General features: G+C 72.3%; 47 protein-coding genes and 4 tRNA genes (1 of these 51 running past the window's edge). 13 read left to right on the top strand and 38 right to left on the bottom strand.

From position 1 onward, the window contains the following. Positions 1-27: 27 nt before the first annotated feature. From tuf to rpsL, 4 genes are all read right to left on the bottom strand, one after another. Positions 28-1,221: an elongation factor Tu gene (gene tuf, locus TEK04_RS00005; protein ID WP_336402239.1), complete on the bottom strand. Its 1,194-nt coding sequence runs from the start codon at positions 1,219-1,221 to the stop codon at positions 28-30. A 50-nt stretch (positions 1,222-1,271) separates the two neighbouring features. Next, positions 1,272-3,359, bottom strand: a complete 2,088-nt coding sequence (gene fusA, locus TEK04_RS00010) for an elongation factor G (RefSeq protein ID WP_336402240.1) — start codon at positions 3,357-3,359, stop codon at positions 1,272-1,274. 104 nt (positions 3,360-3,463) lie between these two features. Beyond that, on the bottom strand, positions 3,464-3,934 hold the full coding sequence (gene rpsG, locus TEK04_RS00015; RefSeq protein WP_091061384.1) for a 30S ribosomal protein S7: 471 nt from the start codon (positions 3,932-3,934) through the stop codon (positions 3,464-3,466). Between the two features lies 1 nt (position 3,935). Next, on the bottom strand, positions 3,936-4,310 hold the full coding sequence (rpsL, locus tag TEK04_RS00020; protein WP_055764615.1) for a 30S ribosomal protein S12: 375 nt from the start codon (positions 4,308-4,310) through the stop codon (positions 3,936-3,938). 624 nt (positions 4,311-4,934) lie between these two features. Here rpsL and TEK04_RS00025 point away from each other — a divergent pair. From TEK04_RS00025 to TEK04_RS00035, 3 genes are all read left to right on the top strand, one after another. Further along, entirely contained in the window at positions 4,935-5,909 is a 975-nt protein-coding gene (locus TEK04_RS00025) for a hypothetical protein (RefSeq protein WP_336402241.1), read from the top strand. Positions 5,910-6,027: 118 nt separating this feature from the next. Beyond that, the gene (locus TEK04_RS00030) at positions 6,028-6,252 is read left to right on the top strand and encodes a hypothetical protein (protein ID WP_336402242.1); all 225 of its coding nucleotides are present in this window, start codon (positions 6,028-6,030) and stop codon (positions 6,250-6,252) included. Positions 6,253-6,361: 109 nt separating this feature from the next. Continuing rightward, entirely contained in the window at positions 6,362-7,402 is a 1,041-nt protein-coding gene (locus tag TEK04_RS00035) for an LLM class F420-dependent oxidoreductase (RefSeq protein ID WP_336402243.1), read from the top strand. Between the two features lie 55 nt (positions 7,403-7,457). Here the strand turns inward: TEK04_RS00035 and TEK04_RS00040 are convergent, their stop codons facing one another. The 15 genes from TEK04_RS00040 to rplJ form a co-directional block, all read right to left on the bottom strand. Further along, a complete protein-coding gene (locus TEK04_RS00040; RefSeq protein WP_336402244.1) occupies positions 7,458-11,366 on the bottom strand; it encodes a DNA-directed RNA polymerase subunit beta' in 3,909 nt (1,302 codons plus the stop codon). A 91-nt stretch (positions 11,367-11,457) separates the two neighbouring features. After that, positions 11,458-14,955: a DNA-directed RNA polymerase subunit beta gene (rpoB, locus tag TEK04_RS00045; protein WP_336402245.1), complete on the bottom strand. Its 3,498-nt coding sequence runs from the start codon at positions 14,953-14,955 to the stop codon at positions 11,458-11,460. Between the two features lie 320 nt (positions 14,956-15,275). Continuing rightward, a complete protein-coding gene (locus TEK04_RS00050) occupies positions 15,276-16,235 on the bottom strand; it encodes a flagellar basal body-associated FliL family protein (RefSeq protein ID WP_336402246.1) in 960 nt (319 codons plus the stop codon). Positions 16,236-16,242: 7 nt separating this feature from the next. Then, entirely contained in the window at positions 16,243-17,046 is an 804-nt protein-coding gene (locus TEK04_RS00055) for an Rv1363c family protein (RefSeq protein ID WP_336402247.1), read from the bottom strand. Positions 17,047-17,256: 210 nt separating this feature from the next. Then, entirely contained in the window at positions 17,257-18,531 is a 1,275-nt protein-coding gene (locus tag TEK04_RS00060) for an MCE family protein (protein WP_336402248.1), read from the bottom strand. Beyond that, a complete protein-coding gene (locus tag TEK04_RS00065) occupies positions 18,528-19,820 on the bottom strand; it encodes an MCE family protein (protein ID WP_336402249.1) in 1,293 nt (430 codons plus the stop codon). Before TEK04_RS00065 ends, TEK04_RS00060 begins: the two co-directional genes overlap by 4 nt. After that, complete coding sequence (locus tag TEK04_RS00070; protein WP_336402250.1) at positions 19,817-21,064, bottom strand: MCE family protein; 1,248 nt, start codon at positions 21,062-21,064, stop codon at positions 19,817-19,819. Before TEK04_RS00070 ends, TEK04_RS00065 begins: the two co-directional genes overlap by 4 nt. Further along, entirely contained in the window at positions 21,061-22,086 is a 1,026-nt protein-coding gene (locus TEK04_RS00075; protein WP_336402251.1) for an MCE family protein, read from the bottom strand. Before TEK04_RS00075 ends, TEK04_RS00070 begins: the two co-directional genes overlap by 4 nt. Then, a complete protein-coding gene (locus TEK04_RS00080) occupies positions 22,086-23,123 on the bottom strand; it encodes an MCE family protein (protein ID WP_336402252.1) in 1,038 nt (345 codons plus the stop codon). The genes TEK04_RS00075 and TEK04_RS00080 overlap by 1 nt, the downstream gene beginning before the upstream one ends. Then, a complete protein-coding gene (locus TEK04_RS00085; protein WP_336402253.1) occupies positions 23,120-24,553 on the bottom strand; it encodes an MCE family protein in 1,434 nt (477 codons plus the stop codon). Before TEK04_RS00085 ends, TEK04_RS00080 begins: the two co-directional genes overlap by 4 nt. Further along, positions 24,550-25,419 (bottom strand): MlaE family ABC transporter permease, encoded by an 870-nt coding sequence (locus TEK04_RS00090; RefSeq protein WP_432277304.1) that lies wholly within the window; start codon positions 25,417-25,419, stop codon positions 24,550-24,552. Before TEK04_RS00090 ends, TEK04_RS00085 begins: the two co-directional genes overlap by 4 nt. A 2-nt stretch (positions 25,420-25,421) precedes the next feature. Next, the gene (locus TEK04_RS00095; RefSeq protein WP_432277305.1) at positions 25,422-26,243 is read right to left on the bottom strand and encodes an MlaE family ABC transporter permease; all 822 of its coding nucleotides are present in this window, start codon (positions 26,241-26,243) and stop codon (positions 25,422-25,424) included. Further along, positions 26,240-27,352, bottom strand: coding sequence for an ABC transporter ATP-binding protein (locus TEK04_RS00100; protein ID WP_336402254.1), 1,113 nt, complete (start codon positions 27,350-27,352; stop codon positions 26,240-26,242). The genes TEK04_RS00095 and TEK04_RS00100 overlap by 4 nt, the downstream gene beginning before the upstream one ends. A 294-nt stretch (positions 27,353-27,646) precedes the next feature. Further along, positions 27,647-28,042 (bottom strand): 50S ribosomal protein L7/L12, encoded by a 396-nt coding sequence (gene rplL / locus TEK04_RS00105; protein ID WP_253014841.1) that lies wholly within the window; start codon positions 28,040-28,042, stop codon positions 27,647-27,649. Positions 28,043-28,057: 15 nt separating this feature from the next. Next, on the bottom strand, positions 28,058-28,684 hold the full coding sequence (gene rplJ / locus TEK04_RS00110; protein ID WP_349257730.1) for a 50S ribosomal protein L10: 627 nt from the start codon (positions 28,682-28,684) through the stop codon (positions 28,058-28,060). Positions 28,685-29,029: 345 nt separating this feature from the next. Between rplJ and TEK04_RS00115 the strand changes: the two genes are divergently transcribed. Then, positions 29,030-30,388: a class I SAM-dependent methyltransferase gene (locus tag TEK04_RS00115; protein WP_336402255.1), complete on the top strand. Its 1,359-nt coding sequence runs from the start codon at positions 29,030-29,032 to the stop codon at positions 30,386-30,388. A gap of 17 nt (positions 30,389-30,405) precedes the next feature. Then, on the top strand, positions 30,406-31,224 hold the full coding sequence (locus TEK04_RS00120; protein ID WP_336402256.1) for a DUF1295 domain-containing protein: 819 nt from the start codon (positions 30,406-30,408) through the stop codon (positions 31,222-31,224). A 57-nt stretch (positions 31,225-31,281) separates the two neighbouring features. Here TEK04_RS00120 and rplA read toward each other — a convergent pair whose 3' ends face one another. From rplA to TEK04_RS00145, 5 genes are all read right to left on the bottom strand, one after another. Further along, positions 31,282-32,004: a 50S ribosomal protein L1 gene (gene rplA / locus TEK04_RS00125; protein ID WP_336402257.1), complete on the bottom strand. Its 723-nt coding sequence runs from the start codon at positions 32,002-32,004 to the stop codon at positions 31,282-31,284. Between the two features lie 76 nt (positions 32,005-32,080). Then, positions 32,081-32,509, bottom strand: coding sequence for a 50S ribosomal protein L11 (gene rplK, locus TEK04_RS00130; protein WP_336402258.1), 429 nt, complete (start codon positions 32,507-32,509; stop codon positions 32,081-32,083). 103 nt (positions 32,510-32,612) lie between these two features. After that, a complete protein-coding gene (nusG, locus tag TEK04_RS21270; RefSeq protein ID WP_349257731.1) occupies positions 32,613-33,533 on the bottom strand; it encodes a transcription termination/antitermination protein NusG in 921 nt (306 codons plus the stop codon). Between the two features lie 55 nt (positions 33,534-33,588). Further along, positions 33,589-34,209, bottom strand: a complete 621-nt coding sequence (gene secE, locus TEK04_RS00140; protein WP_336402259.1) for a preprotein translocase subunit SecE — start codon at positions 34,207-34,209, stop codon at positions 33,589-33,591. Positions 34,210-34,286: 77 nt separating this feature from the next. After that, positions 34,287-34,359: transfer RNA gene (locus TEK04_RS00145), tRNA-Trp, on the bottom strand. A gap of 240 nt (positions 34,360-34,599) precedes the next feature. On the opposite strand from TEK04_RS00145, the gene TEK04_RS00150 reads away from it, so the two are divergent. Then, positions 34,600-35,865, top strand: a complete 1,266-nt coding sequence (locus TEK04_RS00150) for a pyridoxal phosphate-dependent aminotransferase (RefSeq protein ID WP_336402260.1) — start codon at positions 34,600-34,602, stop codon at positions 35,863-35,865. A 204-nt stretch (positions 35,866-36,069) separates the two neighbouring features. On the opposite strand, the gene TEK04_RS00155 is transcribed toward TEK04_RS00150, so the two are convergent. From TEK04_RS00155 to TEK04_RS00180, 6 genes are all read right to left on the bottom strand, one after another. Next, complete coding sequence (locus TEK04_RS00155) at positions 36,070-36,495, bottom strand: MaoC family dehydratase (protein WP_336402261.1); 426 nt, start codon at positions 36,493-36,495, stop codon at positions 36,070-36,072. Beyond that, positions 36,495-36,941 carry an FAS1-like dehydratase domain-containing protein gene (locus TEK04_RS00160; RefSeq protein WP_336402262.1) on the bottom strand — a complete coding sequence of 149 codons (447 nt, stop codon included), beginning with the start codon at positions 36,939-36,941 and terminating at the stop codon, positions 36,495-36,497. The genes TEK04_RS00155 and TEK04_RS00160 overlap by 1 nt, the downstream gene beginning before the upstream one ends. A gap of 36 nt (positions 36,942-36,977) precedes the next feature. After that, positions 36,978-37,142 carry a 50S ribosomal protein L33 gene (rpmG, locus tag TEK04_RS00165; RefSeq protein WP_055764573.1) on the bottom strand — a complete coding sequence of 55 codons (165 nt, stop codon included), beginning with the start codon at positions 37,140-37,142 and terminating at the stop codon, positions 36,978-36,980. 84 nt (positions 37,143-37,226) lie between these two features. Beyond that, positions 37,227-37,300: transfer RNA gene (locus TEK04_RS00170), tRNA-Met, on the bottom strand. A 46-nt stretch (positions 37,301-37,346) separates the two neighbouring features. Beyond that, positions 37,347-37,419 (bottom strand) — tRNA-Thr (locus TEK04_RS00175). Between the two features lie 90 nt (positions 37,420-37,509). Beyond that, positions 37,510-40,035 carry a putative bifunctional diguanylate cyclase/phosphodiesterase gene (locus TEK04_RS00180; protein WP_336402263.1) on the bottom strand — a complete coding sequence of 842 codons (2,526 nt, stop codon included), beginning with the start codon at positions 40,033-40,035 and terminating at the stop codon, positions 37,510-37,512. 560 nt (positions 40,036-40,595) lie between these two features. Here TEK04_RS00180 and TEK04_RS00185 point away from each other — a divergent pair. Beyond that, positions 40,596-41,024, top strand: coding sequence for a pilus assembly protein TadG-related protein (locus tag TEK04_RS00185; protein ID WP_336402264.1), 429 nt, complete (start codon positions 40,596-40,598; stop codon positions 41,022-41,024). Positions 41,025-41,072: 48 nt separating this feature from the next. On the opposite strand, the gene TEK04_RS00190 is transcribed toward TEK04_RS00185, so the two are convergent. Further along, a tRNA-Tyr gene (locus tag TEK04_RS00190) sits at positions 41,073-41,154 on the bottom strand. Positions 41,155-41,239: 85 nt separating this feature from the next. Between TEK04_RS00190 and TEK04_RS00195 the strand changes: the two genes are divergently transcribed. Beyond that, a complete protein-coding gene (locus TEK04_RS00195) occupies positions 41,240-41,731 on the top strand; it encodes a YajQ family cyclic di-GMP-binding protein (RefSeq protein ID WP_336402265.1) in 492 nt (163 codons plus the stop codon). A 42-nt stretch (positions 41,732-41,773) separates the two neighbouring features. On the opposite strand, the gene htpX is transcribed toward TEK04_RS00195, so the two are convergent. Next, positions 41,774-42,637 (bottom strand): zinc metalloprotease HtpX, encoded by an 864-nt coding sequence (gene htpX, locus TEK04_RS00200; protein WP_336402266.1) that lies wholly within the window; start codon positions 42,635-42,637, stop codon positions 41,774-41,776. 109 nt (positions 42,638-42,746) lie between these two features. Here htpX and TEK04_RS00205 point away from each other — a divergent pair, with 109 nt between their 5' ends. From TEK04_RS00205 to TEK04_RS00220, 4 genes are all read left to right on the top strand, one after another. After that, positions 42,747-43,592 (top strand): GAF and ANTAR domain-containing protein, encoded by an 846-nt coding sequence (locus TEK04_RS00205; protein ID WP_336402267.1) that lies wholly within the window; start codon positions 42,747-42,749, stop codon positions 43,590-43,592. 104 nt (positions 43,593-43,696) lie between these two features. Then, positions 43,697-45,625, top strand: a complete 1,929-nt coding sequence (locus tag TEK04_RS00210) for a 2-oxoacid:acceptor oxidoreductase subunit alpha (RefSeq protein WP_336402268.1) — start codon at positions 43,697-43,699, stop codon at positions 45,623-45,625. After that, the gene (locus TEK04_RS00215; RefSeq protein ID WP_336402269.1) at positions 45,622-46,746 is read left to right on the top strand and encodes a 2-oxoacid:ferredoxin oxidoreductase subunit beta; all 1,125 of its coding nucleotides are present in this window, start codon (positions 45,622-45,624) and stop codon (positions 46,744-46,746) included. The genes TEK04_RS00210 and TEK04_RS00215 overlap by 4 nt, the downstream gene beginning before the upstream one ends. 81 nt (positions 46,747-46,827) lie before the next feature. Continuing rightward, complete coding sequence (locus tag TEK04_RS00220) at positions 46,828-48,153, top strand: cytochrome P450 (RefSeq protein WP_336402270.1); 1,326 nt, start codon at positions 46,828-46,830, stop codon at positions 48,151-48,153. A gap of 15 nt (positions 48,154-48,168) precedes the next feature. Here TEK04_RS00220 and TEK04_RS00225 read toward each other — a convergent pair whose 3' ends face one another. Next, positions 48,169-49,572: an aminotransferase-like domain-containing protein gene (locus tag TEK04_RS00225; RefSeq protein WP_336402271.1), complete on the bottom strand. Its 1,404-nt coding sequence runs from the start codon at positions 49,570-49,572 to the stop codon at positions 48,169-48,171. A 79-nt stretch (positions 49,573-49,651) separates the two neighbouring features. On the opposite strand from TEK04_RS00225, the gene TEK04_RS00230 reads away from it, so the two are divergent. Then, on the top strand, positions 49,652-50,308 hold the full coding sequence (locus TEK04_RS00230) for a pyridoxamine 5'-phosphate oxidase family protein (protein ID WP_336402272.1): 657 nt from the start codon (positions 49,652-49,654) through the stop codon (positions 50,306-50,308). Here the strand turns inward: TEK04_RS00230 and TEK04_RS00235 are convergent. The 5 genes from TEK04_RS00235 to nuoL all read right to left on the bottom strand — a co-directional run. Continuing rightward, positions 50,292-51,485 (bottom strand): PQQ-dependent sugar dehydrogenase, encoded by a 1,194-nt coding sequence (locus TEK04_RS00235; RefSeq protein WP_336402273.1) that lies wholly within the window; start codon positions 51,483-51,485, stop codon positions 50,292-50,294. The genes TEK04_RS00230 and TEK04_RS00235 overlap by 17 nt on opposite strands. A gap of 61 nt (positions 51,486-51,546) precedes the next feature. Further along, positions 51,547-52,611 carry a polyprenyl synthetase family protein gene (locus TEK04_RS00240; RefSeq protein ID WP_336402274.1) on the bottom strand — a complete coding sequence of 355 codons (1,065 nt, stop codon included), beginning with the start codon at positions 52,609-52,611 and terminating at the stop codon, positions 51,547-51,549. A gap of 79 nt (positions 52,612-52,690) precedes the next feature. Then, a complete protein-coding gene (gene nuoN, locus TEK04_RS00245) occupies positions 52,691-54,217 on the bottom strand; it encodes an NADH-quinone oxidoreductase subunit NuoN (RefSeq protein WP_336402275.1) in 1,527 nt (508 codons plus the stop codon). Next, positions 54,217-55,758, bottom strand: coding sequence for an NADH-quinone oxidoreductase subunit M (locus TEK04_RS00250; protein WP_336402276.1), 1,542 nt, complete (start codon positions 55,756-55,758; stop codon positions 54,217-54,219). The genes nuoN and TEK04_RS00250 overlap by 1 nt, the downstream gene beginning before the upstream one ends. A gap of 31 nt (positions 55,759-55,789) precedes the next feature. Beyond that, positions 55,790-57,671 carry the 3' portion of an NADH-quinone oxidoreductase subunit L gene (gene nuoL / locus TEK04_RS00255; RefSeq protein WP_336402277.1) on the bottom strand. It continues 23 nt past the right edge of the window, so 1,882 of the gene's 1,905 nt are visible here — the last part of the coding sequence; its start codon lies off the right edge, out of view; the stop codon is at positions 55,790-55,792.

The following is a 57,671-nucleotide window of genomic DNA, read 5'->3' on the forward strand; positions in this document are numbered from 1 at the left end:
CCCCCCCCCCCCCCCCCCACCAGGGACTCACTTGAGGATCTTGGTGACCCGGCCGGCGCCGACGGTGCGGCCACCCTCGCGGATGGCGAAGCGCAGGCCCTCCTCCATGGCGATGGGCTGGATGAGCTCCACCGTCATCTCGGTGTTGTCACCGGGCATGACCATCTCGGTGCCCGAGGGCAGCGTGACCACGCCGGTGACGTCCGTCGTCCGGAAGTAGAACTGGGGACGGTAGTTGTTGAAGAACGGCGTGTGCCGGCCACCCTCGTCCTTCGAGAGGATGTAGACCGAACCCTCGAAGTTGACGTGCGGGGTGATCGAGCCGGGCTTCACCACGACCTGGCCGCGCTCGACGTCCTCGCGCTTGATGCCGCGCAGCAGCAGGCCCACGTTGTCGCCGGCCTGGCCCTGGTCGAGCAGCTTGCGGAACATCTCGACGCCGGTGACGGTCGTCTTGGTCGAGTTCGGGCGGATGCCGACGATCTCGATCTCCTCGGAGACCTTGACGATGCCGCGCTCGACACGACCGGTCACCACGGTGCCGCGGCCGGTGATCGTGAAGACGTCCTCGACGGGCATGAGGAACGGCTTGTCGATCTCGCGCTCGGGCTCGGGGATGGAGGCGTCGACGGCGTCCATGAGCTCCATGAGCTTGTCGCCCCACTCGGCGTCGCCCTCGAGCGCCTTCAGCGCCGAGACGCGCACGACCGGCAGGTCGTCGCCCGGGAACTCGTACTCGGAGAGCAGCTCGCGGACCTCGAGCTCGACGAGCTCCAGGATCTCCTCGTCGTCGACCATGTCGGCCTTGTTCAGCGCCACCACGATGTAGGGGACGCCGACCTGGCGGGCCAGGAGCACGTGCTCCTTGGTCTGCGGCATGGGGCCGTCGGTCGCGGCGACCACCAGGATGGCGCCGTCCATCTGCGCCGCACCGGTGATCATGTTCTTGATGTAGTCGGCGTGCCCGGGGCAGTCGACGTGGGCGTAGTGCCGGTTCTCGGTCTGGTACTCGACGTGGGCGATGGAGATCGTGATCCCACGCGCCTTCTCCTCGGGCGCCTTGTCGATCTGGTCGAACGCGGACGCCTCGTTGAGGTTCGGGTACTTGTCGTGCAGGACCTTGGTGATCGCCGCGGTGAGCGTCGTCTTCCCGTGGTCGATGTGCCCGATGGTGCCGATGTTGACGTGCGGCTTGGTCCGCTCGAACTTGGCCTTGGCCACTGGGGTTCCTCTCTGGGTTGGTCTGGTCGCAGTGCTGCGCGAAACTCTGGTTACTCGCCGGTGGCCTTGGCGATGATCTCCTTGGCCACGTTGGAGGGCACCTCGGCGTAGGTGTCGAACACCATGGTGTAGCTGGCCCGACCCTGGGTGCGGCTGCGCAGGTCGCCCACGTAGCCGAACATCTCCGACAGCGGGACGAGGGCCCGGACGACGCGGGCGCCGGAGCGCTCCTCCATCGCCTGGATGGTGCCACGCCGGGAGTTCAGGTCGCCGATCACGTCGCCCATGTTCTCCTCGGGCGTCACGACCTCCACGGCCATCATCGGCTCCAGCAGAGCCGGGCTGGCCTTGCGGGCGGCCTCCTTGAAGGCGGCCGAACCGGCGATCTTGAACGCCATCTCCGAGGAGTCGACCTCGTGGTAGGCGCCGTCCAGGAGCGAGGCCTTGACGCCGACCATGGGGTAGCCGGCGAGGATGCCGTACTGCATGGCGTCCTGCATGCCCGCGTCCACCGAGGGGATGTACTCCTTGGGGATGCGGCCACCGGTGACCTTGTTCTCGAACTCGTAGGTGGCCGACTCGGCGGTCATCTCGAGGGGCTCGAGGGCGATCTGCACCTTGGCGAACTGACCCGACCCACCGGTCTGCTTCTTGTGGGTGTAGTCGTGGCGCTCGACGGTCTTGCGGATCGTCTCGCGGTAGGCGACCTGGGGCTTGCCGACGTTCGCCTCGACGTTGAACTCGCGCCGCATGCGGTCGACCAGGATCTCCAGGTGGAGCTCGCCCATGCCGGAGATGACGGTCTGGCCGGTCTCCTCGTCGAGGCGGACCTGGAAGGTCGGGTCCTCCTCGGCGAGCTTCTGGATGGCCGTGCCCAGCTTCTCCTGGTCGCTCTTGGTCTTGGGCTCGATGGCCACCGAGATGACCGGCGCCGGGAAGGTCATCGACTCGAGGATCACCGGCTTCTGCGGGTCGCAGAGGGTGTCGCCCGTCGTGGTGCCCTTCATGCCGTTGACGGCCACGATCTCACCGGCGCCCACGCCCGCACGCTCTTCGCGCTTGTTCGCGTGCATCTGGTAGATCTTGCCGACCCGCTCCTTGCGGTCCTTGGTGCTGTTGAGCACCGGCGACCCGGCGTCGAGCTTGCCGGAGTAGACGCGGATGTAGGTCAGCTTGCCCAGGTGCTGGTCGGTCTGGATCTTGAAGGCCAGGGCCGAGAAGGGCTCGCTCTCGTCGGCGTGCCGGAGGACCTCGGTCTCGCCGTCCAGCGCCGTGCCGACGATGGCCTCGACGTCCAGCGGGCTGGGCAGGTAGTCGGTGACGGCGTCGAGCATGGGCTGCACGCCCTTGTTCTTGAACGCCGAGCCGGTGACGACCGGGTTGACCTCGCCGGCGATGGTGGACTTCCGGATCGCGGCCTTCAGGGTCGCGACCGGGATGTCCTCCCCGCCGAGGTAGGCCTCCATGATCTCGTCGTGGAAGTCGGCCAGGTTCTCGAGGAACTTGGTGCGGTACTCCTCGGCCTGCTCGGCGAGCTCGGCCGGGATCTCCTCGACCGCGTAGTCCTCACCCAGCTTGGTCTCGCCGCGCCAGGTCAGCGCGCGCATCTCGACCAGGTCGACGACGCCGATGAAGTCGGACTCGGCACCGATCGGGATCTGCAGCACGAGCGGGTTGGCGCCGAGGCGCTCGACCATCATGTCGACGCAGCGGAAGAAGTTGGCCCCGGTGCGGTCGAGCTTGTTCACGAAGCACATGCGCGGGACGCCGTACTTCTCGGCCTGCCGCCACACCTGCTCGGTCTGCGGCTCGACACCGGCCACGCCGTCGTAGACCGCGACCGCGCCGTCGAGGACGCGCAGCGAGCGCTCGACCTCGACGGTGAAGTCGACGTGCCCGGGGGTGTCGATGATGTTGATGTCGAAGCCGTTCCAGGAGCACTTCGTCGCGGCCGACGTGATGGTGATGCCGCGCTCCTGCTCCTGCTCCATCCAGTCCATGGTGGCCGCGCCGTCGTGGACCTCACCGATCTTGTAGTTGATCCCGGTGTAGAACAGGATCCGCTCGGTGGTGGTGGTCTTGCCGGCGTCGATGTGCGCCATGATCCCGATGTTGCGGGTCTTGACGAGGTTGGCCATGTCGTGCCCTTCCTGCTTGGTTGCTGACGCGGGGCCCGGGATCGTCCGGGCGGTCGCCGCGGGTGGCGGCTGGTGGCGCTGGTGGTCTCACCAGCCGCCGGGGATCACCAGCGGTAGTGCGCGAAGGCCTTGTTGGACTCGGCCATCTTGTGCGTGTCCTCGCGGCGCTTGACCGCGGCACCGAGACCGTTGCTGGCGTCGAGGAGCTCGTTCATCAGGCGCTCGGTCATCGTCTTCTCGCGACGGGACCGGGAGTACTGGATGAGCCAGCGGAGGCCCAGGGTGGTGCTGCGGGAGGCGCGCACCTCGATGGGCACCTGGTAGGTGGCACCACCGACGCGGCGGCTGCGCACCTCGAGGGCGGGCTTGACGTTGTCCAGCGCGCGCTTGAGCGTGACGACCGGGTCGGTGTCGGTCTTGGCCCGGCACCCCTCGAGGGCGCCGTAGACGATCGCCTCGGCGACCGAGCGCTTGCCGTCGACGAGCACCTTGTTCACCAGCTGGGTGACCAGCGGCGACTGGTAGACCGGGTCGGCGACGAGCGGACGACGCGGGGCAGGTCCCTTGCGGGGCATGTCAGCTCTTCTCCTTCTTCGCGCCGTACCGGCTGCGAGCCTGCTTGCGACCGCGGACCGCCTGGGTGTCCAGGGAACCGCGGATGATCTTGTAGCGGACGCCGGGGAGGTCCTTCACGCGGCCACCGCGCACGAGCACCATCGAGTGCTCCTGCAGGTTGTGGCCGACGCCGGGGATGTACGCGGTCACCTCGACGCCGCTGGTGAGCCGGACGCGGGCGACCTTGCGCAGCGCCGAGTTCGGCTTCTTCGGCGTCGTCGTGTAGACGCGCGTGCACACGCCGCGACGCTGGGGGGAACCCTTCAACGCCGGGGTCTTGGTCTTCTCGACCTTGTCCTCGCGGCCCTTGCGGACCAGCTGCTGGATCGTGGGCATGGGTGGCCTTGAACTCCTGCCTGCGCTGGGTCGTGCTCTGGATGAGTGCGTTGGTCGTGCTTGCCGGTGTCGCCGGAGGTGCTCCGGCCCTGCTCCAGCCCCTGTCGGGACCCCGACCCGGCCCCCGCGCTCGGGCGTGTCGCCTTTGCCGTGGGCCGGTCCGCGGTCGAGCCGGACGTGGTCGCCCCTCGCGCCTGGTGCACGGCCCCCGGCTCGGCCGGAGCCGAGCGGGACCCCCTGGCATCCAGGCGATCCGAGGATCGACCGGGCACCCAGGTGCGCCGCGAGCGGAGCAGGCCCAGAGTGATCCCTGGGCACGGCTGACCACGATACCCGGGCGCTGTGACCCGGTCAAAGCCGGGTACGTCACGCCAGTGCGGGCGCCGCCTCCGGCACGGCCGACGAGGTCGGCCAGGTGCGCGGCGTGCGGGCCCGGCCACCGCGAGGGGATGCGCGCACCCCCGGGCGACGGCCGGCCGGGATCGAACCGGGCGCAACGGTACCCGCCCGCGCCGTCCCTGTCGCCCCGCCGCGACGTGCCCGGCTCGGCGGGGCCGGATGTCGGACCCTGCCCCTACCGTCGGCACCCCGCCCGCCACCGCCCACCCCGCCCCGGAGGTCACCGTGCACGTCGACAGCGCCCGCGAACTGAAGGCCGAGCTGTCCCGCCGGCTGGCGGCGGCCCCGCCCGGCGCCGTCGTGGCCAGCGACGCCCCCGGCCGGTGGAGCGGGGTCGCCCTGGGGCTGGCACCGGTGGGGCACGGCCAGGTGCACCTGGCCGTGCGGGTGCTGGCCCGCGGCGACGCAGCGCGCGTGCTCGGTGCGCTCGACGACGGCGCGCGTGCCGAGGTCGACGTCCGGGTGATCGGTCCGGTCCGACCGCAGCGCTCCCCCACCCCCGGGCAGCTCCGCCAGCGCACCCGGCCGCTCGTCCCCGGCCTCTCGGTGGCCCACCCCGCGGTGACCGCCGGGACCCTGGGGGGTTTCGTCACACGCACCAGTGCGGCCGGGTTGCTCGTGCTGTCCAACGAGCACGTCCTGGCCGCGAGCGGCGCGGCCGGCCTCGGCGACCCCGTGCTGCAGCCCGGGCCCGCCGACGGCGGCACCCCGGCCGACCGCGTGGCCACGCTGACCGCGTCCCGGGGGTTCCTGCCCACCGGGAACCTCGTGGACGCCGCCGTGGCCGCCCTCGACGAGGGCGTGGTGGCCGACCCCACCGGCTACCCGGGTGGGCCGCTGGCCGACCGCGTGCTGCCGGCCGCGGAGGTCGACCCCGCCGAGGAGGTGGAGAAGGTGGGGCGGACCACCGGGCACACCCGCGGCCGCATCACCGCCGTGGAGGTCGACGGCGTGGGGGTGCAGTACGACGACGGCGTGCACACTTTCGACGACCAGGTCGAGATTGAGGGTCTGCGGGGCTCCTTCAGCGAGGGCGGGGACTCCGGGTCGGTGATCTGGCGCAGCCGCGACCGGGCGCCGCTGGGTCTGCTGTTCGCCGGCTCGGCCACCGGTGGGTCCGCCGGCGGTGGGGTCACCTTCGCCAACCCGCTGGCCACGGTCCTCGACGTCCTCGGGCTCACCCTCGTGACGGACGCCTGAGCACACCCGGTGACCGCCGGACGGCCCACGCGGGCCGCACACGTCGTGCGGCTGACCGGGGCGCGGCCGGGGTCCGTCGTGGCTGGACGGGTCCCGCGGACCGGGGGACGATGGACCGGTGACCGACCGACCGACCGCGCGCGCGGCCAAGGCCGTGCTGGCTGCCCGGCTGGCCGACGACCCCGGCGTGACGGGGGTAGGGCTGGCCCGGCGCGAGGCGGGTTACGTGCTGCAGGTCGACCTGGCCGACCCCCGGGCCGGGGGTCGCGTGCCCGGTGCCGTCGACGGCGTCGCCGTGGTCACCCGCGTCGTGGGGCCGGTGTCCACCCTGCCCACCACCTGACGCGCCAGCGGACCGACGGGCCGCTCTCCCCGGCCGCCGCCGTGCCCCGGCCGTGCCACAGTGCACCCGGGGCGTCGACGTGGACGTCCGTCGACGAGGAGGTAGGCCCGTGCGCATCGGCATCCAGACCAGCTACTCCGGGGACTTCCGGCAGACCGCCCAGGAGATCGTCGACCTCGAGCAGGTCGGCCTCGACGTCGCCATGGTCGCCGAGGTCTACACCTTCGACGCGGTCAGCCAGCTGGGCTACCTGGCTGCAGTCACCGAGCGGGTCGAGCTGATCAGCGCGATCCTGCCCATCTACAGCCGCACCCCCGCCCTGCTGGCGATGACCGCGGCCGGGCTCGACCTGGTGAGCGACGGTCGGTTCACCCTGGGCCTGGGCGCGTCGGGGCCGCAGGTGGTGGAGGGCTGGCACGGCGTCCCCTACGACGCGCCGCTGGCCCGCACCCGCGAGGTCGTGGAGATCTGCCGGTCGGTGTGGCGGCGCGAGCGGCTGGAGCACGCCGGCCCGAAGTACACCGTCCCGCTGCCCGCCGACCAGGGCACCGGCCTGGGCAAGCCGCTGAAGCTCATCAACACCCCGGTGCGCGAGCGGATCCCGGTCATGCTGGCCGCGATCGGCCCGAAGAACGTGGAGCTCGCCGCCGAGATCGCGCAGGTGTGGGAGCCGATCTTCTTCCACCCCGAGAAGGCCGCCGACGTCTGGGGCGCCTCGCTGAACGCCGGGAAGGCGAAGCGCGACCCGGCGCTGGGCGAGCTGGGCGTCGTGGCCGGTGTGCCCGTCGCGATCGGCGACGACGTCGAGCCCCTGCTGGAGCTCGTCAAGCACGGCGTCGCGCTCTACGTGGGCGGCATGGGCGCCAAGGGCAAGAACTTCTACAACGACCTGGCCGTGCGCTACGGGTTCGCCGACGAGGCGGCGACGATCCAGGACCTGTACCTGGCCGGCCGCAAGGACGAGGCCGCCGCCGCCGTCCCCGACGAGCTCGTCCGCCAGACGTCGCTGATCGGGCCCGAGTCCTGGGTGGCCGAGCGCATCGCGGCCTTCGCGGAGGCCGGGGTGACCACGCTGACCGCCCAGCCGCTGGACGACTCCCCCGCCGGCCGCCGGCGCTCGATCGAGACCCTCGCCCGGCTCGCCCGCTGAGACGACGAGGGGCCCCGCACACCGGCTGGTGTGCGGGGCCCCTCGCGTCAGCGGGTCATGACCGCCAGTCGTACTCCTCCAGGCGCACGGCCTCGCCGCTGCCCGTGCCGAAGACGTCGGGGCTGTAGTACTGCCCGTCGTCGTAGCCGGCCATGGTGTAGACCGCGGCGCGCGCCTCCTCGGTCGGCTCGACCGTGATGTTCCGGTAGCGGCTGATGCCGGTGCCGGCCGGGATCAGCTTCCCGATGATCACGTTCTCCTTGAGGCCGAGCAGGCTGTCGCTCTTGCCCTGGATGGCCGCGTCGGTGAGCACCTTGGTGGTCTCCTGGAACGAGGCCGCGGACAGCCACGACTCCGTCGCCAGCGAGGCCTTGGTGATCCCCATCAGGACCGGACGGGCCGAGGCCGGCTCGCCGCCCTCGGACACCACCCGACGGTTCTCGGTCTCGAACAGCGTCCGCTCCACCAGCGCACCCGGCAGGAACTCGGTGGCGCCCGAGTCGATGATGGTCACCCGCTTCAGCATCTGGCGGATGATCACCTCGATGTGCTTGTCGTGGATCGACACGCCCTGGCTGCGGTAGACCTCCTGGACCTCCCGCACGAGGTGCAGCTGCACCTCGCGGGGGCCCATGATCCGCAGCACCTCGTGCGGGTCGACGGCACCCTCGGTCAGCTGCTCGCCGACCTCGACGTGCCCGCCGTCCTCCACCCGCAGGCGGGAGCGGCGCGACAGCTTCTCGTAGACGACGTCGTCGGAGCCGTCGTCCGGGGAGATGGTGAGCTTGCGGAACTGCTCGCCGTCCTCGATCGACACGGTGCCCGCGAGCTCGGCGATGGGCGCCTTGCCCTTGGGGACGCGGGCCTCGAAGAGCTCCACGATGCGGGGCAGACCGTGCGTGATGTCGTCACCGGCCACACCACCGGTGTGGAAGGTGCGCATCGTCAGCTGGGTGCCGGGCTCGCCGATCGACTGGGCGGCGATGATGCCGACCGCCTCGCCGACGTCCACGAGCTTGCCGGTGGCCAGCGACCGGCCGTAGCAGGTCGCGCAGGTCCCGAGCAGGGACTCGCAGGTCAGCACGCAGCGGACCTTGACCTCGCTGATGCCGGCGTCGACCAGCTCGGCGATGAGCACGTCACCCAGGTCGGAGCCGGCGGTCGCGATGACCGTGCCGTCGGCGGCCTCGACGTCGGCGGCCAGGGCCCGGGCGTACACGCTGGTCTCGACGTGCGCGTCCCGGGTGACCTTGCCGTCCGCGACGGTGCCGATCGGCATGAGCACGCCGCGCTCGGTGCCGCAGTCCTCCTCGCGGATGATGACGTCCTGCGACACGTCCACCAGGCGCCGGGTGAGGTACCCGGAGTCGGCGGTGCGCAGCGCGGTGTCGGCCAAGCCCTTGCGGGCACCGTGCGTGGAGATGAAGTACTCCAGCACCGACAGGCCCTCGCGGAAGTTCGCCTTGATCGGCCGCGGGATGATCTCGCCCTTGGGGTTGGCGACGAGACCGCGCATGCCGGCGATCTGGCTGATCTGCATCATGTTGCCTCGGGCGCCCGAGTTGACCATGACCCAGACCGGGTTCGTGGTGGGGAAGTTGTCCACCATCGCCTGGCTGACCTCGGCGCGGGCCCGGGTCCAGATCTCGATGAGCTCGGCACGGCGCTCGGCGTCGGTGATGACGCCGCGCTCGTACTGCTTCTCGATCTTGCGGGCCTCGTCCTCGTGGCGCTCCAGGATGCCGGCCTTGGCCGGCGGGGTCACGACGTCGTCGATGGCGATCGTGATGCCCGCGCGGGTGGCCCAGTGGAACCCGGCCGACTTGAGGGCGTCGAGGGTCGCGGCGACCTGCACCTTGGGGTAGCGCTCGGCGAGGTCGTTGACGATCGCCCCGAGCTCCTTCTTCGGCACCTGGTAGTTGACGAAGCGGTAGTCCTCGGGCAGGGCCTCGTTGAACAGCACCCGACCCAGGGACGTCGAGACCACGGCCGGCTGACCGGGCTCCCAGCCCTCGGGGACGTCCCACGCGTCGTTCTTCGGGCCGTTGTCGACGCCGAACACCTCGTCGAGGCGGATGAGCACGCGCTCCTGGATGCCCAGGGCACCCCGGTCGTAGGCCATGCGGGCCTCGGCCGTGGACCCGTAGGCCTTGGGCAGCTCGTCCTCGCCGCGCTCGTCGGCCGCGGCCTTCAGCGTGGTCAGGTGGTAGAGCCCCAGCACCATGTCCTGGGTCGGCGCGGTGATCGGACGACCGTCGGCCGGGCTCAGGATGTTGTTCGAGCTCAGCATCAGGATGCGGGCCTCGGCCTGCGCCTCGGCCGACAGCGGCAGGTGCACCGCCATCTGGTCACCGTCGAAGTCGGCGTTGAACGCCGTGCAGACCAGCGGGTGGATCTGGATGGCCTTGCCCTCGACCAGCTGCGGCTCGAAGGCCTGGATGCCGAGGCGGTGCAGCGTGGGCGCACGGTTGAGCAGCACCGGGTGCTCGGTGATGACCTCCTCGAGCACGTCCCAGACCACGGGGCGGGCGCGCTCGACCATGCGCTTGGCGCTCTTGATGTTCTGCGCGTGGTTGAGGTCGACCAGCCGCTTCATGACGAAGGGCTTGAACAGCTCCAGCGCCATCTGCTTGGGCAGACCGCACTGGTGCAGCTTCAGCTGCGGGCCGACGACGATGACCGAACGGCCCGAGTAGTCGACGCGCTTGCCCAGCAGGTTCTGGCGGAAGCGGCCCTGCTTGCCCTTGAGCAGGTCGCTCAGGGACTTCAGCGGACGGTTGCCCGGCCCGGTGACCGGACGGCCACGGCGACCGTTGTCGAACAGCGCGTCCACGGACTCCTGGAGCATCCGCTTCTCGTTGTTGACGATGATCTCCGGGGCACCCAGGTCGAGCAGGCGCTTGAGCCGGTTGTTGCGGTTGATCACCCGGCGGTACAGGTCGTTCATGTCCGAGGTGGCGAAGCGGCCACCGTCGAGCTGCACCATCGGGCGCAGGTCCGGCGGGATCACCGGGACGGCGTCCAGCACCATGCCCATGGGCGAGTTCTGCGTCTGCTGGAACGCCGCCACCACCTTGAGCCGCTTGAGCGCGCGCAGCTTGCGCTGGCCCTTGCCGTTGCGGATGGTGTCGCGCAGCGAGACCGACTCGGCCTCGAGGTCGAAGTCGGCGAGCAGCTTCTGCAGCGCCGCGGCACCCATGCCGCCCTCGAAGTACTCACCGAAGCGGTCGCGCAGCTCGCGGTAGAGGCCCTCGTCGGCGATGAGCTGCTTGACGTCGAGCTTGCGGAAGGTGTCCATGACCTCGTCGAGACGGTCGATCTCCCGCTGCGCACGGTCACGCATCTGGCGCATCTCGCGCTCGCCGCCCTCGCGCACCTTGCGGCGCACGTCGGACTTGGCACCCTCGGCCTCGAGCTCGGCCAGGTCGGCCTCCAGCTTCTGCTGGCGACCCTCCACGTCGGCGTCGCGACGGCTCTCGAGGTTGTGCTTCTCGGCGCTGATCTCGGCCTCGATCGTCGGCAGGTCGCGGTGGCGCGCCTCGTCGTCGACGGAGGTGATCAGGTAGGCCGCGAAGTAGATGATCTTCTCGAGGTCCTTGGGCGCCAGGTCGAGCAGGTAGCCCAGCCGCGAGGGCACGCCCTTGAAGAACCAGATGTGGGTCACCGGGGCGGCGAGCTCGATGTGGCCCATGCGCTCACGACGGACCTTGGCCCGGGTCACCTCGACGCCGCAGCGCTCGCAGATGATGCCCTTGAACCGGACCCGCTTGTACTTGCCGCAGTAGCACTCCCAGTCCCGGGTGGGACCGAAGATCTTCTCGCAGAAGAGGCCATCCTTCTCCGGACGCAGGGTCCGGTAGTTGATGGTCTCGGGCTTCTTCACCTCACCGTGGCTCCACTGGCGGATGTCGTCGCCGGAAGCCAGACCGATGCGCAGTTCGTCGAAGAAGTTGACGTCGAGCACTGTTACCCCTTTCCCGGGGCTAGTTCTTCACAACTGTTGAGGGTCGAGGCGCCGGGGCGGGGGTGGTGCGCACCCCCGCGCCGGCGACCGATCACACGTCCTCGACGGAGGAGGGCTCGCGGCGGGACAGGTCGATGCCCAGCTCCTCGGCGGCCCGGAACACCTCGTCGTCGGTGTCGCGGAGCTCGATGGCCTGCCCGTCACCGGACAGCACCTCGACGTTCAGGCACAGCGACTGCAGTTCCTTCAGCAGCACCTTGAACGACTCCGGGATGCCCGGCTCGGGGATGTTCTCGCCCTTGACGATGGCCTCGTACACCTTGACGCGGCCGAGGATGTCGTCGGACTTGATCGTCAGCAGCTCCTGCAGCGCGTAGGCCGCGCCGTAGGCCTGCATGGCCCAGCACTCCATCTCGCCGAACCGCTGACCACCGAACTGCGCCTTACCACCCAGCGGCTGCTGCGTGATCATCGAGTACGGGCCGGTCGACCGGGCGTGGATCTTGTCGTCGACCAGGTGCAGCAGCTTGAGGATGTAGACGTAGCCCACCGAGATCGGCTCGGGGAAGGGCTCGCCGGACCGGCCGTCGAACAGCCGGGCCTTGCCGGTGTCCTTGACCAGCCGCTGCCCGTCGCGGGTGAGGGTCGTCGAGCCGAGCAGGCCGACGATCTCCTCCTCGCGGGCACCGTCGAACACCGGGGTGGCCGCACGCGTGCCGGGGGCGGCGCTGCGGGCACCGGCGGGCAGCTTGCGCGCCCACTCGGGGTCGCCCTCGACCTGCCACCCGGTCTTGGCCACCCACCCGAGGTGGGTCTCCAGGACCTGACCGACGTTCATGCGGCCGGGCACACCGAGCGGGTTGAGCACGATGTCGACCGGGGTGCCGTCCTCGAGGAAGGGCATGTCCTCCTGCGGGAGGATCTTGGAGATGACGCCCTTGTTCCCGTGCCGACCGGCCAGCTTGTCGCCGTCGCTGATCTTGCGCATCTGGGCCACGTAGACCCGGATGAGCTCGTTGACGCCGGCGGGCAGCTCGTCGCCGTCCTCTCGCGAGAACACCCGGACGCCGATGACCTTGCCCGACTCACCGTGCTTGACCTTCAGCGACGTGTCGCGGACCTCGCGGGCCTTCTCGCCGAAGATGGCGCGCAGCAGCCGCTCCTCGGGGGTCAGCTCGGTCTCGCCCTTCGGCGTGACCTTGCCGACGAGGATGTCGCCGGGGACGACCTCGGCGCCGATGCGGATGATGCCGCGCTCGTCGAGGTCGGCCAGCACCTCCTCGGAGACGTTCGGGATGTCCCGGGTGATCTCCTCGGCACCGAGCTTGGTGTCGCGGGCGTCGACCTCGAACTCCTCGATGTGGATCGAGGACAGGACGTCGTCCTGCACGAGGCGCTGCGACAGGATGATTGCGTCCTCGTAGTTGTGGCCCTCCCACGGCATGAAGGCGACGAGCAGGTTCTTGCCCAGCGCCATCTCGCCCTGGTCGGTGCAGGGGCCGTCGGCGACGACCTGGCCGACCTCGACCCGCTGACCCTCCTCGACGACCGGCGTCTGGTTGATCGAGGTGCCCTGGTTCGAGCGGCGGAACTTCAGCAGCCGGTAGGTCTGCCGGGTCCCGTCGTCGGCCATGACCGTGACGTAGTCGGCGGTGGAGTCCTCGACCACGCCGGCCTTCTCGGCCACGACGACGTCACCGGCGTCCACGGCGGCACGCAGCTCCATGCCGGTGCCGACCAGCGGGGCCTCGCTGCGCAGCAGCGGCACCGCCTGGCGCTGCATGTTGGCGCCCATGAGCGCGCGGTTGGCGTCGTCGTGCTCCAGGAACGGGATCATCGCGGTGGCGACCGAGGTCATCTGCCGCGGCGAGACGTCCATGTAGTCGACGTTCTCCGGGGCCAGGTAGTCGACCTCGCCGCCCTTGGTGCGGACGAGCACCCGCTCCTCGGCGAGGCGGCCCTGGGCGTCGAGCGGGCTGTTGGCCTGCGCGACGACGAAGCGGTCCTCCTCGTCGGCGGTGAGGTAGTCGATCTGGTCGGTGACGGTGCCGTTCTCGACCTTGCGGTACGGGGTCTCGATGAACCCGAAGGCGTTGACCCGCCCGAAGGAGGACAGCGACCCGATCAGGCCGATGTTCGGGCCTTCCGGGGTCTCGATCGGGCACATCCGGCCGTAGTGGCTGGGGTGCACGTCGCGCACCTCCATGCCGGCGCGCTCACGGGACAGACCACCGGGACCCAGCGCCGACAGGCGGCGCTTGTGGGTCAGACCCGCGAGCGGGTTGGTCTGGTCCATGAACTGCGACAGCTGGCTGGTGCCGAAGAACTCCTTGATGGAGGCGACGACCGGCCGGATGTTGATCAGGGTCTGCGGCGTGATGGCCTCGACGTCCTGGGTGGTCATCCGCTCGCGGACGACCCGCTCCATGCGCGAGAGGCCGACCCGGATCTGGTTCTGGATCAGCTCGCCGACCGTGCGCAGGCGACGGTTGCCGAAGTGGTCGATGTCGTCGACGCCGTGGTCGGGCTCACCGGCGTGCAGCTTCACCACGTACTCGATGGTGGCGACGATGTCGTCCTCGGTCAGCGTCTGCGTCGGCTGCGGGACGTCGACACCCAGCTTCTTGTTGACCTTGTAGCGGCCGACGCGGGCCAGGTCGTAGCGCTTGGGGTTGAAGAACAGGTTCTCCAGCAGCGCCTGCGCGGACTCACGCGTCGGGGGCTCGCCCGGGCGCAGCTTGCGGTAGATGTCCAGCAGCGCCTCGTCCTGCCCGGCGATGTGGTCCTTCTCGAGGGTGGCCAGCATCGTGGGCGACCACTGGAAGTGCTCGCGGATGCGGTCCTCGGTCCAGCCCAGCGCCTTGAGCAGCACCGAGACCGGCTGGCGGCGCTTGCGGTCGATGCGGACGCCGACGGTGTCGCGCTTGTCGACGTCGAACTCCAGCCACGCACCGCGGCTGGGAATGACCTTGGCCGAGAAGACGTCCTTGTCGCTGGTCTTGTCCAGGGTCTTGTCGAAGTAGACGCCCGGGGAACGGACCAGCTGGGAGACGACGACGCGCTCGGTGCCGTTGATGACGAACGTGCCCTTGTTCGTCATGATCGGGAAGTCGCCCATGAACACCGTCTGGCTCTTGATCTCGCCGGTGGTGTTGTTCATGAACTCGGCGGTGACGAACAGCGGCGCCGCGTAGGTCATGTCCTTGTCCTTGCACTCCTCGAGCGACGCCTTGACGTCCTCGAAGCGCGGGTTGGAGAAGGACAGCGACATCGAGCCGCTGAAGTCCTCGATCGGGGAGATCTCCTCGAGGATGTCGGCCAGGCCGCCGACGGCGGTCTCCGCCTCCTCGGGGGACAGCGTCGCCTTCCACTCCGGGCTGCCCACCAGCCAGTCGAAGGAGGCCGTCTGCAGCGCCAGCAGGTCCGGCACCTCGAGGGGCTCGTGGATCTTGGCGAAGGAGACGCGGAGGGGGGCGCCGGGGATCTTCTGCGCGGCGGTACCGGCGGTGTGCGCGCTGTTCTGGGGGTCGTCCGGGATGATCTGCTCGGTGCTGGTGGTGTCCGTGCTGGTGCTGCTGGAGCCTGCCAAGATGCGTCCTTCCAAGGACCTCACGACGTGCGGGCGGTCGGTGCGGGTCGTCGTCGGCGGTGTCGGCGCTGCGACTTCGACGGCCGATGAGCACCCGTTCGACGTGGTCAGCGCGGGGGCGGCCCGTCGTGTTCCCGGGGCACCCCTGGTGACCCGGCTCGGCGGGCAGGCAGTCAGAGGGCAGCGCAACAGGAGACCCTACCCGCATCCGGGACAGATGTCCACGTCGGGTCGAGGGGCCTCGCGGCTCCGCGGGGAATGATGCCAGCGACCTCGCGCCGACGACACCCGGGCGCGCCGAAGCGGCCCGGGCGCTGTGCTCAGCTGCTGGTCAGGAGGGTGAGCTCGCTGATCTTCCAGCCGTCGTCGGTGTCGGTGACGGTCACCCGCACGGTCTGCGTGCACGACTGGGCTCCGTCGGAGGTGACGGTGCACTCCGACCCGGCGGGCGCGGCCTGCGTGCCGGAGTTCACCGAGGACACCACGTACTGCCCGAAGACCACCAGCGTCGCCTGGTCCTGCGACTGGTTGACCTGCTGCAACCCGACCTCGAGCACGTCGTAGCTGGTGGTCGCCGACACCTGCTCGTAGGTGCTGATGATGCCGCCGGAGGACAGGTCGGTCTCGTACTGGTCCCGCAGGTCCCCGGTGAGGACGTCGAGCTTGCGCTGCACGCTGCCCTCGGAGTCCTGGTAGTCGTAGGCGTAGACCGCCTGCACGCCCTCCCGGGCGGCGGTGAAGATCGCCGGGTCGACGGTGGTGGGGTGCAGCCGCTCCCACAGCAGCCACCCGCCGCCGGCCGCGGTCAGCACGCACAGCACGGCGAGCACCAGGGCGAGGGTGCGGGGTCGGCGGCGGTCGGGGGCGGCACCGTCCCGTCCCCGGCCGGTGCGCGGCTCCCCCGCGCCGCGCCGGCGACCGCGGCCGCCGGCGGGTGCGGCTCCGTCCGCCGACGGGCGCGCGCGGTCGGCCAGGGCGGTGGCTCCCCCGCGCACCCTGCCGGTCGACCCGCCTTCCGTCCCGCGGCTGCGCGCGCGGGGCGAGGGCGACGGCGTGGGCGTGGGCGAGGGCGGGGGCGACGTGCGGGTGGTCGGCGCATCGCGGGTCGGGGCCTCGGCAGCGGCCGCGTCCTCCTCGGCGCGCCGGCTGCCGGCCACCCGGGGGCGCGGAGAGGGCCGGGCCCCACCGGCCCGGGGGCGCGGGGAGGGGCGGGGCCGACGCCCGGTGCCGCTCCCGGGGGTGCTGCCGTCGGGGGTGCTGCCGTCGGGGGTGTCGGTCATCGCCGGGTCACCGTCCTTGGATCCCGGACAGCAACCACCGGTCGCCGTCCTTGGTGAGGTCCACCTCGATGCGGTAGCGCTGCACCTGCGCCTGCTCCGAGGCGCTGCTGGTCTGGGTGGACTGGATGACCATGTACACCGTCGCGCTGCTGTCGTCGGCGGCGCCCACGGCGGCGCCCACGACCTCGGTGTTGACCACGGCCTGGGCGGTGGTGATGTCCTGCCGGCGGCTGTCGAGCTGGTCGACGGACTCGGTGCGCAGGTCGCCGGTGGTGACCGCCTCGATCTGGGCGATGTCGTCGTCGAGGGTCAGGTAGTCGAACGAGGCGACGTCGACGATGCCCGCCCGGGCGGCCTGCAGGGCGTCGACGTAGTCGTCGGTGGACACCGACGACGTGCCGGGCCGGGTCACCCACAGGAACGCGGCGCCGGCGAGCAGCAGCACCAGCAGGCCGGCGAGGACCGGGACGAGGGGCAGCGAGAGCCGGGACCCGTCCCGGGAGCGGGCGGGGGCCCCCACCGGCTCCTCGGCGGCTCGGGTCGCGTCGTCGGTGCCGTCGTCGGCGCGGTCGTCGGTGCGGTCGTCGGAGCCGCTGCCGGCCGCGTCGTCCTCGGGCTCGACCAGCCGGTCCTCCGCCGCGTCCCTTGCCGGGTCCTGCGCGGTGCGCTCCGCCGAGTCCGCCGCTGTGTCCTCCGCCGAGTCCGCCGCTGTGTCCTCCGCCGGGGCCTTCGCTGTGTCCTCCGCCGGGGGCTCGGTGTCCGGGTCGGCCGGCGCGGGCTCGCGCGAGCCCGCCCGGGTCTGGTCGGCCACGGGGCGCTCCTCTCGGTCAGGCGGTGGGGTCAGGCGGTGGGGTGGGACGGTGGGGCCGGGCGGTGCGGTCCGGTGGACGGCGGGTCGGTCGGGCAGTGCGGGCGGTGGTCCCGTCCGGGCCGGGCGACCGGTCGCCGGCTGCACCGTGGGGCAGGTCACCGTAGCGGGCCGGCCCGACGACCGGTGACCACCGGGCGCCGGCCGGGCGGGTCAGCCGCCCGTCGTGGCGAACGGCGAGGCCGCGAGCAGGCCACCCAGGACCTCGCCCAGCACGCTCGCCGCGGTCGACCCGCCGGCCGCGGTGCTGCCCTGCGGACCTGGCGAGGCCTGCCCGCCGGTCCCGCCGATGTTCTGCTCGCCGCGGATGTTGGACCCGGTCTCGTCGACGCCGTCGGAGGGGTCGGGGTCCACCCCGGCGACCACGTCGCAGCGCACCTGCGAGGTGTCCAGCGCGGCCACCGCTGCCGGCGAGGGCGTCGACCCGGTCGAGGCGTACCCGCTGGTGCACGGCTGCGGGTCGCCGGAGTTGAGGACGAAGCCGAAGTGCACGCGCATCATGCCGTCGGCGTCCCGGCGCACCGCGCTGAAGCCACCGGTGACCACCTCCGGGTAGGTGACCAGCAGCTGCTCGACGCCGTCCAGGCGCGGGGTGGTGACGTCGTTGAGCACGTCGACGTTGCGGATCAGCGAGCCCAGCCCGGGCCCGGCGTCGGTCACCAGCTGCTGCAGCGCCGCGCCCGCGTCGGGGGCGTTCACCACCAGGCTGCGCAGGTCGGGGTCGCTGCTGACCAGCGTGTCCGACAGCAGCCTGAGGTCGGCGGCCCACTGCTGGATGGCCGAGCGCGACTCGGCCTGGGTCTCCAGCACCGTCTGCCCGTCGGTGATGAGCTGCAACGTCTGCGGCAGCGACTGCTCGGCTCGGGTGAGCAGCAGGTTGCCGTTGTCGATGAGCCGGGCCAGGTCGTCACCGGCGCCGTCGAAGGCCACGCCCAGCTCGTCGACGACCGTGCGCAGGTTCTCCGTGTCGATGGAGCCGACGAGGGCGTCCACGTCCTGCAGCAGCTGCTCGACCGGCACCGGGATGGACGTGCGCTCCACCGGGATGACCGAGCCGTCGGCGAGGAAGGGCCCGTCGGCGGTGTCGGGGCGCAGGTCGACGTACTGCTCGCCGACTGCGCTGCGGTTGGCCACCGCGGCGCTGGCCGACGCCGGGATCTCGGGGGCGTCGCGGTCGATGGACAGCTCGACCTCGACGCCGTCGTCGGTCAGCCGCATGTCGCTGACCCGACCGACCGCGACCCCCCGGTAGGTCACCTCCGCGTTGACGAAGATGCCGCCCGAGTCGCGGAACTCCGCCGCGACCTGGTACCCGCCGCCCAGCAGCAGCCGGTCGAGGCCGACGTAGCGGAACCCCACGTAGCTCATGCCCAGCAGCGCGACGACCGCGAAGGCCAGCAGCTGCAGGCGGGTGGTCCGGGTGATCACGGGGTGCCTCCCGTCGTGAGGCCGGGGATGGCGGGCAGACCGAGCAGGCCGGTGCCCTCGCCGGACAGCGGCGTGCTGGGCAGCAGGGCCGTCAGGTCGGGCAGGGTCGGCAGCGTGAACCCGGGTGAGGAGGTGGCCGTACCGCCCGACGAGCCGCCCGGCCGGGTGGGCTGCCCGTTGCCGGGGCTGCCCGGCTGCCCGCAGCTGCCACCGGCCACGTCCGCGGCGGGCAGCAGCTGCAGGGCGCCGGTGGTCTGGTCCACCACGTACCGGCAGAACAGCTCCTGCAGGTCCAGGTTCAGGTCGGCGGTCATGTTGGTGAACAGGGCGTAGCCGCCGGTGCGCTGGTCGGCGCGGTACTGCAGCGCCGTCAGCGAACTGGCCGGGAACGGGTAGGTGAGCAGCAGGTCCAGCGAGCCGGCCAAGTTCGGCCCCGCCGCCGCCAGCTGGCTGAGGATCGGCTGCAGGTCCTGCAGGTTGGCCACCGTGTCGGCACCGGTCTGGTTGATGACCCGGGTGCCGACGTCGCCGAGCTGGGCCAGCGACTGCAGCATCGACACCAGCAGGCCGCGCTGGTCCTCCAGCACCGCCAGGCCGGGGCCGATGGTGTCCAGCGCGGTGGTGAGCGTGCCGGTGTTGGCCGCCAGCGTCGAGGCCAGCGCGTCGACGCTGTCCAGCGCGCGGTTGATCTCCTCGCGCTGCACGTCGAGCCCGCCGATGAAGGTGTCGAGCTGGTCGAGGGTGTCGCGCACGGCCTCGGTGCGGCCCTCGAGCGCCTGGCCGAGCTCGGAGGTGATGGTCTGCAGCTGGGTGAGCCCGCCGCCGTTGAGCACCAGCGAGAGCGCGCCCAGCACCTCCTCGACCTCGACGTTGCGGTTGGTGCGGTCGAGGGTGATGAGGGACCCGTCCTCCAGCTGCCCGGACGGCGCCTCCCCGCCCGGCGCGGCCAGCTCGACGTACTTCTCCCCCAGCAGCGACGACTGCTGGATCATGGCGACCGCGTTGGCCGGCAGGTCGACGTCGCCGTTCACCTCGACGGTCACCACCGCCGTCCAGTCGTCGCCCAGCTGGACGTCGGTCACCTTGCCCACCGGGACGTCGGCCACCCGGACACCGGACTGCGGCACCAGGTCGAGCACGTCGGTGAACTGGATCTGCACGGAGTAGGGGTCGTCGCCGACGTCCGCGCCGCCGGGGAGGTCGATGGAGTAGGCCCCGCGGAACCCGCACCCGCTCAGCAGGACGGCGGCGCAGGCGAGGGCGGCGGCGCGCCGCGGGAGGGCGCTCACGACCCGGCTCCGGGCACGAGGGGCAACCCGGGCAGTCCGGCCAGCGAACCGCCGCCGCCGGGGCCCGCCGACGGCGAGAAGATCGCGGTCAGCACCTCCTGCAGGTCGGGGACGCCGTTGCCGTTGAGGTCCTGCAGCGAACCGCTGTTGGTGGGGTCACCGGACAGCAGGCGGGCGCACACCTGGTCGATCGGCGGCAGCTGCAGCAGCGCCGTCACGTCGTCCAGGTCGACCCCCGCGAGCTGCAGCCGGCCGGCCTGGCCGAGCAGCTGGCAGACCACGATGTCGGCGTTCTGGCTGCCGAGGGAGTTGTCGCGGGTGTCGAGCGTGCCGTAGTCCGGGTTGTAGGCGTGTGCCAGGTTGCCGATGGCGGCCGGCGCCACCTCGAGCACCTGGGCCAGCGCCGACCGCTGCTGCACCAGGGTGAGGGTGATCCCGGCCAGCCGGTCGACGTTGGTGGTCAGCAGGGCGCTGTTCTGCTGCACGAAGGTGGCGACCTGCCCCAGCGCGGAGCTCAGGGTCGCGATGGCCGCGGCCAGGTCGTCGCGCTCGCCGGCCAGCTGGTCGGCGACGGCGGCCAGGTTGGTGTTGAACTGGCCGACCTGCGCGTCGACCGTGGCCAGCGCGCTGGTGAAGGTCTGCAGGTTCTCCACGGAGGCGAACAGGTCGTCGCGGTTGTCGGCCAGCGTGCGCACCGCCTGGGAGAAGCCGGTGAGGGTGGAGTTGAGCGCGGCGCCGTTGCCGTCGAGGTTGGCCGCGCCGGTGTCGACGAGGTCGGACAGCGCGCCGTCGCGGTTGGCCCCCGTGGGCCCGAGGGCGACCGACAGGTCGTCGAGGGCGCCGTACACCTCGTCGAGCTCCACCGGGGTCGCGGTGCGCTCGATCGGCACCTCGGCGCCGTCGGCCAGCCGCGGCCCCCCGTCGTACACCGGGGCGAACTGCACGTAGCGGTCGGCCACCAGCGAGGGAGCCAGGACGACGGCGTCGGCGTCGGCCGGGATGGCGTAGTCGTCGTCGATGAGCATGTCCACCCGGACGCGGTCGCCCGCCGGGACGACGTCGGTGATCTCGCCGACCTCGATGCCCAGGACCCGCACGCCCGAGCCGGCGTAGAGGCCCACGGCCTGGTCGAACCAGGCCGTCACCCGGATCTGCCCGGCCGGGCGCAGCACGGCCCAGCCGAGGGCACCGACCAGGACGACGGCGGCGGCCAGGGCGACGAAGCGCTGCAGGCGGGCGGTCACGGCGAGCACCCCACGAGCCCACCCGAGCCGCCGGCCACGGTGCCGCACAGCACACCTCCGACGACGCCGGGGATGAGGTTGTCGACGAAGCTGTCGAACCACCGCCCGTTGCCCAGCGTGTTGGTGAAGACCGTGACGAAGGGTGCCAGGGCGGCCACCGTGTCCCCCAGGTTCTGCCGGTTGCGCTCGAGGATGTCGGTCACCGTGGACAGCTGCGCCAGCGCCGGCGTCAGCGCCGCGGTGTTGTCCTGCACCAGGCCACTGAGCTGGGCCGACAGGGTCTGCGTGGTGGTGAGGACCGAGTCGATCAGCTGCCGACGTTCCTGCACCTCGGTGAGCAGGGTGTTCGCGTCCAGGATCAGCTGGGTGAACTCGCCGTTGCGGTCGGCCAGCACCTGGGTCACGTCGCGGGTCGCGGTCAGCAGCTGCTGCAGCTGGGCGTCGCGGCTGGCGATGGTGTCCGACAGGCGGGACAGGCCCTCCAGCGAGGTGCGCACCTCGTCGGGGGTGTCGGCGAAGGTCTCGCTGAGCACCTCGAAGGACTGGGCCAGCTGGCCGGTGTCGATGTCGTCGACGGTCTGCGCCAGGCCGGTGAAGGCCTCGACGACGTCGTAGGGCGAGGCCGTGCGCTCCAGCGGGATGCGGTCACCGGGGTCCAGGGCCGTCTCCCCCCGCGGCACGAGCGCCAGGTACTTCGCGCCCAGCACCGTCTCGATCTTGATGGCGGCCTCGCTGCGGTCGCCCACGAACGCGTCCCGCACCCGGAACTCGACGGTGACCGCGCCGTCCTCCAGCGACAGGCTCTCGACCTGTCCGACCTTGACCCCGGCCACCCGCACCGGGTCGTCGGGCCGCAGGCCCGCGGCCTCGCTGAACTGGGCGGAGTAGACGGTGCCGCCGCCGATGAGGGGCAGTGACTGGGCGTTGAAGGCCAGCAGCACGAGCAGGGCGATGACCGACAGGCTGACCGCCCCGATGGTCACCGGGTTGCGGTCGCGGAACGGCTTGGACTCGCGGGCCATCAGCTGCACCCCGCCGACTGGTTGGCCGCGCCGCCGGGCGGCAGCTGGGTCTGGCCGACCACGGGGAGGGTGACCAGCCCCGACGCCGAGCACAGGTAGAAGTTGAACCAGCTCCCGTTGACCGCGGTGCGGGTGAGGAGGTCGACCTTGGTGGGGGCCAGCTGGAGGAACCCCTCGAGCTGGTCGCCGGTGTCGGCCAGGTTGGTCGACAGCTGGCCGAGCGCGGTGATGTCGGCAGCCAGCGGCGGGCGGGCGTCGGTGAGGAACTGCGACGTGGTGGCGGCCAGTCCGTCGATGGTCTGCAGGGAGTCGAAGATGGCGTCGCGGTCGGTGGCCAGGCCGGAGACGAACTGCTGCAGGGAGACGACGAGGTCGCTCAGCTGCTGGTCGCGGGCCGCCACCGTGCCGACGACGGTGGTGAGGTTGTCGATCACGCTGCCGATCACCTGGTCCTTGTCCGCCAGCGAGTTGGTCAGGGACCCGACGTGGGCCAGCAGGCTCTGCACCGTGCCGCCCTCGCCCTGGAACACCTGGATGAGCTCGTAGGACAGGCGGTTGACGTCGTCGGGGCTCAGCGCCTGGAACAGCGGCTGGAACCCGCCGAAGAGCACGGTGAGGTCCAGCGCCGGCTTGGTCTGCGCCACCGGCACCAGGTCGCCGGCGGCCAGGGTGGCCCCGCCCGAGCCCGCCCCCTCGGTGAGCGAGACGTAGCGCTGACCCACCAGGTTGCGGTACTTGATGGTGGCCTCGACCGAGGTGGGCAGGGCGACGTCGGAGTCGACCTCGAAGCCGACCAGGGCCATCGGGGAGTCCTGCTCGTCGGCCAGCCCGATGCTGGTCACCTGGCCCACCCGCACGCCGGCGATGCGCACCTCGTCGCCCTCGACGAGACCGGCGACGTCGGTGAACTGGGCCCGGTAGCCGGTCTGGTCGCCGTAGCCGGCGTTGGTGATGGTGGCCAGCAGGACGTAGCTGGCCAGGATGGTCACCAGTGCGAAGACGACCAGCTTGACGATCGGTGCGGTCAGGCCCCTCACGGCACCATCACCTGGGTCCCCCGCAGCAGCGGTGCGAGGCTGGAGGCCGCGAGGTCGGAGACCCGGGCGGGGTCGACGCCGGTCTGGTAGCCCAGCAGCGAGCGGACGAAGTCCAGCTCCGCCGTCGAGCCCGCCAGGCTGCCTTCGCGGCTGCCGTCGGTCAGCCCGTGCGGGAACGCCGACGCCAGCGAGATGTCGGTGCCCAGGGACGCCCCGTCGCGGCCGGTGCGGGGGTCCTCGAACGGGATGTCGGTGGGGCTGGTCCCGCCCAGGCAGACCGGGTTGCCCGACACCGGGTTGTCGGCGGAGTCCACGCCGTCCAGCGGGGGGACGGGGCAGTAGTACTCGCCCTGGGCGGCCGCGGCGATGACCCCGTCGATGTCGTCCAGCCCGCGGCAGTCGGGCCCGGACACGTCGTCGTAGGCGGGCTGGTCACCGGGCACGTAGGGGTTGCGCGGGGGCAGCGTGACGGTGAGGTTCAGGTTCAGCGCCGGGTCGCCGTCACCGCCGAACGCCTCGGAGATCATCGGGTTGAACCGGGTCAGCCCGTCGAGCAGGCACGGGTACTCCGGGGAGTACCGGGCCAGCAGGGACAGCACGGGCCGGGAACCCTGGGCGAGCTGGATCAGGGACTCCTCGTTGTCCTGGAGGAACCCGGCGGCGGTCTGCGCCGAGGAACCCACCACGGTGAAGGTGCGGCGCAGCTGCTCGCTCTGGTCCACGACCGTGGCCGCGGTGACCGAGAGGTTGTCCAGCACCGCGAGGACGTCGGGCGCGGCCGCGTCGTAGGTGTCGGCGACGTCGGCCAGCAGCGAGACGTCGGCCTGCAGCTCGGGCAGCACCGTGTTGAGCTGCCCGACGTAGCTGCCGGTGTCGGCCAGGTTCTCCCCCAGTGCGTCGCCGCGCCCGCGCAGCGCGTCGGCGACCGCGCCCAGGGTGTTGGCCAGGTCGGCCGGGTCGACCGCCTGCAGCAGCGGCAGCAGGTCGTCGATCACGCGCTCGAGCTCGATGGCGTTCTCGCTGCGGTCCTGCGGGATGACGTCACCGGCGGCCAGCCGGTCGGGGCTCGGGTCGTCGGGGATGACCAGCGAGACGAACCGCTCGCCGAAGAGGGTCTTGGGCAGCAACCGGGCATTGACGTTGGCCGGGATCTCGGCCAGGTGCTCGGGCTGGATGGCCAGCTCGACGGTGGCGCCCTCGGCCGAGGCCGACACCGCCCGGACCTCGCCCACGATGACGCCGCGGACCTTGACGTCGCTGGCCGTCTGCAGCTGGTTGCCCACGGTGTCGGTCTGCAGCTCGACGGTCACCGCGTCGCTGAACGCCTTCTGGTAGGTGGCCACCGCCAGGCCCAGCAGCAGCACGATGACCAGCAGGAAGGCCAACCCCTGCAACCGCTGCACCACCACCGCACCCTTGCCGCGGCTCATCCTGCGATCCTCACCGTCGTCGTCGACCCCCAGATGGCCAGGGACAGGAACAGGTCGATCACCATCACGGCGACGATGGAGAACCGCACGGCCCGGCCCACGGCCAGGCCCACGCCCGCCGGGCCCCCGCCGGCGCGGTAGCCGTAGTAGCAGTGGCTCAGGATGATCACGACGCTGAAGACCAGCACCTTGACGAACGACCAGAGCACGTCCTGCGGCGGCAGGAACAGGTTGAAGTAGTGGTCGTAGGTGCCGGCCGACTGCCCGTACACGGTGGTGGTGATGGTGCGGGTGGCGAAGTAGCTGGTCAGCAGCCCGATCACGTACAGCGGGATGACCGCGACGAACCCGGCGACGATGCGGGTGGTGACCAGGAACGGCAGCGAGGGCACCCCCATGACCTCGAGGGCGTCGATCTCCTCGTTGATCCGCATGGCCCCGATCTGCGCGGTGAAGCCGCAACCGACGGTCGCCGACAGGGCCAGGCCCGCCACCAGCGGGGCGATCTCGCGGGTGTTGAAGTAGGCGGAGAGAAAGCCGGTGAACGCCGAGGTGCCCAGCTGGTCCAGCGCCTGGTACCCCTGCAGCCCGACCTCGGTGCCGGTGAAGAAGGACAGGAAGGCGATCACGCCGACGGTGCCGCCGACCACGGCGAGGGCCCCGGTGCCGAAGCTGACCTCGGCCAGCAGCCGGAAGGTCTCCCGCTTGTAGCGGCGCAGCGTGCGCGGGGTCCAGCCCAGCGCACGGCCGTAGAAGCTGACCTGGTCGCCCAGGTCCTCCAGCGTCGTCATGGGACGGCGGTAGACCGTGCGCACGATCCGTCGCGTGCGCACCTTGACCCGGTCGACGGGCGAGAGGAGGGCCACGGTCAGGACCCCTTCGGCGGCACGAGCTGGAAGTAGATCGCGGTGATCACGAAGTTCACGGCGAACAGCAGCAGGAACGTGATGACGACCGACTGGTTGACCGCGTCGCCGACGCCCTTGGGCCCACCCCCGGCCCGCAGGCCCTTGTAGGAGGCCACGATGCCGGCGATGAGCCCGAACACCAGGGCCTTGATCTCGCCGGACCAGAAGTCGGCCGTCTGCGCCAGCGCGCTGAACGACGCCAGGTAGGCCCCGGGCGTGCCGCCCTGCAGGATGACGTTGAAGAAGTACCCGCCGGTGACGCCGACGACCGACACCAGCCCGTTGAGCAGGACGGCGACGAGCATCGCGGCCAGCACGCGGGGCACGACCAGGCGCTGGATCGGGGAGATGCCCAGCACCTCCATCGCGTCGATCTCGTCGCGGATCTTGCGTGCGCCCAGGTCGGCGCAGATCGCCGAACCACCGGCACCGGCGATGAGGAGCGCGGTGACGATCGGGCTGGCCTCGCGCAGCACGGCGAGCACCGATGCCGACCCGGTGAACGACTGGGCGCCCAGCTGGCGGGTGAGCGAACCCAGCTGCAGGGCGATGACGGCGCCGAAGGGGATGGCCACCAGCGCGGTTGGCAGGATCGTGACCGACGCGACGAACCAGGTCTGCTGGATGAACTCGCGCAGCTGGAAGGGCCGGCGGAACACCGCCCGGACGACGTCGAGGGCGAAGGCGAACAGGTTGCCACTGGCCCGCAGCGGACGCGTCGGCGAGAGCTTCCCGTCCAGCAGACCCGGGGCCTTCGGCTTCTCACCCGGGGTCGCCGTCACGAGCGGCCTCGCGGGTCGGGGACCACGAGGTCGGCGCCGTCCTCGGTGCGCCACTCCCGCTCGGCGCCCGCCGTCGGCTGGTAGGCACCCGAGTCGGCGAGCGCGAGCAGGTCGGCCGGCAAGCTGGCCCGGATCGCGTCCGCGGTGGCCGGGTCGTAGGTGTGCAGCATCCGCGCCACCCGCTCCTGCCGCCGGCGCACGGCCTTGCGCTCGGGCAGCCCGGGGCTCGGCTCCAGCTGCGGGGGCACGGCGTCCCCACCCGAGGCACCCTTGGGACCCACCCCGTTGTGCGCGTCGCCGCCGCGGGCCTCCAGGGCGGCCATCTCGGCCTCGACCTGCGCGACGTCCTTCTCCTCGCTCATGCCGATCGGTCCCTCGCGGCGACCGTTGAGGAACTGCCGGACCACCGGCTCCTGGCTGGTCAGCAGCTGCTCGCGCGGACCGAACATCGCCAGGTGCCGCCGGAAGAGCAGGCCGAGGTTGTCGGGGACGGTGCGGGCGGTGCCGATGTCGTGGGTGACGATGAGGAACGTGGCGTCGATCTGGGCGTTCAGGTCGACGATGAGCTGGTTGAGGTAGGCCACGCGGACGGGGTCCAGGCCGGAGTCGGGCTCGTCGAAGAGGATGACCTCGGGGTCGAGCACCAGCGCCCGGGCGATGCCGGCGCGCTTGCGCATGCCGCCGGAGATCTCGCCCGGCAGCTTGCCCTCGGTGCCGGCCAGGCCGACCATGTCCATCTTCTCCATGACGATGGAGCGGACCTCGGACTCGCTCTTCCTCGTGTGCTCGCGCAGCGGGAAGGCGATGTTGTCGTAGAGGTTCATCGACCCGAACAGCGCGCCGTCCTGGAACAGGACGCCGAACAGCCGGCGGACGTCGTACAGCTCGCGCTCGGAGCAGCTGACGATGTCGGTGTCGGTCATGACGATCGACCCGCGCTCGGGCTTGAGCAGACCCACGAGCGACTTGAGGAAGACCGACTTGCCGGTGCCGGAGGGGCCCAGCATCACCGAGATCTCCCCCGGCGGGAGCGTGAGGGTGACGTCGCTCCAGATGTTCTGGCTGCCGAAGGACTTCGTGAGTCCCTGCACGTGCACGGCGACGCCCACGGACGACCTCCTCCACCGGCTGCGGTGCCGGCACCTGCCTGCTGCTGCGGGCCCCGGCATCATGCGGCCGCACCGGCGACCGCGCATGTCTACTGGGGAGTAACGACGACCGAGGTTAGTGGTTACGCAGGTCACGGCAATCACGTGGCCCCCGTCTCACCCCAACTCGTGACCTGTCACCACGCAGCGCCGTACCTCGGACACGCAGCAGGAGCCGCACCCCGCGGGGGTACGGCTCCTGCTGGTCGTGCTGTCACCCGCGGGCGACGTGCCCGGCGTGCGCCGGGCGGGGTGTCACTTGACGGTGACGGTGGCGCCGGCGCCCTCGAGGGCGGCCTTGGCCTTGTCCGCGGCGTCCTTGGCGACCTTCTCCAGGACGGGCTTGGGCGCGCCGTCGACCAGGTCCTTGGCCTCCTTGAGGCCGAGCGAGGTCAGGCCGCGCACCTCCTTGATGACCTGGATCTTCTTGTCGCCGGCAGCCTCGAGGATGACGTCGAACTCGTCCTGCTCGGCGGCGGCCTCGGCGCCACCGCCACCGGCACCGCCGGCGGCGGGCGCAGCGGCCATGGCGACGGGGGCGGCGGCGGTGACCTCGAAGGTCTCCTCGAACTGCTTCACGAAGTCCGACAGCTCCAGGAGGGTCATCTCCTTGAAGGCGTCGAGCAGCTCGTCGGTGGACAGCTTGGCCATGTCTTCTCCTACTGGTCAGTCGTCGCTGGCCGCGGTCGCGGCGTCAGCGTCGGTGTCGGGGGTGGTGGGTGCAGCAGCGGTGTCGTCGGCAGCGGCCTCGGGGGCCTCGGCGGCCTCGGGAGCGTCGCCCGCGGGCTTCTTCTCCTTGAGCGCCTCGGCGAGACGGGCGACCTGGGACAGCGGGGCCTGGAAGAGCCCGGCGGCCTTGGTGAGGTTGCCCTTCATCGCACCGGCCAGCTTGGCCAGCAGGACCTCGCGGGACTCGACGTCGGCGAGGCGGGTGACCTCGGCGGCGTCGACCGTACGACCCTCGACGACGCCGCCCTTGACCACGAGGGCCGGGTTGGCCTTCGCGAAGTCGCGGATCGCCTTGGCGGCCTCGACCGGGTCACCGGCGATGAACGCGATGGCGGTCGGGCCGGAGAGCAGCGGGGCCAGGTCGGTGTGGCCGACCGAGTCCGCCGCCCGCTTCGTCAGGGTGTTCTTGACGACGGCGTAGCTGCTGCCCGCACCGAGGGAACGACGCAACTGGGACAGCTGCGCCACGGTCAGCCCGCGGTACTCGGTGAGCACCGCCGCACTCGAGTCCTGGAACCGGCTGGTGATCTCCGCGATCGCCGCATCCTTGGCCTGCGTGGGCATGGGCCTCCTCTCTCAGTCGGGGCGACCACCGGAGGAGGCACGGTGCGCATCGATCGAGGGGCCCGGAGACGGGAGACGCCCCGGCGCAGGGCGCACGGGGCGTGGGCAGGCACGAGGCCTGGCGACGAACCGTTCACCTGCGCGGGCCGCCCGGACGGATCCGGGACCTTCGATCGCACGCGGACGTGCGACGACCAGCGGTCTGGGGGGAACGCGGAGAAGAGTACACGCCCGCCCGCCGCGCCGGTGACGGCCATCCGCCGGGCCCCCGCCGAGCGAACACCGCAGGATCTACCCCGACGCGCCGACCGCACGACGCCGACCGCACGACAGGAGCCCACCCGCATGAGCAGCACCCCGCGCACCGTGCGCAGCACCGACCGCTCGGTCGCCGGCCGGCTCGCCGGCCTGGTCGGCGAGGTCTTCGGCGGGCAGGTCCCGGTCCGCATCCGCGCCTGGGACGGCAGCGAGGCCGGCCCCGCCGACGCCCCGGTCGTCGTCCTGCGCAGCCGTACCGCCCTGCGCCGGCTGCTGTGGGACCCGAACGAGCTGGGGTTGGCCCGCGCGTACGTGGCCGGGGAGATCGACGTCGAGGGCGACCTGGCCGAGGGGCTCTCCCGCGTCTGGGCCCTGGTGCGGGAGCGCCCGCCGTCGCTGCCCGGGGTGCGCGACCAGCTGCGCTGGGGCCGCACGGCCCTGCGGCTGGGCATCGTGGGCCGGCGCCCGGCCGCCCCGCCGGAGGAGGCCGTCCTCTCGGGCGAGAAGCACACGACCGACCGCGACAGCGACGCGATCAGCTACCACTACGACCAGAGCAACGACGTCTACCAGGCGCTGCTCGACGAGCACATGGCCTACTCCTGCGCGTACTTCCGCGCCGACCCGGCGACCGACCCCGGCGCGGCCGACGGCAGCTACACCGTCACCGACGCCCAGCGGGACAAGCTCGAGCTGGTCTGCCGCAAGCTGGGCCTGCAGCCGGGCATGCGACTGCTGGACGTCGGCTGTGGCTGGGGCTCGATGATCCTCTACGCGGCGCAGCACCACGGGGTGCACGCCACCGGCGTGACCATCTCGGCCCAGCAGCGCGACCACATCGAGAAGGTCGTCGCCGAGCGCGGCCTGGCCGACCGGGTCACCGTGCGGCTGCAGGACTACCGTGACGTGCCGCTGCCGGCCGAGGGCCCCTACGACGCGATCAGCTCGATCGAGATGAGCGAGCACGTGGGCCAGGAGCAGTACCCGGTCTACGCCGCCACGCTGCACCGCCTGGTCAAGCCCGGCGGCCGGGTGCTCGTGCAGGCCATGAGCCACCCCAGCGCCCCCGGCGGCGGCGCCTTCATCGAGCGCTACGTCGCCCCCGACATGCACATGCGCCCGACCTGGCAGACCGCCGAGATGCTGGCCGCCCCCGGCCTGGAGCTGCGCGACGTCGAGAGCATCCGCGAGCACTACGACTGGACCGTGCGCGCCTGGGGCGTGCGCCTGGAGGAGCGGTGGTCCGACGTCACCGCGATCATCGGCGAGGCCGGCGCCCGCATCTGGCGGCTGTACCTGGCCGGTGGCGGGCTGACCTTCGCGGAGAACCGCATGGGCGTCGACCAGCTGCTGTTCGCCAAGCCGACCCCCGCGGGGCGCAGCGGCATGCCCGAGACCCGGGGCGCCTGGTACGAGGGCCTCGGCGCCCCCCACCGGGCCCGCTGACCGGGCCCGGCGCAGTGGTGGGCATCGACTGGGGGGCCTGGGGCGGTGGGGTCGCCGTGTCCCTGGCCGCGCTGCTGGTCGTGTTCACCGGCACCTGGCTGGTGGCGCTGCGGGTGGGCCGGCACTCGGTGGTCGACGTCGTCTGGGGCCTGGGCTTCGCGGTCGTCGCCCTCGTCGGCCTGCTCACCGCCCGCGCCGGCGGCCACGGCGACCTCGGCCGGCAGCTGCTCGTGCTGGGGCTCACCACGGCCTGGGGGGTGCGCCTGGCCGTGCACATCGGCCGGCGCAACGGCGACCGGGAGGACCCGCGCTACGAGCAGATCGCGGCCCGGGCGACCGGCTCGGTGGCCGCCCACCTCTACCGCCGGGTCTACCTGCCCCAGACCGCCGTCCTGTTCGTGGTGTCGCTCCCCCTGCTGGTGGCCGCCTTCCAGGACGGCGCGGCCACCTCCGGCTGGCCGCTGGTCGTCGCCCTGCTGGGCGTCGTCGTCTGGTCGGTGGGGTTCACCTTCGAGACGGTCGGGGACTGGCAGCTCGAGCGGTTCCGGGCCGACCCGGCCAACCGCGGCCAGGTCAACGACCGCGGCCTGTGGCGGTACACCCGGCACCCGAACTACTTCGGCGACGCCTGCGTCATGTGGGGGCTGTGGCTGCCCACCGCCGCGCACTGGTCGGGCTGGGTGGTGGTCATCTGCCCGGCGCTCATGACGCTGAACCTGGTCAAGGGCTCGGGCGCGGCGATGACCGAGAAGCGCATGACCAGCACCCGCCGGGGCTTCGCCGACTACGTCGAGCGCACCAGCGCCTTCCTCCCCTGGCCGCCCACGCGCCCCTGAACGCCGAACGCCCCCGCAGCTCGGGCTGCGGGGGCGTCGTGCGCGGTGCCGGGTCGATCAGAGCTGGGAGGCCTCGTCGACCAGCAGGTTGCGGGTGCGGTTCGGGTCGACCGGGATGCCCGGACCCATCGTGGTGGAGATGGTGACCTTCTTGACGTAGCGCCCCTTGGCGGCCGAGGGCTTGGCGCGCAGCACCTCGTCGAGGGCGGCGGCGTAGTTCTCCACCAGCTTGGCCTCGTCGAAGGAGACCTTGCCGATCACCAGGTGCAGGTTCGACTGCTTGTCGACGCGGAAGTTGATCTTCCCGCCCTTGATGTCGTTGACGGCCTTGGTGACGTCGGGGGTCACCGTGCCGGTCTTGGGGTTCGGCATCAGGCCACGGGGGCCGAGGATGCGGGCGATGCGGCCGACCTTGGCCATCTGGTCCGGGGTGGCGATGGCGGCGTCGAAGTCCAGGAAACCGCCCTGGATGCGCTCGATCAGGTCGTCGGAGCCGACGACGTCGGCACCCGCGGCCTCGGCCTCGGCGGCCTTGTCGCCGGTCGCGAAGACGATGACGCGGGCGGTCTTGCCGGTGCCGTGGGGCAGGTTGACGGTGCCGCGGACCATCTGGTCGGCCTTGCGGGGGTCGACCCCGAGCCGGATGGCGACCTCGACGGTGGCGTCGTACTTGGTGGTCGAGGTCTGCTTCGCCAGCCCCGCCGCCTGCAGCGGGCTGTACAGCTGCGCGCTGTCGACGAGCTCGGCGACCTTGCGGAAGTTCTTGCCGTGCTTGGCCATGGTGGTGCTCCTGTCCACCCGCGGTGCGGGCGATCGCGTGGTGTGCGGGCCTGGCCGGCCCTCCCACGACTGCTGGTTACTGGACCGTGATGCCCATCGACCGGGCGGTGCCGGCGATGATCTTCTCGGCGTGGTCGAGGTCGTTGGCGTTGAGGTCGGCCATCTTGGTCTGGGCGATCTCGCGGACCTGGTCACGCGTGACCGTGGCGACCTTGGTCTTGTGCGGCTCGCCCGAGCCCTTCTCGACACCGGCGGCCTTGAGCAGCATGCGCGCGGCCGGCGGGGTCTTCGTGACGAAGGTGAACGAACGGTCCTCGAAGACCGAGATCTCGACCGGGATGACGTTGCCGCGCTGCGACTCGGTCTCGGCGTTGTAGGCCTTGCAGAACTCCATGATGTTCACGCCGTGCTGACCGAGGGCGGGGCCCACGGGCGGCGCGGGGGTGGCCGCACCGGCGTTGATCTGGAGCTTGATGACCGCGGTCAACCGCTTCCTGGGGGGCATGACTTCCTTCTATCTGAGGTGACGTGACTGCGTGGTCTTGGTTGGAAGGCCTCGGTGCAGGGTCCCATGCCGCGCGGAGCGTGGGATGGGGAGCACCGAGGTCCTACAACTTCTGGACCTGGCTGAAGGACAGCTCGACCGGGGTCTCGCGGCCGAAGATGGAGACCAGCACCTGCAGCTTCTGCTGCTCGGCGTTGATCTCGTTGATGGTGGCCGGGAGGGTCGCGAACGGGCCGTCCATGACGGTGACCGACTCGCCGACCTCGAAGTCGACCAGCGGGGAACTGGGCGCACCGGGGGCCGGGGTCCCCGTCTCGGGGGCCGACGGCGCCTTGGCCGTGGTGGCCGGCACGAGCAGCTTGACGACCTCGTCCAGGCTCAGCGGGGAGGGGCGCGAGGTCGCGCCGACGAACCCGGTCACCCCGGGGGTGTTGCGCACCGCACCCCAGGAGTCATCGGTCAGGTCCATGCGGACCAGCAGGTACCCCGGCAGGACCTTGCGGTTGACCTGGACCCGCTTGCCGTTCTTGATCTCGGTGACCTCCTCGGTCGGCACCTCGATCTGGAAGATGTAGTCCTCCATGTCCAGGCTGGTGATCCGCGACTCGAGGTTGGTCTTCACCTTGTTCTCGTAGCCGGCGTAGGAGTGGATCACGTACCAGTCACCGAACGCGCTGGCCAGGGCCTTGCGCATGGCCTCGGCCGGGTCCTCGTCCTCCTCCTCGGCGGTCTCGAGGACCTCCTCGGTGAGCGGGTCGTGGTCGGGCGCGGGCTCGACGGCGGTGTCGCCCACCAGGGCGTCGTCGACGGCGCCGCGGGCGTTGCCGGTGCCACCGGCCACGGCGTCGGCCATCGGGTTGTCGGCGGTCAGGTCGCCGGTGTCCACCGAGCCCTCGGCCGCACCGGACTCGCGCACGCCGGTCTCGGCGTCGACGGCACCGGTGGCGGCGTCGACGGCGGCGTCGGCCGTCGGGTCCTCGGTGGCGGCGTCGACGGCCTCGTCGGTCTCGCGGGGGTCGGTCACGGGGTGGGTCTCTTTCCTGTGCGTCGGCGGTGCGTGCTCGGGAGGTGTGCGGCGGTCAGCCGAAGACGGCGATGACGCCCTGGGCGAAGAGGATGTCCAGCCCGGCCACCAGCGCAACCATGAAGGCGACGAAGACGATGACCACGGTCGTGTAGGTGATCAGCTCGCGACGCCCCGGCCAGATGACCTTGCGCAGCTCGGCGACGACCTCGCGGAGGAACCGGCCGATGCTGCGCTTCTCGCGCAGCTCGGCGGCCCGGGCGCGCTCGGCCTCGGCCCGGGTACGGGTGCCTTCACCCTTGCCGGCGCCACCGGAGCTCACCGCGCCGACGTCGCCCCGCGCCGGACGGGTCGTGCGGGCCTCGCTGGCCGGACGCCCCCCGGGCCGGTCACGACGGCGCACGCGGGGCGCCTCGGGCTCGTCGCCCTCGTCGTCGTCGGCGGTGATGGCGCCGCGCCGGCGGCGGGTCGGCGGGGCCACCACCTTGTCCTCGGCCTCGGCGGCCTCCTCGGCCACCTCGGCCTCGGCTGCCTCGAGCTCCGCGGCGTCGTCGACCCCGGGGGCCTCGGCGTCGATCTGCTCGTCGGTGAGCTCGCGGTCGGCGTCGTCGGCGGGCTCGGCGCCGGGACGGCGGCGGACGCGCTCGTCCTCGGTGCCCGGCTGCTCGTCGCTCACTGCGCCTCGCCTCGTCGTCGGTGGTGGGTTCCGTGCCGCCCCGGCCGGGACGGCCCGCCGGCGGACCGGCGGAGGGGCAGGGGTGACAGGACTTGAACCTGCAGCCTGCGGTTTTGGAGACCGCTGCTCTGCCAATTGAGCTACACCCCTAGGCATCCGCACGGGGCGGACACCGGGGGTCGAGACCTGCCGCGGCGCGCGGAGGTACCGGTCGGTGAGGAGAGGTACCGGGGCACGCCGGTGGCAGGGTGCACGAACCCCGAGCGAGAAGTGTACGTGACCGCCGACGGCACCGGCCACCACGTGCCGAGCAGCGTGCTCGGGGGACCCAGGGACCCACCCGGGTGCCGCCTCGCCCGCGGCCGGCGCGGCGGCTGACACGATGGGCCCATGAGCGCCCCGACCGCACCGGGGGCCGGCACCCCGGGGCCCCTGCCGCCGCCCCCCTCCCCCGCCGAGCGGCGGGTGTCCCGCCGGGTCGGGGCGATCGCCGAGTCCGCCACCCTGGCGGTCGACGCACGGGCGAAGGCGTTGCGCGCAGCCGGGCGGCCGGTCATCGGCTTCGGTGCGGGCGAGCCCGACTTCCCCACCCCCGCCCACGTCGTGGAGGCCGCCGTCGAGGCAGCCCGCAACCCCGTGCACCACCGCTACTCCCCCGCCGGGGGGTTGCCCGCGCTGCGCGAGGCGATCGTGGCGAAGACGCTGCGCGACTCGGGCGTCCGGGCCACCCCGGCCGACGTGCTGGTCACCAACGGCGGCAAGCAGGCGGTGTACGAGGCCCTGGCCACGATGCTCGACCCCGGTGACGAGGTGCTGCTGCCGGCGCCGTACTGGACCACCTACCCCGAGGCGATCCGGCTGGCCGGCGGGGTGCCCGTCCCCGTGGCGGCCGACGAGCAGTCGGGCTACCTGGTGTCGGTGCGCCAGCTGGAAGCCGCCCGCACGGCCCGCACGAAGGTGCTGCTGTTCTGCTCGCCGTCCAACCCGACCGGCGCGGTGCACCCGCCCGATCAGGTCGAGGAGATCGGTCGGTGGGCGTGGGAGGCCGGCCTCTGGGTGCTCACCGACGAGATCTACGAGCACCTGACCTACGGGGACGTGCAGGCCCCCTCGATGCCGGCCCTGGTGCCCGAGCTGCAGGCGCGGTGCGTCGTCGTGAACGGGGTGGCCAAGACCTACGCCATGACCGGCTGGCGGGTCGGCTGGCTGCTGGGCCCGGCCGACGTGGTGCGGGCGGCCACCAACCTGCAGTCGCACGCCACGTCCAACGTGGCCAACGTCTCCCAGGTGGCGGCCCTCGCGGCACTGACCGGTGACCAGTCGTCGGTGGCCGCCATGCGGGCGGCCTTCGACCGGCGGCGGCGCACCGTGGTCGACATGCTGCGCGAGATCCCCGGGATCGCCTGCCCCGAGCCGCAGGGGGCCTTCTACGTGTACCCGTCGGTGAAGGCGCTGCTCGGGCGGGAGATCGCCGGCCGGACGCCGACCACGAGCGCCGAGCTGGCCGAGCTGGTGCTGGCGGAGGCCGAGGTCGCCGTGGTGCCCGGGGAGGCCTTCGGCACACCGGGCTACCTGCGCCTCTCCTACGCCCTCGGGGACGACGACCTGGTCGAGGGCGTCACCCGCCTCCAGCGGCTGCTGGGCACCGCCGGCTGACGCCTGAGGCGCCCAGCGGGGGCCTCAGAGCTGCACGACGGCTCGCGCCAGCAGGAGGACCCCCTCGCCCCCCGGCGCACGCTGCGCGCGCACCGGGGACCTGCGAGGGGGCCGTCAGAGCTGAACGACGGCTCGCGCCAGCAGAAGGACCCCCTCGCCCCCCGGCACACGCTGCGCGCGCACCGGGTCCCTGCGAGGGGGCCGTCAGAGCTGCACGACGGCTCGCGCCAGACTCAACACCTTGTGGCCGTTGTTGGTGACGGTGAGGTCGACGCGGACGCGGTCGTCGTCCAGCAGGGCGGCGACCCGACCGGCGACGACGACCTCGGCGCCGGTGCCGTCGTCGGGGACGACGACCGGGCGGCTGAACCGCACCGAGTACTCGACAAGCGCGCCCGGGTCGCCCGCCCAGGCGGTGACGGCCCGGGCCGCGAGGCCGGCAGTGAGCATGCCGTGGGCGATGACACCGGGCAGCCCGACCTCGGTGGCCACGCGTTCGTTCCAGTGGATGACGTTGAAGTCACCCGAGGCACCGGCGTAGCGGACCAGGTCGGCCCGGGTGACCCGGGAGCTCTGCGCCGGCAGCTCGGTGCCCACCTCGACGTCGGCGAACCGGACGACGGCGGCCATCAGGCACCGCCCCGGGCGACGAGCATCGCACTGGTGCGGCAGACCGGCTCGCCGTCCTCGGTGGCCAGGTCGACGCCGGTGGTGAGCATGTCGTTGCCCGCCACGCTGCGCACGGCCTCGATCGAGGCGGTGGCGACCAGCCGGTCACCGGCCCGGATGGGGCGGTGGTGGACGAACTTCTGCTCCCCGTGCACCACGCGGCTGTAGTCGATCGCGACGTCGGGGTCGTCGAGGACGACGTTCCCGGCCCCCAGGCTCAGCACGATGGCGAACGTGGGCGGGGCGACGACGTCGGGGTGCCCGGCCGCGCGGGCGGCCACGGGGTCGCGGTAGACCGGGTCGTCGTCACCCAGCGCGCGGGCGAACTCGGCGATCTTCTCCCGTCCGACCTCGTACACGGCGGAGGGCGGGTAGCTGCGCCCGACCAGTGATGCGTCCAGCGTCATGCTCCCCGCCCTCCAGGCGATCCGTGCGACCTGCGGTCAGCGGGTCTCGCGGTGGACCGTGTGCTTCTTGTCCGTGGGGCAGTACTTCTTCAGCTCGAGCCGGTCGGGGTCGTTGCGCCGGTTCTTGCGGGTGATGTAGTTGCGGTTCTTGCACTCCTGGCAGGCCAGGGTGATCTTGGGACGGACATCGGTGGCTGCCATGAGCGTTTCCTCGCCTTGTTCTGGTCGTGGCGCTGGGGATACCCCCACACGCCGACGGACCCCGGCAACGGGGTCCGTCATGGGTAGCGGCGACCGGACTTGAACCGGTGACACAACGATTATGAGCCGTTTGCTCTACCAGGCTGAGCTACGCCGCCGGGTTGACCTCGCGACCCAGGTCTCGCGACCGGACCGGCTGGTCGGAGCCCCTTTACGGAATCGAACCGTAGACCTTCTCCTTACCATGGAGACGCTCTGCCGACTGAGCTAAAGGGGCCTGCGTGCTGCGCGAGGAACACTACCCGGACCTGTCGGACGCGGTTCGTGCGGCCCCTCGCGGAGCGTGCTCGGGAACTCTAGCAAACGGTCACGAGCGCACGAACAACCGGCGGTGCGGCGCGCCCGGGGTGGCCGACCGCACGCCCGTGCGGGCCAGCAACCAGGCCTCCAGCCGGTCGTCGGGCAGCGGCCGGCTGACCAGGAACCCCTGCAGCTTGTCGCAGCCCATCTCGGTGAGCAGGTCGCGGGTGACCTCGTCCTCGACACCCTCGGCGACCACCCGCAGCCCGAGGTTGTGGGCCAGCTCCACGATGGACCGGGCGATGAACGCCTCGCTCTGGCTCGTGGACATGCCCAGCACGAACGACTTGTCGATCTTGAGCTCGTCGATGGGCAGCTGCCGCAGCTGGGACAGCGACGAGTACCCCGTGCCGAAGTCGTCCATCGACAGCCGCAGCCCCAGGGAGTGCAGGTCGGCCAGCACGGTGGAGTTGCGCACCGAGTCGTCGACGACGATGCCCTCGGTCAGCTCCAGGGTCAGCAGCGAACCCGGGACACCGTGCCGGCGCAGCGCCGCCCGCACGCGGTCGACCAGGTCGGGCTCGGCCAGGCACTTGGCCGAGAGGTTGACCGCCACCGACAACGCGATGTCCTGCTCGAGCCACCGGCGGCAGCGTTCCAGTGCCAGGTCCAGCACGTAGTCGGTGAGCGCCCCGATGCGGCCGATCTGCTCGGCCAGGCCGATGAAGTCGTCGGGCGGGACGTTGCCGTACCGCGGGTGCGCCCACCGCACCAGGGTCTCGACCGACACGATGTCGGAGGTGCGCGTGTCCACGATCGGCTGGAACACCACCGTGATCTGCTTCTCGGCCATCGCCGACTCCAGCTCGGTGCCCAGCTGCAGCCGGCGCAGGCTCTGCTGGTCCAGCACCGGGTGGTAGCTGGCCACGCCGCCGGACGCGTGGCCGGCGAGCAGGGCGACGTCGGCCCGCTGCATCAGCGTGCCGGGGTCGCGTCCGTGCACCGGGGCGGCGGCGACCCCGAGCGTGAGCAGCACGTCCAGGTCCAGGCCGGCCACCCGCACGCGGGTGGCGGCGGCGTCGCGCAACCGGCGGGCGGCCCGCTCGGTCGCCGGCAGGCTCAACCCCGGCAGCAGGACGGCGAACTGGCCGCCGTCCATGCGCGCCACCAGCGCTCCCGGCGGCGCCTGGTCCCGCAGCAGCCCGGCGGTCACCATCAGCAGCTCGTCGCTGGCCGCGTGGCCGAGGGTGTCGGTCACCTCGGTGTAGTTGTCCAGCGAGGCGAGCACGACCCCGACGCGGACCTCCTCGTCGTCACCCCCGAGCAGGGCCTGCATCTCGGTGGCCAACCGCTGCCGGTTCGGCAGCCCGGTCAGGCTGTCGTGGTCGGCGTCGTAGCGGATGCGGGTCAGCAGCTGCTGCTGGCGGATCGCGGCGTTGACGTGGGTGAGCATCGACTCCAGCGCAGCCCGGTCCCCGGACTCGAACGACACCACGTCGCTCTGCCGGTCGCAGACCTCGAGGTACCCGTACTCCCCCGCGGCGGTGGTGATGGGCGCTCCCAGGACCTCCCGCGCCCCCCGTCGTCGCAGCGCAACCGCCTCGGCCGTCGTGGCCCGGACGGCCGACACCAGCACGGGTCCGGCCCGGTCGGGATCGACGGCCCGTGCGCGGATCTCGTCGTCGGGGTCGCTCGGACCCTCGTACCAGGGGTCAGCCTGCGCGGCGCGGTCGATGACCAGTCGCGGTTCGTCGTCCAGGTAGGGCGGCAACCAGATGGCCACCCGATCGGCGTTCAGCAGCTCCCGCACGGCCGCGACGATCTGGCGCAGCCCGACCTCGTCGGGGGCCACCTCCTCGACGGTGCGCGCGAAGTCGTACACCTGCTGGAGGCTCCGGCGTTCACGGTTGACTCGAGCAGTCTGGCGGAAGAGCAGCAGGACGGCAGCCACCAACGGGAGGACGACGAGCAGGGCCCACGTCGTCTGCTCGAGGAGCAGCAACCCCACCACGGCGACACCGACGCCGAGGACGGGGAGGACCAGGGTCGGGGCGATGGTGGCGTTCAGGATCTCCAACCCGGAGCGCCCGGTCGTCATCGCGATGGCCACGGCGACGAGCCCGGCACTGAGCACCGACGACGCGACCAGTGCGCAGGTGAGGGCCAACCACGACAGGGGTTGGGTCAGCTCGACCGGCGGGAACACCCGCAGCACCAGCACCGCCGTCGCGACCTCGAGGACCGCGACGGCGAGGTTGAACACCACCTTGGCCGGCGCGTAGCGCTGGTACCCGAGACTCACGACCAAGGCCGCCACACGAGCGACCGCGGTCCACAGGCCACCGATCTCGAGCAACCCGACCACGACGACTGCCTCGATGGTCGACAACGTCCAGGTCTGGCGACCGCGCTCGATGTAGATGGGCGCCGTCTCCGCGACCAGCGCACCCAGGAAGACCACCCCGATCAACCACGGGTTGGCCGGGACGGCCGACGGGGCCAGCGCCGGGACCCCGACGAGCACGGCCAGGGCCGCCACGAGCGCGGTGGGGAGCCACGACCGCCGCAGCAGAGCGGGCCCTCGCGTGGCCATGGGGGTGCGGACTTCGGCCAACGTCAGCCTGTCTGTCGGGAGCGGCGTCGGCGCGAGGCTAACAGCGAGTGACCGTGAGGACGGGCCTCACTCACTCCTCAGGGGTGGCCGCCAGCTCGACGGCCACCCCTGGGAACGGTGCGGAGGAGCAGGGCTCAGCTCACTTCCACTTGTTGCCGAGCTTCCACTTGTTCCCGGCCTTCCACTTGTTGCCGCGGCCGGTGCTGGACATGGTGACGGTGCTCGACATGACGCCTCCTCAGGCATGGGTGGACTGCTCGAATGCGGCAGCCGCCCACGCGGGGGCAGAGCTAGGTCGGCACGGACCGCTGCGAGAAGACTCCGCTGTGTCACCCATTCGGGCAAGTCGCGGACACCCACCGGGGTGCCGCGCGGACGCGTCACCACTCTGCGTGCAAAAGTTGTTACCCACCGTCACCCGGTGAGGTGACACCCGGTCGGGGGTGAGAACCAGCCACGCAGGCACCCCACCCGGGCCGGCGATCCCCAGCCGCTGCGATCCGGCCCCCACGGGTGCCGTCGGGCTCTACAGTGCGCCCGTGCGCGAGCGGTGGGCCGGGTCGGAGCAGGGGTCGAGCCTGCCCTTCGTCCTGGTCTGCTGGCTGGTCGCAGCACTGATGACGTTCGGGGCGATCGCCGCCTCCGACGCCTTCCTCGAGCAGCAGCGCGTGCAGTCGGCGTGCGACGGCGCCGCGCTGGCCGCGGCCAACCAGACCGGCCCCGCAGCCGCCTACACCCGCGGGGTCACCGGCTACCTGCCCCTGGACCGGACGTCGGCGGAACTCGCCGTCGCCGACCAGCTGGCCGACGGCGGCACCCGGCTCGACGCCTGGTCGGTCACGGTGGACGGCGTCGAGGCCACGGTCACCTGCACCCGCTCGGTGCAGATCGCCTTCGGGTGGTTGTTCCTCGGCGGCGCCCCGTTGCAGCGCACCGCGGTGGCCAGCGCCCAGGCCCCCACAGCCTGAGGACGACGACGGCCCCCGACCAGGGGTCGGGGGCCGTCGCACCAGGCGTGGCGGGTGAAGGATTCGAACCTTCGTAGGCTAAGCCGACGGATTTACAGTCCGCTCCCATTGGCCACTCGGGCAACCCGCCGTGTGCTGTGGTGCCCGACGAGCGTACAAGACCGGTCCGGGCCACCCACGAGGTGGCCCGCGACCACGAGGAGGAGAGTCCCGACATGGCAGATGCGTCCTTCGACGTCGTGAGCAAGGTCGACCGCCAGGAGGTCGACAACGCCCTGAACCAGGCGGGCAAGGAGTTGTCGCAGCGGTTCGACTTCCGCGGCACCAACGCCGGTATCGCGTGGGCCGGCGAGGAGGGGGTCACCCTCACCGCCGACACCGAGGAGCGGGTCGCCGCCGCGCTCGAGGTGTTCAAGGAGAAGCTGGTCAAGCGCGGCATCTCCATGAAGGCCGTCGACGCCGGCGAGCCCCAGGCGTCGGGCAAGACCTACAAGATCTCGGCCACCATCCAGCAGGGCATCGCCTCGGACAAGGCCAAGCAGATCGCCAAGACGATCCGCGACGAGGGCCCCAAGGGCGTCCAGGCGCAGATCCAGGGCGACCAGCTGCGGGTCAGCGGCAAGAAGCGCGACGACCTGCAGGCCGTGCAGCAGCTGCTGAAGAGCAAGGACTTCGAGATCGCCCTGCAGTTCGACAACTACCGCTGAGGACCGGCCCCCTCGCCCCGGCGAGGGGGCCGGCCCAGCACGTCACCGCCGGGCCATCGCCTCGAGGCGGGCGATGCGCTCGGACATCGGTGGGTGGGTGGCGAACATCGACGCCATGCCCCCGCCGCGGAAGGGGTTGGCGATCATCAGGTGGCTCTGCGTCACCAACCGCTGGTCCTGCGGCAGCGGGCGGGCCGCCACCCCCCGCTCCAGCTTGCGCAGCGCCGAAGCCAGGGCCAGCGGGTCCTGCGAGAGCTGGGCCCCGGAGCTGTCGGCCTGGTACTCCCGGCTCCGGCTGACGGCCATCTGCACCAGCCCGGCGGCGAGCGGGCCCAGCAGGACCAGCAGCAGCCCGCCGAGGGCGTTGCCACCGCCGCGGTCCTCCGACCGCCCGCCGAACAGGCTGGAGAACATGGCCATCTGGGCGACGAAGGTGATCGCGGTGGCCATGGCCCCGGCCACCGAGCTGATCAGGATGTCGCGGTTGTAGACGTGCGAGAGCTCGTGCGCCAGCACCCCGCGCAGCTCCCGCCGGTCCAGCAGCTCGAGGATCCCCTGCGTGCAGCAGACCGCGGCGTTGCGCGGGTTGCGTCCGGTGGCGAAGGCGTTGGGCTGGTTGGTCGGGCTCACGTAGAGGCGGGGCATCGGCTGCCGGGCCTCGGTGGCCAGTTCCCGCACGATGGCGTACATCTGCGGCGCCTGGGTCTCGGTGACCGGGAAGGCCCGCATCGACCGCAGCGCCAGCTTGTCGCTGTTGACGTACGCGTAGCCGTTGATGCCCAGCGCGACGACCAGGGCCACCACCAGCCCACCGCGCCCGCCCAGCAGCGCGCCGATGGCCAGGATGATGCCGGCCATGAGGCCCAGCAGCAGCGCGGTCTTCAGTCCGTTGCTCCAGCGGTGCACGCCCGCTCAACGCGGCGGGCGGGGACGCCGTTCCCCGCCGACCCACCCGCCGACCCACCCGCCGACCTCGGCACGTTTGCCGACCCGCACGTCGAGCAACCACACCGTCATGAGCACCGACACCGACACCGGTGAGCAGGAACTCCTCCGGGCCCACGCGGGCACCGACGGCGGCGCACCCGTCGGTGCCGACGCGCTGAACCACGCCTCGGGCCTGGGCACCCACGAGCTCGTCGCCCAGGTGGCCGCCGCGCAGCCCGAGGCCGTCGCCCTCGTGGTCGACTCCCTCACCGGGTCCGACGCCCACGGCCGCGACGTCACCGAGCTGCTCCAGCTGGTCGTGCGCACCGCCAAGGCCGCCATCGACGACTGCGACTCCGCCGGCGTCACCGTCGTCCAGGAGGGCACGCCGTTCACCTCGGCCTGGACCGACGAGCGCACCCTGGCCGTCGACCGCGACCAGTACGACGTCGACGACGGCCCCTGCCTGCACGCCGTCCGCCAGCAGACCTGCGTGCGGGTGACCGTGAGCGAGGCGATGGAGCTGTGGCCCGACTTCACCCGGGGGGCCCAGGCCGACGGGGTGCTGGCCTTCCTGGCGTGCCCGATCGTGGTCGACGACGAGCAGTTCGGCGCCCTCAACCTGTACGGCCGGTCGCGCGACGGGTTCAGCGACGACGACGAGGCGCTGGCCGTGCTCATCGGGCGCATCGCCTCGGGTCTGGTGGCCGGTCAGCTGCGCCAGCACCGGTCGGCCACGCTGGTCTCCCAGCTGGAGGAGGCCATCGCGTCACGGGCGGTGATCGAGCAGGCCAAGGGGGCCATCGCCGTCGTGCGGCAGGTCTCCCCCGACGACGCCTTCGGCATCCTGCGCTCGGTCAGCCAGGACACCAACGTGAAGCTGCGCGAGGTCGCCGCCCGCACCCTGCGCGAGTTCGGCGCGCTGCTCGGCTGACCAGTGCAAGTGAGGGCAGCCTGTGTGCTCCCTCACTCTGCCCTCCCGACGGCGCCCTGTCCCGTCACGGGAACGTAACGTCGGCCGGTGGAGGTACACCCCTGATGACCCACAGCACCCCCGAGCAGTCCACCGTCGACGCCCCGTCGTCGGCTCCGGGCGGGCTCGTCAAGAGCGTCGTCGCCCTCGACCGGGTCGTGATCCGGCTGGCCGGTGACTCCGGTGACGGCATGCAGCTGACCGGCAACCGGTTCACCAGCGAGACGGCGTCCTTCGGCAACGACCTGTCGACGCTGCCCAACTTCCCGGCCGAGATCCGGGCGCCCACGGGGACGTTGCCGGGTGTGTCCAGCTTCCAGCTGCACTTCGCCGACCACGACATCATGACCCCCGGGGACGCCCCCGACGTGCTGGTCGTGATGAACCCCGCCGCGCTCAAGGCCAACCTGGCCGACCTGCCCGGCGGCGGTCTGCTCATCGCCGACTCCGACGAGTTCACCGCGCGCAACCTGGCCAAGGTCGGCTACGCGGAGAACCCCCTGACCGACGGGTCGCTCGACGGCTGGCAGCTGGTGAGCGTGCCGCTGACCTCGATGACCACCGACGCGCTCGCCGACTCGGGCCTGGGCAAGAAGGAGGCCGAGCGCAGCAAGAACATGTTCACCCTCGGTCTGCTGTCGTGGATGTACCACCGGCCGACCGAGGGCACCGTCCGATTCCTCGAGCGGCAGTTCCGCAGGAAGCCCGAGATCGCCGCGGCCAACATCGCCGCCTTCCGGGCCGGGTTCAACTACGGCGAGACCACCGAGGCGTTCGCGGTCTCCTACGAGATCAAGCCTGCCCCGATGGCGCCGGGCACCTACCGCAACATCTCGGGGAACCAGGCCCTGGCCTACGGGCTGGTCGCGGCCGGGCAGCGCTCGGGCCTGCCGGTGTTCCTGGGTGCCTACCCGATCACCCCGGCCTCGGACGTGCTGCACGAGATGAGCAAGCACAAGTCCTTCGGCGTGCGCACGTTCCAGGCCGAGGACGAGATCGCCGGCATCGGTGCCGCGCTGGGCGCCAGCTTCGGCGGTGCGCTGGGCGTCACGACGACGTCCGGACCGGGTGTGGCGCTGAAGGCCGAGACGATCGGGCTGGCGGTGATGACCGAGCTGCCGCTGGTCGTCGTCGACGTCCAGCGCGGTGGCCCCTCCACCGGTCTGCCGACCAAGACCGAGCAGTCGGACCTGCTGCAGGCCATGTTCGGCCGCAACGGCGAGGCCCCGGTGCCGGTCGTGGCACCGCGCTCGCCGGCCGACTGCTTCGACGCAGCCATCGAGGCCGCCCGGATCGCGCTGACCTACCGCACCCCGGTCTTCCTGCTGTCCGACGGCTACCTGGCCAACGGCGCCGAGCCGTGGTCGGTCCCGGCCGCGGACACCCTGCCCGACCTGCAGGTGGAGTTCGCGACCGAGCCCAACGGCGAGGACGGCGAGTTCCTGCCCTACCTGCGCGACCCCGAGACGCTGGCCCGCCCGTGGGCGGTGCCCGGCACCAAGGGTCTGCAGCACCGCATCGGCGGGCTGGAGAAGGCAGACGGCACGGGCAACATCTCCTACGACCCGGCCAACCACGACTTCATGACCCGCACCCGGCAGGCCAAGGTCGACGGGATCGCCGCGTCGCTGCCGCCCACCGAGGTCGACGACCCCGACGGCGACGCGAAGGTCGCCGTCATCGGCTGGGGCTCCACCTACGGGCCGATCGGGGCCGCCTGCCGGCGGATCCGCCGCTCGGGCCGCTCGATCGCCCAGGTCCACCTGCGCCACCTCAACCCGATGCCGGCCGACCTGGGCGAGGTGCTGCGCTCCTACGACCGCGTGGTGTGCCCGGAGATGAACCTCGGCCAGCTGGCCCTGCTGCTGCGCGCGAAGTACCTCGTCGACGTGCACAGCCACACCCAGGTGCGCGGGCTGCCCTTCCGGGCGGCCGAGCTCGCCGCCGTCCTCCAGGACGTCATCGACAGCACCGGACCGGAGGTCCAGTCGTGACCACCCACCCCACCTCTCCCGCGATCGACGAGCACGTCCACGAGCTGGGCATGCCCGCCTTCGACCAGCGCATCGCCGACGCCGTCGCCCGCTCGGTCGAGCTCGGCGGCGAGAAGCAGACGCAGCTCAAGGCCAAGGACCTCAAGACCGACCAGGAGGTCCGCTGGTGCCCCGGCTGCGGTGACTACGTCATCCTCAACGCCGTCCAGTCGTTCCTGCCCAGCCTGGGCATCGCCCGCGAGGACATGGTGATCGTGTCCGGGATCGGCTGCTCGAGCCGGTTCCCGTACTACATGAACACCTACGGGATGCACTCGATCCACGGGCGTGCCCCGGCGATCGCCACCGGGCTGGCCACCTCCCGCCCCGACCTGTCGGTGTGGGTGGTCACCGGCGACGGCGACGCGCTGTCGATCGGCGGCAACCACCTCATCCACACGCTGCGCCGCAACGTGAACCTGACGATCCTGCTGTTCAACAACCGGATCTACGGCCTGACCAAGGGCCAGTACTCCCCCACCTCGGAGGTCGGCAAGGTCACCAAGAGCACCCCGATGGGGTCGCTGGACCACCCGTTCAACCCCGTGTCGCTGGCGCTGGGCGCCGACGCCACCTTCGTGGGGCGGGCCATGGACTCCGACCGCAAGGGGCTCACCGACGTGCTGCGGCAGGCCGCCGAGCACCAGGGCACCGCGCTGGTGGAGATCTACCAGAACTGCAACATCTTCAACGACGGCGCCTTCGAGCTGCTCAAGGACCCGCTGACGGGCACCCAGTGGTCGATCCCGCTGGTGCACGGCGAGAAGCTGGTCTTCGGCCCCGACGGCGCCTCCTGCGTGGTCGCCGACGGCTGGGGCGGGCTGCGGATCGCCGAGACCAACCAGGTCGAGGAGGCCGACATCGTGGTGCACGACGCCCACCGCACCGACCCGGCCTACGCCTTCGCGCTGTCGCGGCTGTCCAGCCAGGACCTCCGCTACACCCCCATGGGCGTGTTCCGCTCGGTGCAGAAGCCGACCTACGACGCGATGATGACCGACCAGCTCGAGGACGCCCGCTCCGGTCAACCGGCCGACCTCGACGCGCTGCTCCGCGGCTCGGACACCTGGACGGTCGACTGACCTTGCGCCGGCGCCCGGCCCGGCGCACAGTGTCTCTGTGATCGCGAGGAACAGGTACTTCCGGGCCGGGCACAGGCACCCGTGAGCGCCGCGGTGGACGACGGGGTCCGGGTGGGTGCGCGGTCGGCGACGGGCCGGCTGGTCGAGGACGTCGTCCTCGGCGCGCGGATCGGTGCGATGCGTGCCGGCGGGTACGCCCTCGCGCTGCGCGGTGACCGCGTGGCCCGCCTGCTGCACCGACCGTGGCGACTGGACCCCTACCCGGTCTACGCCCAGCTACGGGCCGCCCAGCTGGCGCGCGGTCCGGTGCGCAGCGGCACGGGCCTCACCGCCGTCGCCACCCACGCCTCGGTCGAGGCCGTGCTGCGCGACCGCCGGTTGGGGGTGCGGCTGTCCGACGGCCGCAGCCGGCTCAGCCAGGGCGACGCCCCCTCCCTCATGGAGCCGGTCGACCTGTCGCTGCTGACCGTCGACCCGCCCGACCACACCCGGTTGCGCCGCCTGGCCCAGCCGGCCTTCGCGCCCCGCCGGCTGGCGCACTACCGCGCCGTCGCCGAGCAGGTGACCACGGAGCTGCTGGACCGCGCGCTCGCCCGCCGGGGCCCGTTCGACCTGGTCGCCGACCTGGCCTCGCCGTTGCCCATCCGGGTCATCTCGGCGCTGCTGGACGTCCCCGACGTCGACGCCGAACGGTTCGCCCGCTGGGGTCTGGCCTTGGGGTCCTCCCTGGACGGCGTCCGGTCCCCCGCCCACGTGCGCGAGCTGACCCGGGCCACCGACGGCATGCGGGCGCTGTTCGGCCAGCTGCTCGAGCAGCGCCGGGCGCACCCCGGCGAGGACGTCATCTCGACCCTGGCGGGCGCGGTGGACGGCGGCACCGCCACCGCCGACGAGGTGCTGGCCCTGGCCCAGCTGCTGCTGGTCGCCGGGTTCGAGACCACGACCAACCTCATCGGCAACGCGGTGCAGGCCATGCACCGCACCCCGGGCCAGTGGACCGCGCTGGCCGCGGACCCGTCACTGGCGGCGGCCGCGGTCGAGGAGACGCTGCGCTACGACTCGCCGGTCCAGCTCACCGCCCGGTTCGCGCACGAGGACGTCGAGGTCGGCGACCTGCGGCTGTGCCGGGACAGCGGCGTGCTGGTGCTCCTGGCCAGCGCCAACCGCGACCCGGCCGTGCACGCCGACCCCGACCGGTTCGACCTGCACCGCGAGCAGGCCGCGCCGCACCTGGCCTTCTCGGGCGGTGCGCACTACTGCCTGGGTGCCCCGCTCGCCCGGTTGGAGGGCGAGGTGGCCCTGCGGCTGCTGGCCGAGCGCATGCCCCGATTGCGCCCGGCCGGCTCCCCGGTGCCCCGCGTGGCCACGGTGCTGCGCGGCCCCCTGCAGCTCCCCGTCACCGCCTGAGCGCGGTCGCGTGGGTCACCCCGCGTCGCTGCTCCTCCGTCCGCGTCGGGACGTGCCCGACGGGGCGTTCGCGGCGCTCGACCCACCCGACAACACCGCGCTGAGGACGGCGAGCGCGGTTCCCAGCTCGTCCCGGCCGGGCGCTGCCCACCCGACCACGAGGCCCGCCCGCGCATCGACCAGCCGCTGCTCGGCCAGCGTGCCCACCGCCACGTCGTGGCCGGCCAGCTCGTCGGCGACCGCGGCCTCCGTGGCCCGGTCGGGCAGCGGGACGACGAGGTGCGCCCCGGCCGCGTCACCCACCGTGGTGCGCCCGGCGCTGGTCACCGCGGCCCGGACGAGGCCGCGGCGGTCGGCCAGCTCACGGCGCAGCCGGCGGAGGTGGCGGGCCAGGTCCCCCGAGGCCGCGAGGGCCGTGAACACCCGCTGACCGGCCCGCCCGGGTCGCTGGCCGGTGGCGGTCCGCCGCTCCAGCAGCCCGGCGCGCACCCCCGGCGGGGCCACCAGCCAGCCCAGGCCGAGCGTCGGGGTCAGCACCTTGGACGCCGTCCCCAGGTGGACGACGACGTCGGGGGCGAGTGCGGCCAGCAACGGCAGCGGGGCCACGTCGTAGCGCAGCTCGCCGTCGTAGTCGTCCTCCCACACCGTGAAGCCCTCCGCCCGGGCCCGCGCGACCAGGGCCGAGCGGCGGGCCGCGGGGAGCCGTCCGCCGAGCGGGAACTGGTGCGCCGGCGTGCAGTACACCGCGTCGAGCCCGGCGGGCACGGCGTCGACCACCAGCCCGTCGTCGTCCACCGGGAGCGGCACGACCTGCACCCCGGCGGCCCGCAGGGCACCGACGGCCCGCCGGTAGCCGGGGTCCTCCACCCCGACCCGGGCACCCGGGCCGAGCAGGGCGGCGAGCTCGGCGACGGCGGCCGACGTGCCCGCAGCGGCGAGCACGGCGGCCGGGTCGGGCGCCAGGCCCCGGTGGCGCAGCAGGTGCTCGACCACGGCGGCCCGGAACGCCGGGTCCCCGGCCGCCTCGTACCCGACGTCGGCGGGCCGGTCGCCGGCGGCCCGCCACGCCCGCCGCCAGGCCGCGGGGTCGAGCACCTCGGTGCACGGCGCGCCCGGACGCAGGTCGAGGACCGCCGCACCGGGCGCCGTCGCGGTGACCGCCGTCGCCGGGGCGGCCAGCGGGCTGCCCACGACGAAGGTGCCCACCCCGTGCCGGGCGGCCACCCAACCCTCGGCCAGCAGCTGGTCGTAGGCGGCGGCCGTGACCGTGCGGCTGACCCCGAGCTGGCTGGCCAGCTCGCGCGTGGAGGGCAGGCGGTCCCCGGCCCGCAGCCCCGGACCCGCGCGGAGTCCAGCGGCCAGCTGCACGGCCAGCGGCACCCGCGAGGTGCGGTCCAGCACGACCGGGACGTCGGCCACGGCACCTCCTGCAGTGGACTGCTCGAACAGCAGCGGATTGGCCGTTCCAGGATGCCACGGGTCACCGGAGGATCTCCTCGTGAGCACGCCGCTGTCCCCCACCGCCCGCTCGACCGTCCGCCGCAACGCCGTGCGGGCCCGCACCGACCGCGCCGACCTCCACGCGGTGCTCGACGCGGGGCTGGTGGGCCACCTCGGGCTCGCGCTGCCCACCGGGCCCCTCGTGCTGCCCACCGGCTACGGCCGGGACGGCGAGACGCTGTACCTGCACGGATCCACGGGCGCGGCCACCCTGCGGGCCGCCGCCGCCGGGCTGCCGGTCTGCTTCACGGTCACCCACGTCGACGGCGTCGTCTACAGCCGGTCGGCATTCCACCACTCGATGAACCACCGCAGCGCCGTGGTGCAGGGCACCGCCCGGCTGGTCACCGACCCCGACGAGCGGTGGCACGGCCTGGCCGTGCTCACCGACCACCTCGCACCCGGGTCCTGGGACCACAGCCGGCGACCCGACCGCAAGGAGCTGATCGCCACCGCCGTCCTCGCGCTGGACCTCACCGAGGCCAGCGTCAAGGTCCGCACCGGACCGCCCGGGGAGGACGAGCGCGACCTGGCCCACCCCGCCGCGGACTGGGCCGGCGTCCTGCCGCTGCACACCGTCTGGGGCCGACCCGAGCCCTGCCCGCAGCTGCCCCCCGGGACGCCGGTGCCCCAGCGGGTCAGCTCACGGGCGTGACCCGCAGCAGCTGGTCAGTGCCGTCGCCGTTGTCGGTGGTCAGGTACAGCGCGCCGTCGCCCCCCAGCTGGGGCGAGCGCACCCGGCCGTAGGTGCCCTCCAGCTCGGGGATGCGGAACTGCTCGACCAACGAGCCGTCGTCGGCCAGCCGGAGCGCGAGCACCCCGGTGTCCTTCTGGACGCCGAGCAGCAGCAACCCGTCGTAGACGCCCCACTGCTCGCCGTCGAGGAACGTGATGCCCGAGACGGCGATGGTGGGGTCGCCCGAGGACCAGACGGCCTCGATCGCACCGGGGATCTCGGGGTCGGTCATCGGCACGCTCTCGTCGTACACGCCCTGCCCGACCGGGTCCCACCCGTAGTTGCCGCCGTCGGTGGCCAGGTTGACCTCGTCGTCGACCTGGCTGCCCTGCTCGGCGGTGTAGACCGCCCCGGTGCCCGGCTGCACCGCGATGCCCTGCACGTTGCGGTGCCCGTACCCCACGACCGCGTGCGAGGTGGGGTCGGTGAGCTCGAGGAACGGGTTGCCCGCCGAGGGCTGCCCGGTCTGCGGGTCGACCCGCAGCAGCTTGCCGGCCAGCGACGAGAGGTCCTGCGGGTTGGTGCCGACCGCGTTGTCCCCGGTGCCGATCAGCAGCCGACCCTCGGCGTCGAAGCGCAGCCGGCACCCGCCGTGCCGGCCGGTGTCGGCGTTGACCGGGATCTCCCCCACCAGCGGGTCGGCGGTGCGGGTGGCCTCCGACCAGTCCTCCGCCACGGTCCAGGCGGTGACCTCGATGCCCGGCCCGCCGTCGGCGCCGCCGTCGGCGACACCCATGCAGGTGTAGAAGCGGCGGCTGTCGGCGAAGCCGGGGTCGAGCACGAGGCCCATCAGCCCGGTCTCGCCCTGCGCCCACAGGTCGTCGAGGTCGGCGGTCAGCTGCTGGGCCGAGCCGTCGGGCAGCACGGCGGTGAACCCGCCGCCGCGCTCGTCGAGCAGCAGGGTGCCGTCGGGGGCCTGGGCGACGTCCCAGGGGTGGTCCAGGCCGTCGAGGACCACCTCGACGTCCAGTGCCGGGGCGTCGGCGGGGGCCGACGTGGCGGCCGCGTCCGCGTCGGAGGACCCGGACGAGCAGCCGGCCAGCAGCACCAGGCCGGCGAGGAGGGCGGTCGGGCGGGCAGCGCGGCTGGTGGTCATCACCACCACTGTCCCCGAGGTGCGGGCACCGCGCAGGGTGCCCCGCGAGCGAGCGGTCGGGCTAGGCGCTGCGGGTGACCACGTACTCGCAGAGGGCGTCGAGTGCCTCGCGGACCTCGCCCTCGGGCACCCGGCCCAGCCGGGCCCGGGCGCGGTCGGCGTAGGAGTGCAGCACCTCGGTGGCCCGGGCCAGCGAGGCCGAGGAGCGCAGCAGCGCGAGGGCCTCGGCGTGCTCGGCGTCGTCGGTGAGCGGCCGGGCGACCAGCTCGCGCAGCCGGGCCTCGGCCGGGTCGTCCCCGGCCAGCACGAACAGCACCGGCAGCGTCGCGATGCCCTCCCGCAGGTCGGTGCCGGGCAGCTTCCCGGAGGTGCCGCGTTCGCCGACGATGTCGATGAGGTCGTCGGAGAGCTGGAAGGCGACCCCGACCTCCTCGGCGTAGGCGGTGAGGTCGTCGACCACGGCCGGGGAGACCCCGGCGAAGCGGGCGCCGAACCGGGCGGAGGTGGCGACCAGGGATCCGGTCTTGTCGGCCAGCACCGACAGGTGGTGCGCCACCGGGTCCTCCCCGGCGGCCGGGCCGACCGTCTCGCGGATCTGCCCGGTGACCAGCCGCTCGAACGTGCGGGCCTGGATGCGCACCGCCTCGGGCCCCAGGTCGGCGAGCAGGTCCGAGGCCCGGGCGAACAGGAGGTCACCGGTCAGGATGGCGATGCTGTTGTTCCACCGGCTGTTGGCGCTCGGGGCCCCGCGCCGCACGGCGGCCTCGTCCATGACGTCGTCGTGGTAGAGCGTCGCCAGGTGGGTGAGCTCGCAGACCACGGCGGCCGACACGACCTCGTCGGCGCCGGGGTCGCCGAGCTGCGCGGCCAGCAGCGCGAGCACCGGGCGGAACCGCTTGCCGCCGGCGGTCACGAGGTGCGCCGCGGCCTCCGCCACGAACTCGTGGTCGCTGGCCACGGCGGTCTGCAGCGCGGTCTCGACGCGGGCCAGACCGGCCGACAGCGCCTCCCCCAGCGGGCCCTCGGGCAGCCACGAGCCCATCGTGGAGGCCGGCCGACCAGGCCGGTTCCACGTCTGCGTCTGGCTGCCGTCACCGGTCGGGGTGTGGGCGCGGGATCCGCTCATCGCCGGTGAATCTAGTCTCCGCAGGCCGGGACGCCGACGGCTGCCCCGCCGGGCTCGTCGCCGGGAGCGCCGTGGATCCTCAGCCCACCAGGCCCGCGGCCCGGTCGGCCAGGTCGAGCACCGAGCCCGGTACGACACCCAGCACCAGCGTGGCGGCCACCGTGACGGCCAGCACGACGGTGGTGGGCAACCCGGGCACCCCGACCGTGGGCCCGTCCTCGGCCGGCTCCGAGAAGTACATGACCACGACCAACCGCAGGTAGAAGTAGCCGGCCACCGCGCTGGTGACCAGCGCGACCACCACCAACGGCCAGGCCCCCACCTCGGTCGCGGCCCGGAACACCGCGAACTTCCCGGTGAAGCCGCTGGTGAGCGGGATGCCGGCCAGCGCCAGGAGCAGGAAGGTCATGGTGCCCGCGGTGAGCGGTGAGCGGCGGGCCAACCCGGCCCACCGGGCGATCTGCGTGGCCTCCCCGTCGCCGTCGCGCACCAGGGTCACCACGGCGAAGGCGCCGACCGTGGTCAGCCCGTAGGCCAGCAGGTAGAACAGCGTGGCCGACAGCCCGGACCCCCCGAGCCCGAGCACGCCGGTGAGGAGGAACCCGGCGTGCGCGATCGAGGAGTAGGCCAGCATCCGCTTGACGTCGGTCTGGGTCAGCCCCAGGACGGCGCCGACCACCATCGACACGATCGCGATGCCGTAGACCAGCGGCCGCCAGGTCCAGTCCGCCGTCCCGAAGGCGACGTAGAGCAGCCGCAGCACCGCACCGAAGGCCGCGACCTTGGTGCAGGCGGCCATGAAGGCCGTCACCGGGGTGGGGGCGCCCTGGTAGACGTCCGGGGTCCAGGTGTGGAAGGGGGCGACCGAGGCCTTGAACATGAGGCCGACGACCAGCAGGCCCAGGCCCAGCACGAGCAGGGTGCCGGTGCCCTCGGCGGTGACCGACGCCCGGATCTCCGACAGCCGGATGCTGCCCGTGGCACCGTAGACCAGCGCCAGGCCGTACAGGAAGAACGCGGAGGCGAAGGCGCCGAGCAGGAAGTACTTGACCGCGGCCTCCTGCGACAGCAGCCGCCGCCGGCGGGCCATGCCGCACATCAGGTAGAGCGGGAGGCTGAGCACCTCGAGCGCGACGAACATGACCAGCAGGTCGTTGGCCGCGACGAACAGCATCATGCCGCCCACGGCGAAGGTGGCCAGCGGGTAGACCTCGGTCTGCACCCGCTGGTCGGTGAGCAGCTCCCGGTCTCGGGGGCTGCCGGCCGGCACGGCGGCGGAGGCGACGAACGCCGACCCGGCCGGGTCCAGGCCGCGCTCGGCGAACAGCAGGACCGACAGCGCGCCCAGACCGGCGACGGTGGCCTGCAGGAACAGCCCGGCGCCGTCGACGGCCAGCGCGCCGGCCGCGGTGACCTCGGCCCGGCCGGCCAGCAGCAGGACGGCGACGACGCCGCCGACCATGCCCACCAGCGCCAGGGCGACCTGCGCGGGCTGGCGCACGTGCCGGGGGGCGAAGGCCTCCACCAGGACGCCCACGAGGGCGGCGCCGAAGACCACCAGCAGCGGGCTGAGGGCGGCCAGGGAGAGGTCCGGAGCCTCGATCATCAGTTGGCCCCCTGCTCGGCGGTGGCGGGCTGGGTCCCCGCGGGGTCGGAGCCGACGTCGCCCATGGTGGCGCTGACGGCGGGGTTCACCAGGTCCAGCAGCGGCTGCGGGTAGACGCCCAGCCCGATGACGAGGGCCACCAGCGGGGCGACGACGACGAGCTCGCGGCGACGCAGGTCGGGGAACGGCCGGGTCTCGACCAGCCCGCGCACCGGCCCGTGCACCGCGCGCTGGACCAGCAGCAGCACGTAGAGCGCGGCCAGCACGATGCCGACGGTGGCCAGCACGGTGAACACCGGGCGGGCCGGGAAGGCCCCCAGGAGCACCAGGACCTCCGACACGAAGCTGTTGGTGCCCGGCAGGGCCAGGCTGGCCAGCCCGGCCACCAGGAACACCCCGGCCAGCACGGGGGCCTTCGTCGCGATGCCGCCGTAGTCGGCGATCCGCCGGGAGCCGCCCCGGCTGACCACCATGCCGACCACGAGGAACAGGATCCCGGTGCTGATGCCGTGGTTGACCATGTAGAGCACCGCACCGGAGCCGCTCTCGACCGTGAAGGCGAAGATGCCCAGCGCGATGAACCCGAAGTGGGCGATCGAGGTGTAGGTGACCAGGCGCTTGATGTCGGACTGCCCGATCGCGACCAGGGCCCCGTAGAGGATGCCGGCCACCGCCAGGCCCAGGATCCACGGCGCGAAGGTGCGCGAGGCGTCGGGGAACAGCGGGAGGCAGTAGCGGATGAAGCCGAAGGTGCCGACCTTGTCGAGCACCCCGACCAGGAGCACCGCGCCGCCGACCGGGGCCTCGGCACCGGAGTCGGGCAGCCAGGTGTGGAAGGGCACCAGCGGCGCCTTGATGGCGAAGGCGACGAAGAAGCCCAGGAACAGCAGCTTCTGCACCCCGGGGTCGATGTCCAGGGCGCGCAGCGCGTCGAAGGCGAAGGTGCCCTCGCCGATCTGGGAGTTGCTCACCACGTACAGGCCGATGACCGAGGCCAGCATGACCAGCCCGCCGAGCAGGCTGTACAGGAAGAACTTCATCGCGGCGAACTGCCGGCGCGGTCCGCCGAAGCTGCCGATGATGAAGTACATCGGCACGAGCATGGCCTCGAAGAAGACGTAGAACAGGAACACGTCGGTGGCGGCGAAGACGCCGACCATCATCGACTCGAGCACCAGCAGCCAGGCGAAGTAGGCCTTCATCGGCCGGCCGCCGGGGCCGGTGTCGCGCCAGGACGCGACGACGACCACGGGCACCAGCACACCGATGAGCAGCAGCATCACCAGCGCGATGCCGTCGACACCCAGGGCGAACTGCACCCCGAAGGCCGGGATCCAGTCCACCGCGGTGGTCAGCTGGAACCGGTCGCCACCGGGGTCGAAGGCCACCGTGGCGAGCACGGCCAGCACCAGCACCAGGAGGCTGGTGCCGAGCGCGACCTGCTTGGCGACGGCGTCGCGGTCCCGCGGCAGCGCTGCCACGGCCGCACCGCCCACCGCCGGCAGCACGACCATCGCCAGCAGCCAGGGGACGTCGCTCACGACCGGGTCTCCTTCGTCGACGGGGTGGTGCTCATCCGGCCGCCACCGCCAGCAGGGCCCCGGCGACCAGCACGGCGCCGCCGAGCATGCCGAGGGCGTAGGTGCGCACGAACCCGGTCTGGGCCCGACCCAACCGCGCGGAGGACCCCCCGAGCCCGGTCCCGATGCCGGTGACCAGGCCGTCCACACCGCGGTCGTCGACCTGCACGGCCGCGCGGGTCAGCCAGGCGCCCGGCCGCATGAACACCGCCTCGTTGACGGCGTCGGCGTAGAGGCCGTTGCGGGCCGCGCGCACCGGCAGCGACACCCGCGCCGGTGCCGTGGTGGGCACCGCACGGCGGCCGACGGCCAGCCAGGCGACCAGCGCCCCGGCGGCCACCACGACGGTGACCACGACGCTGACCACGACGGGCGGGACGACGTGGGCGACCTCCTCGGGCTGCCCGAACACCGGGGCCAGCCAGTCGGCCAGCGGGGCGACCTGCACCAGCACGAAGCCGGCGGCGACCGACCCGACCGCGAGCACGACCATCGGCAGCGTCATGACCGCAGGCGACTCGTGCGGGTGGACGCCGTCCTCCCAGCGGGGCCTGCCGAAGAAGGTCATGAGCACCAGGCGGGTCATGTAGAACGCGGTGAGCCCGGCGCCCAGCACGGCGACCCCGCCGAGGAGCCACCCGGCCGCTCCCCCGCGGTCGAACGCGGCCTCGATGATGGCGTCCTTGGTCCAGTAGCCCGAGAGGAACGGGAAGCCGATGAGGGCCAGGTAGCCCAACCCGAAGGTCACGAAGGTGGTCTTCATCCTCGTGGCCAGGCCGCCGAAGCGGCGCATGTCGGTGCGGTCGCCCATGCCGTGCATGACCGACCCCGCCCCGAGGAAGAGCCCGGCCTTGAAGAAGCCGTGGGTGAGCAGGTGGGCGATGCCCGCGGCGTAGCCCACCGGCCCCAGGCCCACGGCGAGGAACATGTAGCCGATCTGGCTGACCGTCGACCAGGCCAGCACCTTCTTGATGTCGTCGTAGGCGCACCCGGCGACCGCACCGACCATGATCGTGATCGCACCGATGACCGCCACGACGGTCTGCGCGACGGGGGCGGCGTCGAACACCGGCGCCGAGCGGGCGATCAGGTACACCCCGGCGGTGACCATGGTCGCCGCGTGGATGAGCGCCGAGACCGGGGTGGGGCCCTCCATGGCGTCGGGCAGCCACGCCTGGAGGGGGAACTGGCCCGACTTGCCGCAGGCCCCCAGCAGCAGGAGCAACCCGATGGCGGTGACGGTGCCGCCGCCCAGCAGGCCGACCGACCCGAGCACGCCCTCGTAGGACGTCGTGCCCAGCTGGGTGAACATGACGAAGATCGCCAGGGCCAGGCCGACGTCGCCGACCCGGTTCATGATGAACGCCTTCTTGGCCGCGGTGGCCGCGGCCGGGCGGGTGTACCAGAACGCGATGAGCAGGTAGGACGCCAGGCCCACGCCCTCCCAGCCCACGTAGAGCGCCACGAAGCTGTTGCCCAGCACCAGCAGCAGCATCGCCGCGACGAAGAGGTTCAGGTAGGCGAAGAACCGGCGCCGGGCGGGGTCGTGGGCCATGTAGCCCACCGAGTAGACGTGGATGAGCGCGCCGACCCCGGTGATGAGCAGCGCGAAGGTCATCGACAGCGGGTCCAGCAGCAGCCCGGCGCCGACGTCGAGCTGCCCGGTGGAGACGAACGTGAACAGGTCGACGCCGACGCTGCGCTCGTCGAGCCCGGCCAGCTCGACCGTGCCGAGCACGGCCAGCACGAACGACGCGGTGACCGTGGCGATGGCCAGCAGGTGGCCCCACCGGTCGGTGCGCCGACCGCCCAGCAGCAGGACGGCGGCCCCGGCCAGCGGCAGGGCGATGAGCAGCCAGGAGACCGACAGCAAC

This window comes from Klenkia sesuvii, from assembly GCF_037083825.1.
In the GTDB taxonomy this organism is placed as follows: domain Bacteria; phylum Actinomycetota; class Actinomycetes; order Mycobacteriales; family Geodermatophilaceae; genus Klenkia; species Klenkia sesuvii.

Coding starts and splice junctions, on each gene's coding strand:
- TEK04_RS00210 (WP_336402268.1), top strand. CDS start 43,697: ATGACCCACAGCACCCCCGAGCAGTCCACCGTCGACGCCCCGTCGTCG.
- fusA (WP_336402240.1), bottom strand. CDS start 3,359: ATGGCCAACCTCGTCAAGACCCGCAACATCGGGATCATGGCGCACATC.
- TEK04_RS00240 (WP_336402274.1), bottom strand. CDS start 52,611: ATGAGCGGATCCCGCGCCCACACCCCGACCGGTGACGGCAGCCAGACG.
- TEK04_RS00050 (WP_336402246.1), bottom strand. CDS start 16,235: ATGACCGACACCCCCGACGGCAGCACCCCCGACGGCAGCACCCCCGGG.
- rplK (WP_336402258.1), bottom strand. CDS start 32,509: ATGCCCCCCAGGAAGCGGTTGACCGCGGTCATCAAGCTCCAGATCAAC.
- TEK04_RS00180 (WP_336402263.1), bottom strand. CDS start 40,035: ATGGCCACGCGAGGGCCCGCTCTGCTGCGGCGGTCGTGGCTCCCCACC.
- TEK04_RS00235 (WP_336402273.1), bottom strand. CDS start 51,485: ATGACCACCAGCCGCGCTGCCCGCCCGACCGCCCTCCTCGCCGGCCTG.
- rpmG (WP_055764573.1), bottom strand. CDS start 37,142: ATGGCAGCCACCGATGTCCGTCCCAAGATCACCCTGGCCTGCCAGGAG.
- TEK04_RS00115 (WP_336402255.1), top strand. CDS start 29,030: ATGAGCAGCACCCCGCGCACCGTGCGCAGCACCGACCGCTCGGTCGCC.
- TEK04_RS00085 (WP_336402253.1), bottom strand. CDS start 24,553: ATGAGCCGCGGCAAGGGTGCGGTGGTGGTGCAGCGGTTGCAGGGGTTG.
- TEK04_RS00205 (WP_336402267.1), top strand. CDS start 42,747: ATGAGCACCGACACCGACACCGGTGAGCAGGAACTCCTCCGGGCCCAC.
- TEK04_RS00075 (WP_336402251.1), bottom strand. CDS start 22,086: ATGGCCCGCGAGTCCAAGCCGTTCCGCGACCGCAACCCGGTGACCATC.
- TEK04_RS00150 (WP_336402260.1), top strand. CDS start 34,600: ATGAGCGCCCCGACCGCACCGGGGGCCGGCACCCCGGGGCCCCTGCCG.
- TEK04_RS00195 (WP_336402265.1), top strand. CDS start 41,240: ATGGCAGATGCGTCCTTCGACGTCGTGAGCAAGGTCGACCGCCAGGAG.
- rpsG (WP_091061384.1), bottom strand. CDS start 3,934: ATGCCCCGCAAGGGACCTGCCCCGCGTCGTCCGCTCGTCGCCGACCCG.
- rplJ (WP_349257730.1), bottom strand. CDS start 28,684: ATGCCCACGCAGGCCAAGGATGCGGCGATCGCGGAGATCACCAGCCGG.
- nuoN (WP_336402275.1), bottom strand. CDS start 54,217: ATGATCGAGGCTCCGGACCTCTCCCTGGCCGCCCTCAGCCCGCTGCTG.
- TEK04_RS00155 (WP_336402261.1), bottom strand. CDS start 36,495: ATGGCCGCCGTCGTCCGGTTCGCCGACGTCGAGGTGGGCACCGAGCTG.
- rplL (WP_253014841.1), bottom strand. CDS start 28,042: ATGGCCAAGCTGTCCACCGACGAGCTGCTCGACGCCTTCAAGGAGATG.
- TEK04_RS00160 (WP_336402262.1), bottom strand. CDS start 36,941: ATGACGCTGGACGCATCACTGGTCGGGCGCAGCTACCCGCCCTCCGCC.
- rpsL (WP_055764615.1), bottom strand. CDS start 4,310: ATGCCCACGATCCAGCAGCTGGTCCGCAAGGGCCGCGAGGACAAGGTC.
- rplA (WP_336402257.1), bottom strand. CDS start 32,004: ATGGCCAAGCACGGCAAGAACTTCCGCAAGGTCGCCGAGCTCGTCGAC.